Raw genomic sequence first — 55,790 nt, 5'->3', positions numbered from 1 at the left:
AGAAGGTGAAATGACATTTCCAGTGCGTGATTCACTAAAATCAGAAGGTGAAATGGCATTTTGAGTAAGTAAAATGGCATTCCCAGTGCGTGATTTACCTAAATGAGAAGGTAGAATGGCATTTCGAGTAAGTGAAATGCCATTTTGAGTAGGTAATCGAGCTTTTTACCTACTCAAAACTAAACTAATATGTTTTTTTGATGTTTTTTTGATGAAGTGATATCTAGTTCGGATAATTAGAATTTGGTAGGGTGTCGTTATGGACAGAACGTCCTAACGCACCGAAAATCACCGAATGGTGCGTATATCGGCGCGACAACACACTCTACAAAACTAGCGCTGGGGAGTGTTACTTGTGGGAGTATGTCAGGCTCGGTAAGCGTGAAGAGACTTGAAACTGTTGCTAATTGCTGAACCCATTACCTTCATAAAACTATTGCGAAGTCCCACAGCTATCGGGTTTTTCAATTCGCCCATCTTGGCGGATTGCAAAGATTGTTCAATTATCGCCTTGGTGCGGGGAAAACGCACAGACTCATACTGTTGAAAAGCAATACTAGGATCTGATTGTGCTTGCAAGCATTGGGCGATAACATAAGCATCCTCCAAAGCTGTACAAGCGCCTTGTCCCATTGTAGGTAACATAGGATGGGCAGCATCACCGAGTAGGGTAATATTGTGGTAACTCCAAGGTTGTTTTGCAGGACGATCATATAAATCTGTGGTCAAAATATTGGCTTCGTCCGTAGCAGCAATTAACTCAGGAATAGCTTGGAACCAATCTTGGTACATCGTCTCTAGTTCTTTTTTACGACCGATCGCAGCATCTGGTTGTGCTTCTGGCGCGCTTGCTGCTGCATACCAATACATTTTTTCCTTGCCCAGCATCATAAAACCAAATCCCTTACCGCATCCTAAAAATTCTTGAATGTAACCAGGACGGTATGCACTGGGAATATAATCGGTCAAACCACGCCAAGTTTTAAAATTCCGATAAATGGGAGGTTCGTCACCTAAGATAGCGGTTCTGACTTGCGATCGCAACCCATCTGCACCAATTAACGCATCCCCTGCAACCCTCAAACCTGAAGCAAAATAAGCTTGAACCTGATTATCCTGGCGCTCAAATCGCTCAAAATTTTCTCCCAAAATGAATTTCTCACCCGCTACATTCCGCCACAATAGCTGATGCAATTCGGCACGATGAATTCCGATCACGGGTAATTCAAAGCGATCAACAGGCACATTTACTAATTCCTTACCCCGTTGCGAATTAAATTGGTAATTCGTCGTTAGACAACCAACTTGGATCGCATCTTCGAGTAAATCTAATTGCTTCAAGATATGGGTGGCGTTTGCCCAAAGTGCAATTCCAGCCCCAACTTCTCGTAACTGTTTGGTTCGCTCATAAACGACAGGCTCTAGACCAGCACGACTTAGGGCGATCGCAGTTGCAGCACCGCCAATTCCGCCACCAATGATGATTATTTTGTTCATTACTGCAACTGAATAACGGAGAGAGTGGGATTCGAACCCACGTTGAAGTTGCCCCCAAACAGCATTTCCAGTGCTGCGCCTTCAACCACTCGGCCATCTCTCCAGAGGTCACGATTTGCAATTGTACAATATACTTCTAGAAAGTGCAATCAAATTGCTCAAAAATCTTAAATTCAAAACCAACATGTCCCGGACATATAAAATCACAGTTCACGATCGCGCCAAAAACATAAAACATACTTTAGAAGTACCTGATGACCGCTACATCCTGCATAGTTGTGAAAAACAAGGGAAAGAACTACCTTTTTCTTGCCGCAATGGCGCTTGTACCACATGCGCTGTCAGGGTGTTAAAGGGAGAAATTTACCAACCGGAAGCAGTGGGACTATCTCTAGAGTTACGTCAGCAAGGCTATGCGCTATTGTGTGTCAGTTACGCCCGTTCTGACTTAGAAGTAGAGACACAAGACGAAGATGAAGTTTATGAACTCCAGTTTGGGCGATATTTTGCTAAGGGGAGAGTGCGCGCAGGTTTACCGTTAGACGAGGAGTAGTTCAGTTATCAGTTATCAGTTATCAAATTTTATGACTAACTGTTAACTGTTGACTGTTAAGTGTTCACTGATTTTTAACCCCCAACCTCGTTAATCGGACAAATGAAAAAACTTGTAATTTTATCTTGCTTGTTACTCTTAGTTGTTGGTTGTCAACCTCGAAACAAATCTCTAGAGAATACACAGGTACAAGTCAAACTTGCACAGGTAGTGAGTGGACAAACTTTGGAAGTGCTGGGGATGGGTGATCAACCCAATTTAATTTCCCAAGTACGCTTGCTGGGTATTGATGCACCGGATTTACAACAACGTCCTTGGGGAGATACAGCAAAAGAACGTTTGCAAGCACTAATTAAGGGAGAGTCTGTAACGCTGGAGTTTGATGTGGAAGGACAAGATAAATTTGGGCGGATTCTGGCTTATGTGTGGCAAGATCAAGTTTTGTTGAATGAAGAGTTAGTCAAACAAGGTCAGGCGTTGTTTGTGGGGCGATCGCCTAACCACAAATATGACCAACGCTTAGAACGCGCCCAACAATGGGCTAGAATCATGGGATTAGGGATTTGGAACCCAGAAAAACCCATGCGTTCTACCCCTGCTGAATTTCGTCGTCTCAATCGATAAATGGGAGTTGAGCAACTATCAAGCACTAACACCGCCAATTGATAATCGCAAAATTGACAACCCTAAAATGATCAAAAACAGTACCAGCCCAATCGTACAAGCATAGCTAATTTCTAAATTATTAAATGCTTGTTCATAGAGATAATAGACTATTGTTTTTGAACTATTCCTGGGTCCGCCCTGCGTCATTATATATACTTCTTCAAAGACTTTAGTTGCGGAAATTGCTGAGATAACACCAACTAAAGCCAGATAGGGTTTCATCAAAGGTACTGTAATATCCCAGTGTTTGCTAATGCCATCAGAACCATCTATCGCTGCGGCTTCGTAGACATCATTCGGTATTGATTGCAACCCAGCTAGATAAATTACCATGTAGTAGCCTAATCCTTTCCAGACAGTCACAGCCATGACACTAAAAAGCGCGAAGCGGGGACTAGTTAACCAAGGAATTCCCTCTGGTAAAATGCCTTTGAGTAACTGGTTAAGCAAACCGTTTTCCGCATACAACCATCGCCAAGCAATTCCCGCCACCACCATTGAAATTACCACAGGCGTATAATAAGCAGCACGAAACCAATGCATTCCTTGCAATTTTTGATTCACTAAAATTGCCAGTGCTAAGGGGGCGATTACTAAAATCGGCACCACAACCACAAGATAGAGTAGGGTATTCACCAAAGTTTGCCAAAAAACAGGATCAACCCATAAGCGGCGGAAATTAGCAAAACCAATCCATGCAGGTGTTTGAGTTAAATCGTATTCGTAACGGGTAAAGCTGAGGTAAAAAGCTTGTAGCGCCGGCCAAAAGACAGTTAATACCAGAATTACTAAAGCGGGTAGCAAAAATAAATAAGGTGTCAGTCGCTGATTGATAAAAATCCAATTTTTCAATGTCAATTTATCCATAGTGGCACTTGATCTTCGTGCTGTTGACAGATGAGCGAACAGTCTTTGCTCACCCAAGATAGGGAAGCAAACTCATATTACACGAAGGATCAAGGTTAGATTCATGATTGTGAATCAACACCAAAAGGGTTGGGAAGTTATTTATCATCGCGCTCATGCTTTGCTGGCGGCTGAAATTGCGGGACATTGGAATGTAAAAGAACGTCCCATACGTTGGTTAGAGACAATTGCAGCAATTTCCCATCACGATGATTTGGAAAAAGAATGGGAAGGAAAACATACTACAGATGCTGGCGCGCCCCTAGATTTTACTTTGATGAAAGATACTAAAGCCAGTGGTGTGGCAAGTATGCGGGAATTAACAAACAATGCTCGCTATCGAGGACGATGGGTAGCAATGCTGATTTCTATGCACATGAGTTTTTTAAATGAAGGTAATCGCGGTAAATTACCCGAATTGGATGAGTTTCTAGATGAACAGTTAAAGAATCAAGAACAATGGCGTAAAGAGTTAAAAATAACAAAAGATGATGCTGTGAAAACTTATGATTTTTTTCAGTGGTGCGATCGCCTTTCACTCATTCTCTGTAACCGAATGATACCTGTAGATGAGCGTGCTTTAGAAATTGCAACTTTATCAGATGTTAAGCGTTATGATGTGATGCAGCGCAGCGACGGTAATTTAACTGTTACTCCTTGGCCTTTTCAGGAAAAAGAATTTACCGTGAATGTAGAAGCTTGCTATGTGGAACAGTTGCAATTTGCCAGTAGTGCTGAACTTTCTCAAGCCCTGCAAACAGCACCAATCAAGACTTTAGAGTGGACTTTTGTGAAGTAGTACTTGAAACTAAGCACATATCCCGTCAGAGAATAAATTCTCAGGCTAACAGCACAAGTCCGTTAAAACGCAATACGGTTCAGATAAGATAATTTACTACCGATAACCTTTGTAGAGACGTTGCAGTGCAACGTCTCTACACATCGGAAAACCTACCAATAACCTTAACTGAATCGTATTGCGTTTTAACGGACTCAAACACTTGCCTAGTCAAATTTATCTGACTTTAGCTATTAGCAAAAAAATTTATTTCTCGGCAGGATATGAGATCAGGGCGAACGCATCTAAAGTACTCTCAATGAGAAACAAGATTAAGAACCAACGAAAAAATCAATAGGTTTGTCATTTGTCATTCGTTCTTCATCAACGACAAAGAACAAATGACAAATGACAAATGACAATTAATTAAAGCACACAATTCAATTCGCCAGCTTTTTGAGTAAAGCGAATATTTTCTCGATAGTCTACAGGACAATCGATCACTGCTGGTACATCTTGAGCTAGAGCTTCTTTAAGGATGGGAACTAAATCGGTAGCAGCTTCTACTCGATAACCTTTTAATCCCATACTTTCTGCTAATTTGACAAAATCAGGATTGCCAAAATGTACAAAAGATGATCTACCTTTACCAAAGTGATTTTCTTGTTTCCACTCAATTAAGCCGTAACCACCATCATTAAAAATCAAAGTCACAAACGCTGTACCAACTCGCAAAGCAGTTTCTAATTCTTGACAATTCATCATAAAGCCGCCATCGCCTGTTGCGGCTACAACTTTACGATTGGGATGAACAAGTTTAGCTGCGACTGCACCAGGAATGGCAATTCCCATAGCTGCAAATCCATTGGAAATTAAGCAAGTATTCGGACTATGACAATGATAATGGCGGGCAATCCACATTTTGTGTGCGCCGACATCAGAAATCACAATATCTTCTGGCCCCATTACCTGACGCAAGTCATAAATGATTTTTTGAGGCTTAATTGGAAATCCGTCGTCGTTGGCATATTGTTCGTAATCAGAACGAATGTTTGATCTTAAACTGATAGCGTAGGGATTGGATTTAGTTTGGCGATCTGCTACTTTTAAAATCTCATCAAGAGAATCAGAAATATCGCCTACAACTTCCACACTTGGAATGTAACTACTATCTATTTCTGCTGGAGTAGCAGCTATATGAACAATAGGAATTTTGCTATCGGGATTCCATTTTTTGGGTGAAAATTCAATCAGATCATAGCCAACAGCAATCACTAAATCTGTGTTATCAAAACCACAGTTGATAAAATCTCGCTGTTGTAATCCCACTGACCATAATGCTAGAGGATGAGTATAAGGAATAACTCCTTTACCCATGAATGTGTTAGCAGCAGGAATATTTAATTGAGTAGCAAATTGAGTCACAGCGTCGCTGGCTTGGGCGCGAATTGCACCGTTACCAACTAAAATTATGGGATTATTTGCCTGAGAGATTAAGGCTGAAGCTGACCGAATACTAGCAAAAGAAGCAAATGTTTTTTCAATATTTTGCTTATATAATGGTTTACCTTCTACTGGCATGGCAGCAATATTTTCTGGTAAGTCAATATGAACTGCTCCTGGTTTTTCACTTTGTGCCAGTTTAAATGCTTTGCGTAGTAATTCTGGTGTAATACTAGGTCGAACAATTTGTTTATTCCATTTTGTTACCGGAGCAAACATTGCCACCAAATCTAAATATTGATGAGATTCGATGTGCATTCTATCTGTTCCGACTTGCCCGGTAATTGCCACTAGTGGCGCACCATCGAGGTTTGCATCAGCAACCCCTGTCATTAAATTTGTAGCCCCTGGTCCTAAAGTTGAAAGACACACTCCTGCTTTTCCTGTCAGACGTCCGTAAACATCTGCCATGAATGCTGCACCTTGTTCATGACGAGTAGTAATAAATTGAATCGAGGAGTGTTTTAGCGCTTCCAAAACGTGCAAATTTTCTTCGCCAGGGAGTCCAAAAACATATTGCACCCCTTCATTTTCTAAGCACCTTACTAATAACTCTGCCGTATTCATTGAACTTCCTCACTAGCGAAAAATATTTTAGTCATTAGTCATTTGTCATTGGTCATTAGATTTGTACAAATGACTAATGACTAAGGACAAATGATTAAATCATTTAACCCACACTGTTTTAATGTTGACGAATTCATGTATTCCTTGGATACCCAATTCTCTGCCATATCCAGATCGTTTAATTCCACCAAAAGGTAGGCGAGGATCGGACTTAACCATGCCATTAATAAATACTGCACCTGCTTCAATTTCATCGATGAAACGGTGTTGTTCTTGGGAGTTTGTTGTCCAAGCACTTGCACCTAAACCGAAGGGTGTTGCATTTGCTAATTTAATGGCTTCGTCAATATTGGGTACGCGGAATACTAAAGCTATTGGGCCAAAAAATTCTTCTTTGGCGATCGCAGTATCTGGAGACAGTTCTGTAATTATTGTTGGTGGAAAGAAGTTACCAGGACGATCAGCCAAAGACTGTCCGCCAATCAGAACTTTTGCTCCTGCTTTGACACAAGTTTGTACTTGTTGATCTAATTCTTGGAGAATATCAGGAGTTGCCAGTGGTCCGACATCAGTATCTGATTGCATGGGATCGCCTACTTTGAGCGCTTGGAATTTTTCTAGCAGTAGCTTTTCAAATTTGTCTGCGATCGCTTCTTGAACAATAAAGCGTTTCGCAGCAATACAAGATTGCCCGTTATTGAGCATTCTTGCTGTAGTTGCAACTGCAACTGCTGCTTCCAAGTCAGCACTTTCTAACACAATAAATGGATCGCTGCCACCCAATTCTAGAACGGTTTTTTTAATTTGTTTACCAGATGCAACAGCTAGTGATATACCTGCTGGTTCGCTACCTGTTAAGGTAGCAGCTTTTATGCGCTCATCACTCATCAAGTCGCCAATCTTAGCACCAGGTATGAACAAATTTTGAAATACACCTGCGGGGAAACCAGCTTTGTTGATAATTTCCTCAATTGCTAAAGCACACTGCGGTACATTGGAAGCATGTTTGAGTAAACCAACATTACCTGCCATCAATGCGGGTGCTGCAAAACGAAATACTTGCCAAAAGGGAAAATTCCACGGCATCACTGCGAGAACTATACCTAATGGTTGGTATTTAACAAAACTTTTACTAGCATCGGTTTCTACGTAGTTTTCAGCGAGAAACTGGGCAGCGTTTTCAGCGTAGTAACGACAAACCAAAGCACATTTTTCGACTTCAGCGATCGCACTTTTGTAAGTTTTGCCCATTTCTAGGGTCATCACCTTGGCAAAGTCTGCTTTTTCTTGTTCAAGAATAGAAGCAGCTTTTTCCAGCCAGTGCGATCGCTCAGAAAAACTCGTCTGACGGTAATCCTCAAAAGCTCGTTGTGCCAAATCTAGTTTGGCAGCAATTTCAGCATCACTATGCGCTTCAAAGTTTTTGAGTAATTCCTTTGTCGCAGGATTAATTGTGGCGATAGGCATAGCCAACCTCCCATAGAAAATAATTTCAGTAAGCATTCGACTTCTTGCAGAAGCAGGGTATTACGCTGTTCCTTTGCCTATATCAAAATGCAAAAGTCCTGTTTTACAAGTTGTCTATTTTAAATGCTTACCCGTGTCCATACTCTCAGCCACCATAAAAATTTTAGACTTTTCAACAAGACTTGATTGGTAAATTTTAATCTTTCGCAATCTAAGCGCAATAAAATATACAATTACGTAAGTGATTATATCTATTGGATAATATAGTAATCTAATTTTATTTGTGAATTTGAACGACAAGCCCCCCGACTTCTTTAAGAAGTCGGGGAGCTAAACTTTACAGTTTATTTATATTTTTTTACACAATATTTTAATTATCTAAACTCGGATTGTGATATTAAAAACAATTAAAAATACATATGTTAAGATTGGTAAACCACTAAAATTTTCGTGAGAATTTTGCGTAACTATTACGTAATTCAATGAAAGTAAAAGGAATATATATTTAGCTAGATAAAATCAGTAAATTGTATAAGTAGAATCGGCGACTATGAATAAACGTCAAATAATTCGTAACGCTAATTTAGTCGAATTAACTAAAAATTACGCATTTGTCGCAATGAGTATATTAGTGGTACTGTTAGCGACACTTTATCCTTTTAGTTTTTTCTTCCCAAATGATTTTTCTTGGCAACAACTGATTGCGACTTTTAGTAATGAAACCTCTTTCCAAGATCAAGTCAACAATATTTTATTGTTTATACCTTTAGGATTCTTTGCTAGCAGTGTTTTACAAAGAAAAAGGGTGAACTTAGCACTGGAAATTTTAATAGTTATATTAATCAGTACGGGTTTATCAACGATAGTTGAACTTTTGCAAGTTTTTCTGCCTGGTAGAACACCCACTTTCGTCGATATTATTAATAATAGTATCGGTGGTTTTGTGGGTTGGCTTTGCTTTAATTGGTTTTCTTCTCAAAGTTTTGCTTACACATTAGCGAGGATAGAGAACAACACAAGTAGGCAGATTAATCAAAGAATAGCTGTGTTTTGTTTGGGATACATATTATTATCATCTCTAAATTTAGTATTTTGGCAAAGTACAACCTATTTAAGTAATTGGAACTTAAATTATCCGCTAACAATTGGTAATGAAGTCACAGGAGATAGACCTTGGCAAGGATACGTTTCTGAAGTAAATATGACTGATAGAGCTATGTCAGCCATTGAAGTTGCACAGACATTTGCAGATGAAAATTATTTTGATAAATTTGGAAGTTCTCTGTTAGCTGCTTATAAATTAGACACAAACGGCAAATCTTACTATCAGGATAAAAGTGGTAATTTACCTAAATTGTTGTGGCGTATTCAGCCTTCAGAGATTCAAGAAAAAAAAGGCGCTTTATTGAGTTCCAGTAATTGGCTAGAAACTGCTGGCTCTGTGACAAAATTGAATCAAAGAATATCTCATACCTCTGAATTTACAATCAGCACAACTGTAGCTACTAGCGACATAAATCAAACCGGCCCTGCTCGAATTGTGTCAATTTCTATGGATCAGTTGCGTCGCAATTTTACTTTAGGACAGCAGGGAACTGCTTTAAACTTGCGATTGAGAACACCAATTACTGGAGAAAATGCTAGCGAGATACAACTGAATATTCCAAATGTTTTTACAGATAAGCAATTACATCATATTATCATTAGTTATTTTCGTTCAAGTATTCAAGTATACGTAGATAACTTACAAAATTCTTATTCACTAAATTTGCTAGATTTAATTCCCATAGAAAATAAAATATTTTACTATGCCTTGAATTTTGTGCCTTTAGGAATTTACTTGGCACTACTTTCTATTTTGGCTAAACATCAGCAAATAATTCATAGGTTATTACTGATTGCGGGTATAGTTTTACCTTCTTTGATGCTAGAAGTGTTTTTGGTAAGCGCGAACGGAAAAGAAATTAGTTGGAGAAATATATTAATTGGTATATTTTTTACAGCAATCACAGCTTCAGTATTGAGAATTAGGGCTGCGATATTAGTAAAAAAAGTAGCTTGAGAGAGCGATCGCATTCCCGAATTGAGCAAAAAAATGTTTTAAAAGGGAACAGGCAACCGGATATTATCCATTCATGAATAATGATGCTTTACCTAATCCCCGTTCTCCGTTCCCTCCCCGAAGAGCTTGATCAAAAAGTTACACTTCATTAACTGATCCAACTTTATGCTTGACAAAACTGCCCTCAAACCCCAAAACTCATAACTCAAATCTGATTTTTCAGACGCGTCATGGTGCGTCTTTTCCAAACCTATGACTGTTGTAAAAACTCAACTGCCAAGATTTTTAAATTTTGCTAAAAGTCCTAATCTTTCACAAAAACTAATGATTGTGGGCTTAGTGATTAGCAGCATATTCATATCTCTAGCATTATTTGCTCCTGTATTTCAGGCTTGGGGATGGTTACAAGATCCCACAGATTTCTTGAGTAACCCCATTCATAGTCCACCTTCAGCCAAGCATTGGTTTGGTACTAGTCGTCTTGGTTATGATGTCTTCTCACGCACAATATTTGGTATCCAAGCAGCATTGCAAGTAGTTTTGCTCGCAACAGCATTAAGTATGGTTGTGGGTGTACCTTTGGGGATGGTAAGTGGCTATGTTGGCGGTAGATTGGATAAAACTTTGCTATTCCTAATGGATAGCATCTATACGCTACCGGGGTTATTGCTTTCGGTAACACTAGCGTTTGTGGTGGGACGGGGAATATTAAATGCTGCGATCGCCATTAGTATTGCTTATATTCCCCAATATTACCGCGTTGTTCGTAATCATACGGTAAGCGTCAAAACAGAAGTATATATAGAAGCAGCCCAAGCGATCGGTGCTAATACTTGGCAAGTACTTTCTCGCTATCTCTTTTTTAATGTTATTCAAAGCGTACCCGTACTCTTCACTCTCAACGCCGCCGATGCAATTTTAGTTTTGGGTGGTTTGGGCTTTTTAGGTTTAGGATTACCCGAAGAAGTCCCAGAATGGGGACGTGACTTAAAACAAGCTTTGGAAGCACTACCCACAGGTATTTGGTGGACTACCCTCTTCCCCGGCTTAGGTTTAACATTCATGGTTGTAGGGTTATCACTACTAGGTGAGGGGTTAAACGAATTTGTCAATCCTCGTTTGAGGAAAGAAAATGGAATCCGGAAATAGTTAAGGGATCGGGAATTGGGGATCACGGATCAGGGACAAGGGAAAATAAGCAAATCCCCAATCCCTTTTCCCCAATCCCCATTACCCCTTATCTCCGATCCCTAGTACAGGTCGGCGGAAATAAAGCTACCATTAAAAATGGCTGAAAAGCCTATAAAATAAGCTTTCTTTCTTTTGCCTTTTTACTTTTTACTTTTGCCTTGTTGTACTAGTCCTTTTATATTTAATGAGAAATTTGTATGAACGATAAACTTTCTTTAGTTGCTGCTACTGCTGGCGGTTTTATGCTTTCCGTTGCTTTGGCTGGTATTTTACGAGGTGCGCCAGTTACATCTTGGCAGGTACAAGCAAATTTGGGTTCAACTCCAGTGATGTATGTAACTCGATCTACACCATACGCGAGTGAAATTATTCAGAAAAATAGTAATTATAGATAGTTACTTGTTGTTTGGACAATTAACTACTAACAATAACTTATGAGATAAATGTGGTGGGAGCAGAAGTAATTGGTATTGACTTGGGGGGAACAGCAATTAAACTGGGACGATTTACGGTTGATGGTACTTGCCTAAAATCCTTGACTGTAGCGACTCCCCAACCAGCAACTCCAGAAGCGGTGATAGTAACAATGGTGGATGCGATCGCCCAATTAGATCCACTCAACCAAGCTATTGCTATTGGTGTTGGTACTCCCGGTCCTGCGGATGCAACTAGGCGCATTGCCAAATTAGCTATTAACTTGCCAGGATGGGTTGATGTTCCTTTGGCAGAGGCTTTAGAAGCGAAAATAGGCAAACCAACTATTCTTGATAATGACGCCAATTGTGCAGGTTTGGGAGAAGCTTGGTTAGGAAGTGGTCGCCACTTTCAAAATTTCATTTTGTTGACTTTGGGGACTGGTGTTGGTGGGGCAATTTTTATTGATGGTAAATTATTTGTTGGTCATTATGGTGCTGCTGGGGAATTGGGTTTAATCACATTTAATCCAGATGGACACCTATGTAAGAGTGGTAACAAAGGTTCGTTAGAACAGCATGTTTCAATTACAGCAATTCGTCGCTGCACGGGAAAAGAACCTTCAGAATTAAGCGTTTTGGCAAAAGCTGGAGACAAGGACGCCTTAATTTTTTGGCAAGAATACGGTAGATATTTAGGTATTGGTTTAACAAGTTTGATTTACGTACTGACACCACAAGCGATCGTCATTGGTGGTGGTGTTAGTGCTAGCGCTAACTTTTTTCTACCAGCAGCCAAAGCGGAAATAGAGAAACGAGTTTTACCTACATCTCGCCTAGATTTACAAATCTTACCAGCCGAATTAGGTAATGCTGCGGGAATGCTTGGTGCAGCGAAGTTGGCGTGGCAGATGGTGGAGAGGGAAGTTGGGAAAGGAGGGGACATGGGAAACAAGGCAGACAAAGACAAGGGGGAGAACTAACCACTAACCAACTTTAACCAACAAGAAAATTATTCAATTTTTTTCAAATCTTGGAGGACTTCAGTTGCAGAGTGATAGCGATCGCTAAAGTGATAGCGTACCATTTTATCCAAAATTTCTGCTAATTTATCGCTAACTTTTACACCATGTCGCCATTCCACAGTACCAGTTTCAGGGTGAGGATGCAGTTGGTGTGGTGGTATTCCGGTAATTGATTGAATAGCAATCATCCCCAAAGCATAAATATCACTGGATAATCGAGGATGACCAGCAAATTGTTCTGGTGGTGCATAACCCCTTGTACCAATGGCTACTGTAGCTAATTCGGTTTGTTCACTAGATTTTGGCTGCATCATTTTCACTGCGCCAAAATCAATTAGCACTAAGCGATTATCTGTATCAGATCTAATAATATTACTCGGTTTGATATCCCGATGAATCACACGATGTTCGTGAACAAATACCAAAACTTCTAATACTCCTTTCAACATCTCGATGAGATCAGATTCAGTTTTGATGTTTTGATGAGGTGGTAATTCATCACTTAGGGCATGTCCTGAAATATATTCTTGTACTAAATAAAATTCGTTATTCTCTTCAAAATATGCCAACAATTCTGGAATTTGATGATGTTTACCTAAAACTTCTAAAATATCTGCTTCTGCGTCAAATAATCTTCTTGCAACTTGCAGAAATCTGGTATCTCGTCGGGCTGGCATTAGTTGTTTGACAACACAAATTGGATTACCTGGACGCTGGGTATCTTTTGCTAAATAAGTACAACCAAATCCACCCGAACCAAGTACTTTATGAATCTGATAACGTCCACCTAAAAGAAAATCACCAGTGACTTTTTCTGTGTTATCACCTGTGGTGTCAGAATGAACATGTTTGTCATAAATGTGTGTTGTTTCTTTTAAAAGTGTATTTAATTGTTCTATTGCTTCTTTTTGTTTTTCAACTTGTAAAATAATTACTTTAGTATGTTGTTGAGTTTGGTATGTACTGTAAGCCATCACACTCACACCACTCAACACCAAAGCCACAGCAGGCGGTATAACTGGCAACCATGCCCCTTGTAAAAATAGCAAATAGCAAACACCCACTAAACTACCCAAAGATACACTACCAGCCAAACCCAGACGCATAGGATATCTTAGCTGCCATGCTAAAACACCACCCACTATCGACCATCCCCACACCCAAACAGCTTCAGCCCAGTTTGGTAAATACCAAATTAGGTGGCGATCGCTCAATACTGTACTGATAATCTGACTTGCTACCTGTGCATGAATAAATACAGGTGCTATCCTCGACGGATACTTAGCTGAACCACTGTAGGGTGTATAAAAGCCTGGATGAACACTACGAGCAGTAGTACCAATAATGACGAGATGATCTTTGATCCAATTGGGATCTACCTGGTTCTCTAAAACTTGTGTGAGAGTGACTTGTTTGGCAAATTGAGACGGGTCACGGTAATTTAGTAGAATTTGATAACCTGCCGCGTCTATGTTTTCATAGCCACCCGCATCTTCTGATAAACGTGGAAACAGAGTTTTACCTAAATAAAAATGGTCTCGATCAGGGAAACGAGATTTAATACCTTGTCTTTCTAGGTAATTAATCGCTAATAGAGCAGCAAAAGAAAATCGTGTTTGACATTTTTTGTCATTGGAACCAGCAAATAACAAACTACGACGCACAATCACATCTTCATCGTCAGAAATCACATCACTAAAGCCGACTTGATCTTTGGGGAAATTTGGTGGTGGTGGAATTTCTGGACTGCCCATACTGCTGAATGTGCAGTAAGTGATAACATTATCTAGATTGGAAAGACCAGCCCCTAAGTTTTTCTGTTTGGAACGATCAATACTTAATCCAATGACACGCGGTTGATAAGACTGAATTTTAACTAATAGCCGATTAATAATGTTATCTGGTAGGGAAAAATCTTGTGATCCCAAATCCTCTTCAGTGACACTAACTATTAACAGATGAGGATCTGGTTTTTCAGTAGGGCGTAGCCGTATCATTTGGTCATAAGCACTCAATTCCCAAGTTTGCAACCATTTCAGATGGCGAACTCCTAGTACTAAAACACTAACTCCGACACTGGTAATAAAAATAGTTTGCAGCCAATTTCTAGTAGTGGTGTCCTGAGAACCCCTATCTTTGGTTGCTAAAGTAGTGCGGAGTTTTCTGAATAGTGTAATCACGGTTTGGTGGCTATAGCCAGAATTTGGTAGATGGTGCAAACAGGGAATAAGAGATTATCCCAAATATCTATCAATGTAGCAATTTGTTGCTATTTGGCGCGACAATTAAGTCATCATAACCCTTGTACTCCATCCCTAGCGAGGTGATAATTAACGCTGTTGGTTTTGGCACACAAGGAGAAGAAATTTATGGAGTATGAATTGCAAGCCTTAGCAGAACTTTACAAAAACACACTTTTTAACAATGTACTTCCTTTTTGGGAAAAACATTCCTTGGATTCGGAGTACGGCGGCTATTTTACCTGCCTGGATCGCGAGGGTAAAATTTACGATACAGACAAATTCATTTGGTTGCAAAATCGCCAAGTGTGGACTTTTTCGATGCTTTGCAATCAGCTAGAAAAACGCGAAAATTGGTTAAATATTGCTCGCAATGGTGCTAATTTTCTCGCCCAACATGGTAGAGATGTTGATGGTAACTGGTACTTTGCCCTAACTCGTACAGGTGAGCCACTCATACAACCCTACAATATTTTTTCTGATTGTTTTGCGGCCATGGCATTTAGCCAATATGCTCTTGCTGCTGGTGAAGATTGGGCAAAAGATGTGGCAATGCAAGCTTACAATAACGTTTTGCGGCGTAAAGATCACCCCAAGGGGAAATATACTAAAACCTATCCCGGCACACGCCCGATGAAATCTTTAGCTGTGCCAATGATTTTAGCTAACTTAACTTTAGAAATGGAATGGTTGCTATCTAGTGAAATCCTGGAAAATGTTCTAGCTCAAACCGTTCAAGAAGTGATGACTGATTTTTTAGATCAAGAAAAGGGGTTAATGTACGAAAGTGTTGCTCCCGATGGCTCTCATATTGATTGTTTTGAGGGACGATTAATTAACCCTGGTCATGGTATTGAGGCGATGTGGTTTATTATGGACATTGCCCGTCGTAAAAATGATACTAAAACTATTAATCAAGCTGTTGATGTGGTGTTAAATATTCTCAATTTTGCTTGGGATAATGAATATGACGGCTTGTATTATTTTATGGATGCAGACGGTCATCCACCGCAGCAATTGGAATGGGATCAAAAGCTGTGGTGGGTGCATTTAGAATCGTTAGTTGCCTTAGCGATGGGTTATCGTTTGACAGGGCGGGAAGTATGTTGGCAATGGTATCAAAAAATGCATGATTACGCTTGGTCACACTTTGCCGATTCAGAAGACGGTGAGTGGTTTGGTTATCTCAATCGCCGTGGGGAAGTGCTTTTGCATCTCAAAGGCGGGAAATGGAAAGGCTGTTTTCATGTACCGCGTGCGATGTATCTTTGTTGGCAACAATTTGAGCTGCTGTTGAAAAGCTAGAGTAAAAACAGATTTATCTGATGGGTGTCCTATGAATGTTGTTACACCGAAGCGATTCACAATTGACGAATATCATTGGTTGATTGAACTAGGCTTTTTAAAGGAGGGCGATCGCATTGAGTTAATTCGTGGAGAATTGATCCAAATGACCGCAAAGGGAAGACCACACACAGTTTGTAATTCTATTTTGTGCCGTCAACTAGATCGAATTTTAGGCGATCGCGCTGTCATTCGTGGGCAAGATCCGATTACACTACCAAATCAAAGTGAGCCAGAGCCAGATGTTGTCATTGCAAGCGGAAGAGATGAGGATTATCTGGCTCATCATCCTTACCCCGAAGATATTTTTTTGGTCATTGAAATTTCAGATTCTACATTGACATACGACCAAACAAAGAAACTAGAACTATACGCAGAAGCCGGAATTTCTAATTATTGGATTATAGATTTAAATACTCGTCAATTAGAGCGTTACAAAGAGCCTTATCAAAATATTCAAGGTAAGTTTAATTATCTTATCAAGCAAATTTCTCTGGCGAATGAGTCAGTAGCGATTCCTGGGTTTGAAGATGCGTTCTTGGATTTGAGTCGGATTTTTCCAATGGGTGATATTGGTGGGTGACTATTTAGACACATTCCTGATTGAGATAATTTTGTATATAAATTTTTACAAACTCAGATTGATCGAAATGGAGTTTTGTGATGAAATTAGACCCAAGAAGCTGCGACTGTATTTGCTGATGCTTTATTGATGCAAATTGCTCAACGCCAGCGCGCTCAAAACTAATAAACTTAGATAATATGGATTCTATTTTGTGCGATCGCTCTAGTTAAAGCTTTAGCTAGTCACTAAATTAATAATCTACATTAGCGATCGCCTGTGCAATATCTTTTGGTGTAGCACCTGTTGCTAACATTGCTTTTACTAATAGTTCAATCGATACAGAAGCATCACCATTTTCAGCTTTGGCAATACGCGGTTGACTAGACTGGAGTTTTGCTGCTAACTCAGCCGGGAGCATCCCAAATGTTCAAAAAACGCCTGCGATTGAAATCGCAGTCTCATAGTTCAAGTCTGCTTCAGCAGACTGTTTGATTTTATGAAGTCGTCTTCAGACGACTTGCGCTATTAGCAAAGGGTTTAAACCCTTTGCTTTACGGTATTTTGAAAAAATTGGGATGCTCCCACTCAGCCTGCGTCATTAATTTTTGCCGACGTTCTTTCAAACTCTGACTCAGTGCCAGTTTTATATCGATTAAGGCAGTTTCTTCTGGAGATAATTCTAAAAATTCTGTAACAGTACTTACTTTCCAACCTTTCGCTTCTAAACGTTCTCTTTTGGCATCATCCATTATGAGTCTCCTATTGGTCATTGTCATATTTGATAAGTCTTCTTTTACAGTTATCAATCACACTATCTGGCGTTGCTCTGCTTGTTTTGTTAAAAACTTCAAGAATTAAAGACTTTATTAGCCATCATTGAACTTGCAACACATTTATATAAACCTGGTGTGAAACTTGCGCTAATATATCCCCTATTGCCTTTGTGCAATTATGTGGGGAGTAGTGCAGGAAGATGACCGATTATCTCAAAACACAGGACATAGACAATCTTATTAATATCGCTAACCAATTCACTCTTCAGGGAAAGGTTAGAACTGTTAAAACATTTGGCAGTGGTAATATAAATGATACTTTTTTGGTTACGCTAGATTCTCCAGATGAAAAATATTTTGTCCTGCAACGCATTAATACACAGGTATTTCGTCAGCCGCAATTGATCATGCAAAATATGTGTACTTTCACTGAGCATGTTCGCAATCGGCTACAACTTCATCCCCTTAATCGTCGTTGGGAAGTGCCGCGTGTATTATTCACAAAGGATAATCAAGATTATTGCAGAGATATTAATGGCTCATTCTGGCGGGCGATTAGCTTTATCGCAGGTTCCCAGTCTTTTGATACGATGCAAAATATTGAACAAGCCAAAGAAATTGGTTACGCTTTGGGGATGTTCCATAATCTGATCAGTGATTTACCGCCACAAAGACTCGCTGACACCCTCGAAGGTTTTCATATTACGCCGCTTTACCTGCAACACTACAACGAAGTTTTAGCAAAAACTAGCCCGTGTCAATCTCCAGAAGTCAATTATTGCTTAAAGTTTGTGAGCGATCGCCAAACTTTTGCCCATGTTCTAGAAAATGCTAAAGCTACAGGTAAATTACCCCTGCGTCTGATGCATGGCGATCCCAAAATTAATAATGTTATGTTTGATACTAGTACTAAACAAGCAGTCAGCGTCATCGACCTCGACACCGTTAAGCCGGGACTGGTTCATTACGACATTGGTGATTGTTTGCGCTCCGGTTGTAATCCTGCTGGAGAAGAAACAGAAGACTGGCAAAAAGTTTATTTTGATACAGAATTGTGTCAGGGAATTCTCCAAGGATATCTCTGTGTCGCTAAAGAATTTCTGACTGAAAATGACTATACCTATATCTACGACGCGATCCGTCTCATCACCTTTGAATTAGGACTGCGGTTTTTTGCTGACTATTTAGCCGGGAATGTGTATTTCAAAGTCAAGCACCCAGAACACAACTTAGCAAGGGCGCTTGTCCAGTTTAAGCTGACCGAAAGCATCGAATCTCAGGAAGCAAACATTCGCAAAATTATTCAAGATATGAAATGAATAACCAAAAATTTTCGCTGCAACCTTTTGTTGATGGCAAGTTGCTGCCTAATTTCAAAATAACAGGTAATATTACTCGACATGCTAATCAGCTAAATCTGTGCTATGTACTTTCCGGCGATTTAGAAAAAGTTGCGATCGCCTCACCATCAAATACGCCAAAACGCAAGCATGAACTTTGGGAAGATACTTGCTTTGAGTTCTTCTTGAGCGTTAAAAACTCAGATAAATACTGGGAATTCAATCTTTCTCCAACTGGAGATTGGAATATTTATCGTTTTGACGGGTATCGTCAAGGAATGCAAGAGGAAACAGCCTTTTCAATTTTACCGTTTAACGTCCAGCATCAATCTGATAGTTTGGTGGTTGTTTTGGAAATGGATTTAAGTAAAATCATCTTATTAGAAGAAATACTTCAAATAGCAATTACTACTGTTATTAAATCTAAAGACGGCGAAGTTAGTTACTGGGCGTTGATTCATCAAGAAAAAGAGGCTGATTTCCATTTGCGAGATAGTTTCATCATTGAATTGTGATATGTGTCGTTAAAGAGATACCCGACTTCGCAACAGTTGTCGGGGATCTTGTTTTTCATAAATTATTTATGACTGCTATATAAATATTTTGTGTATATTTTTGTTGATTTTTTGAATTCTGAAAACCAAATCAAATATACCTATTTCTTTGGATGTAGACGTAATTTATCCCAATGGTATACATACAAATTCATCCAAGGGATTGATGAATAATTGATCACAAATAAAGCTTAATAGAACTAAGTTACATGCCTCGAATTCACTTTTAAAAATAAATAAATTTTTGGTGGTAAGAAATATGGTTGTAGGTATACACAGACGTGCTGTAGGAGTTTTTTCTCATCGTCGTGATGCAGAAGAAGCCCTACATGAATTGAGAGATGCTGGTTTTCCCATGGACAGAGTCTCTGTCGTAGCACGCGATATTGATCGCAATGATCAAATTGCTGGCGCTGAAGTCACAGAGAACGTTGGTAATAAAGCTGATGAAGGAGCAGCAACCGGGGCTGTTTCTGGTGGTGTTTTAGGTGGATTGACTGGTTTATTAGTTGGTCTGGGTACTTTGGCTATTCCGGGAATTGGCCCAATCATGCTGGCTGGTGCAGCTGCAACTACTTTGGCTACAACTATAGCAGGGGCTGGTATTGGTGCAGTAGCTGGTGGTTTGCTTGGTGCTTTGATTGGTTTAGGAATTCCCGAAGAACGTGCCAGAGTATATAATGAACGAGTAGACAGAGGACATTACTTAGTCATTATAGATGGCACAGAAGAGGAAATTGCCAGAGCAGAAGCAATTCTCAGACGCCGAGGAATAGAAGAATTTGAAGTCTATGATATACCTGTTGGTACAGGAAATTACACTGCTACCTCTGGACGAGATTTGGGTGTAAATCACAAACACGCCATTGGTTATTTCTCTCGTCTGGAAGATGCGGAAGCTGCAATTGGCGATTTGCGATCTGTGGGTTTCCCCTTGGGTCAAATTTCCTTGGTTAATAGAAATTGGTCACGACGCGATCGCTTTGCTGGAGTAACTTTACGCGATCGCTTTGATGAGGCGATTCACAACCTGAGATTGAGACTTCCAGATCATCGTAGTCATTTCTATCATGAGCGCATCAATCACGGTGATTATGTAGTTGTTGTTAGCGGTACAGATGCGGAAATCCAGCGTGCTGCTGCAATTCTCAATCGTCATGGAATCCGAGATTGGGAAATTTTTGACCCCACAGTAGATTACACTGCTACCTCTGGACGAAATTTGGGTGTAAATCACAAACACGCCATTGGTTATTTCTCTCGTCTGGAAGATGCGGAAGCTGCAATTGGCGATTTGCGATCTGTGGGTTTCCCCTTGGGTCAAATTTCCTTGGTTAATAGAAATTGGTCACGACGCGATCGCTTTGCTGGAGTAACTTTACGCGATCGCTTTGATGAGGCGATTCACAACCTGAGATTGAGACTTCCAGATCATCGTAGTCATTTCTATCATGAGCGCATCAATCACGGTGATTATGTAGTTGTTGTTAGCGGTACAGATGCGGAAATCCAGCGTGCTGCTGCAATTCTCAATCGTCATGGAATCCGAGATTGGGAAATTTTTGACCCCACAGTAGATTACACTGCTACCCCTGCGCGGAATGCAGTGAATGCACCAGTTTCTGGTTACAGTACAACACCTCTGCACAAAAATAGAAGAGCGATTGGAGCATTTTCCCATCATCGAGATGCAGAAGCAGCGCTCATGGAACTGAGAGACTCTGGATTTCCAATGAACCAAGTATCTCTGATTGCTAAAGATAGTGGCGATCGCCTTCCTAATGTCAACACAGGTGTAGGTGTAAATCAGAATAATGTAGCAGCACAAACCAAGGCCGATGAAGGTGCAAAAGCTGGAGCAGCTACAGGCGGAGTGTTAGGTGGTCTGGGAGGGTTATTAGTTGGTTTAGGAGCCTTAGCTATTCCCGGAGTCGGCCCTGTGATCGCAGGTGGTGCTATAGCAACAGCTTTAGCAACAACAGTTGCAGGGGGTGCGATTGGTGCTGCTGCTGGCGGTTTAACTGGTGGACTAGTTGGGTTGGGAATTCCCGAAAATCGAGCGCGTTTATATAGCGATCGCTTCAACAGAGGTGATTATTTAGTGATCGTAGATGGTACTGATGAGCAAATCCATCGTGCAGAAGCCATTCTCAAGCGCCGAGGAATTACAGACTTTGACATCTTTGATGCTACTGATATAAATCGTACACATCACGCTGCATCAGTTACAGATACCAGTCAAACCAGCTATTCACCAGAATTAGGAGTTGAAGAGCCGAAGGTCGTTATTGTTGACCATCGCGAAATTTAAGCTGAACCTGAATTTGCTACTCTTCTCCTTCGCTTTTAACAAAGGAGAAGAAACCTAAAAATCAAACTTCTAAATCTCTCTCCAAAAGGGAGGGAGGTTTGGAAAGGGAGCAAATCTAATTTTTAGCTCTCAATCACTCAATTTTTCTAATTTCCCTATCTTGTATTAATGTTAAGAGTTAAACAAATGAAAAAGGTAACTTTCTTATTAATTAGTAGTCTTTTAGTATTGAGTGTTGGTTGTGAAAATGTTTCCAAAACAAGTCAGACAGCACCCAATAATCCTAGTCCTTCTCAAGTACAAACACCGAACACTGAAGAAACTCAAGAAGCTAAAGAAGACGCCCAAAGTGAACTCCGCAGAAGACAACTAAATGAAGATATTCGTGCTCGTGAGCAGCGAAATAATATTACTGGTGGTGATACACAAAGAGCAGAAGGCGACCTTGAAAGTGAAGTTCGCTCTAAGTTAGAAGCAAATATCCCCAGAGGTAGTTTAGCAGTTCAAGCTTCTGATGATGGCGTTATTACCGTTTCAGGAACCGTAACCAATCAACAAGAGCTAGCTAAGATTGAACCTTTAGCAAAGGAAATTAAAGGTGTCAAAGCTGTGAATGTTAAAGCCGTAGTTGCTCAACCAAAAAGCTAAAGCAGTTCATAATTACTCTCAAAAATAAACAATCTTTTCGTTTTAGTTAATTGAGTGTTGTTGGTCAAGTGGAAAAAGTATTTTCTACTTGACCGAACAAGGCAAAAGTAAAAAGTTAAAAGGCAAAAGAAAGAACAAGAAAAAATGGTTACAAGCCCCTAAATTTATTTATGGGGATTATCTTTTTACTTTTTACTTTTTACTTTTTATCTGTTAACTGTTCAAACTTTTAGCGGAAGTTCAATTTGAAAAGTTGAACCTTGAGCAATTATACTCTTGACAGATATTTTTCCTTGGTGAGCTTGCACAATTTGTTGAGCGATCGCCAGTCCCAATCCAAAACCACCAGTTTGGCGAGAGCGAACGGTGTCTACGCGATAAAAACGATCAAAAATATAAGGTAAATCGCTAGCGGGAATCCCTATACCATTGTCTTTCAACTGAATCACCGCGCGGTGGGACTGGGTGAAAAGGCACAATTGTACCTCACCTCCTGCTGGAGTGTATTTGAAAGCGTTACTAAGAAGATTGATGATCGCTTGTTTGAGCAAATTAGGATCGGCGTGTGAAATTACAGACTGCTCTGGTAATTGGGTGCTGAAATTTAAATTTTGAGCAGTAGCTTGAGTGGTGAACTCCGTAGCAAGCGATCGCAACAGTTCACTCAAATCAATTGGTTTGAATGTAGTTTCCGCTAATGAGCCGTCATGGCGTGAAAGAAACAGCAGATTATTGATCAGTACACTCATAGACTTGGCTGTTTCTGCAATCTTTTGCAATCGTAGTCGTTGCTCCCAAGGATCTTCAGGTGGTATTAAAGCAACTTGAGCATTACTCAACATTGTTGCTACAGGTGTGCGTAGTTCATGGGAAGCATCCGCCGTAAATCGCTGTAATTGCTGATATGCTTGGCGGGTTGGTCGCATTGCTAATCCTCCTAAAAACCAACCTGTAATCCCAATCACAACAAAAGTAAAGGGAACACCTAAAGCTAAAAACAAGCGAGCTTGATTTAAGCTATTGCGTAGTGAGTCCAAGCGAGCTGCTGCTTGAAAATAACCGATCAACTCCTTATTTTGCACAACTGGAATAGTGACTTGGCGAACCCAAGTAGTTTGAGTGTATTCTGTGTCTCCTGACAGTTGCAAAGTTTGAAATCCCGGTTGTGCGGTTAACTGTTTTATACCCAATGAACCAATAGACTGCACCAGTTGTTTGTCAGCGTTGTACCATCGGGCGTACAGCAATCCACCATTTAATGACACATCTTTCTCTAGAGGAGTGCGATCGCGTTGATTTTGACCAAGCGTGTACTGAGTTTTACTAGCAAAAGTTTTACTTTGGCTAAACAGTTCCTCATCAAAAAATCGCAACTGCTCCTCTACATTCAGACAGTAGCCCACTCCTGCAAACGCAAACAGAATTCCGCCCATCGATAGAGCAAACCAGTGAGCAAGATTACGACGACTACGATCAAACATTTTGCTAGCAAAGTCCACTTTTCTAAATTAATTATTTTAGTTTTTCGTCGCTTGCTTTTCTCTTTGGGTGCAAATTGATTAAATAAAGCGGCTTTTAGTTGTCCGTTCCCTGCTCCCTATTCTCTTTTACCTCACAAACTTCAAACTTTCTATATTCTTGCTAAACAAGTCAGTAAAAATACTAGCAACATTGCGTTTGCGAAGTTTGATATTGGTACTGACTGACATCCCTGATTGGAGATTGACTTGGCGATCGCTAATCATTAAATACTGGTGTTCAAGAACGACTTTGGCAGGAAATCTGTAGAAGGGATAAATATTGTCTGGGGGTAGGGCGTCGGAACCAACCCAAACTAATTTACCTTTGATATCCCCAAATTCACTGTAAGGGAATGAATCAATTCTGACATCAACTTTCATTCCTTCTTTGACAAAACCAATGTCGCGGTTGGTAATGAAGACTTTGGCGACAAGGGATTGATTGGGAACTATTTTGAGAATTGGCGCTGAAGAGTTAGTCACATAACCAGGATTATGAGCTTGTAAATCGAATATAGTACCCGAAATAGGGGCTTTGAGTTCTTGGTAACGTAGGTTTTGCTGAGTTTTGCTAATTTGACTATCGATTTGGGCAATTTGCTGTTCGTTGTCAACAATTGCTTTTGTTAGTTGACTGTCTATTTCTGCAATCCGCTTTTGATTCTCAGCAATTTTAGTTAGAATTTCTGTCTGACTCAGAGCGATCGCATTCTTGACTTTTTCGTCAGCTTGTGTAATTGCATACTGTAGTCTTTTTTGTTCTTCTAAAAGTCGATCCACATCTGCTTGGCGACTGCGGAATTGCTGTTGCTGCTTGTAGTACTGATTTCTAGCAACTCCTCCCTGATTTGCCAACACTGTCAAGTCTGTGAGAATCGTTTTTTCTATAACTAGTAAATCTTTAGCACTAGCGAGTTCGACTTGAGTTTGTTTTAACTGCTTTTGCAACTGATCAACTTCTAACTTAGCAGCACTAACGCGCGATCGCACCTCCGCTTCCGCAGACTGCAATCGTGTCTGTTGTTCTGCACTTAACCCCGCACCAGTCGTAGCACCTTGTAATTGCAGACGATAAAGTTGATTTTCACTAACCAATTCTGCACGGTGTTTTGTTAAAAAAGCCTGTTGAGCAGGTAGGGACGCCAAAAGTTTTGAATTCGCAGGAGTTTTACCAGCCATTTGTATTTGGTAAAACTGATTTTCTGCGATCAAAGCAGCGCGAATTTTTCGCAGTGACGTTTGTTCAGCATTATCAACAGTTGGATCGAGAGTCAGCAATAAATCACCTTGTTTGATTTGTTGCCCATCTTTGACTAAAATTTTTTTCGCGACGCCCGTAATTGGTGCTTGCACTTCCGTGACAGCTCCTTCTGGTTCGAGTTTACCTTGAGCAGGAATCGCCTCTTCAAACTGTGCCACACAAGCCCAGATTACCCCAGCAGTAGTCATAGTTATTAAAGTCCAAGCAACCGCCCTCGGTAAAACCGACGACTGTCGTAACACCACAGGCTGATCAAAGCGTTTGAGTGTTGGCGGTACATCAATCGCAGGAGTCACCAAAGATGTATCGTCCTGAATCGAAACAGCAGTTTTACTGTTGTTTCCATGACCGTTAGAGTAAGGATGAGAACCGTTGGAGTTATTCATAGAAGTTGTAATACCAATTCAAAATTCAAAATTCATATCTTGCATCAACCCCATATCCCGCCAATAAATAAATTTCTTGGCTAATAGCTAATACCATTTCACAAAAAATCTGATATAAATACAGACCCTGTAGAGACGCGATATATCGCGTCTCTACAAAATTTATGTGTATCGTGATTAACGTGAAATGGTATAAAGTCAGATAAATCTGACCAGGAAAATCTTTGAGTCCGTTTTAACGGACTTATGCTATTAGCCTCAGAATTAATTCTGAGGCGGGATATGGGGTTGGTGCAAGATATCAGGTAGGGAGAGATTTCGGGTTTCAAACGAGAACTTTCAGGTTTCAAACGAGAATTTTCAGGTTTCAAACGAGAACTTTCGGGTTTCAAACGAGAACTTTCGGGTTTCAAATGAGAACTTTCAGGTTTTAAACGAGAATTTTCAGGTTTCAAACAAGAACTTTCGGGTTTCAAACAAGAACTTTCAGGTTTCAAATGAGAACTTTCAGGTTTTAAACGAGAACGTTCAGGTTTTAAATGAGAACTTTCGGGTTTCAAACTACACCCCCAAGCCATTTGCTTAACCAACAACTAACCGCTTCTAAAAACTTGGACAAAGTTACCTACAAGTAGACAAAGTTGTACAAGGGGAAGTTAGCGGTTTATCTTCCAAGAAATCATCTTTAACACTTTCGCTTGCTTTGGGTGGATTGCTCCGACCATCGCTTGACCAAAGACTCCCAGTTAGAGATAGCATAGAAGTTGTGACGCTTAATGCTAGATTTCTTTATCAGGTTATTTAGTTGATTCCACAGGCTCCATACGTGCTTTCCATCTTTCACAAATAGATAGGCGGTTATGGAGCCTGGAACATTTTCAGTCAGCCGCATACCACGTCTAGCGATTGCCATAGCCGCAGCTTCATCACTGGCTAAACCGTATTGTCGTGCATATTTCACCAAACCAATGACGCTGGTGTAAGCAGGATTTACCTTCATAAGATAAATCCCTCGGTTACTCAAAATACTTTCTAACAACTCATAAAAACGGCTATATGCCCAACCTGAAAGCATTCGAGCATACTTTCTACCACGTTCCGAAAGTTGTTCTTTCTTGCCTGAAAAATCTAATTCTTCGCAAACAACTGGACAAGAAAAAGTATCTGCTAGTGTGGCTAACTGTAAACAAGCATCAACAATCTGAGCATCCTGTTGACCAGACGGCAGTCCCATCTGTAGAGGAATTTGACCATGAGCCTTGAGGTTGCCATCGCGGTCAACATATGCCCAGCCAATGGAACCTGGATTCATATCAATTCCGATACAACCATAAGCAGAATGTCTGGAAACACGTTTTACTGGCGCTGGAGTGAACTGGACTGCTGCATTGCACTTGCCGTCCTTACGGTAGAAATGCCATGTTTTAGAACCATCAGCAGGCAACCTGTTAATGTTGCGTTCAAAGTTGCCTAGCTTGGTCTGAACGTACTTGCCAAACTTTGATTCCAAACAAGCAGGTACGCGAAATTTGATCATGTCTCCATCCCACTGACAAACTTGATTCCCAAAACTTTCATCTTTAGAACCAACTACAAATGCTTGATTTTTTGGAATAGCTGTTTGGATTGGTGTGATTTTTAAATGCTCTATTTGTTTAGTGAATTGGTATGCTCTACGTTTTTTATTGTGGATTTGAAAACGTAAATTTCTCCAGTTGGTGTCACGAAATTGAAGCGAACAAGACAATGGAAACCTGCATCCAGTCTTGGAATTCTGCCAGTTCTTTTTCGCATAAAACTTAACAGAATCAGCCAGTTTCTTTTCTAACTTGCTAATCCAAGAATTGATGGACTTCAGCTTTCCTTCTAGTGTCTTAATGTGACGTTTACGATGTTCTTTAGATGCATCAACAGCACCTTGAGCATGACTTATCACGCCATTGGCATGACGTTTTGAAATGCCGTAAGTCGTTTGTAGATAAGTATTCCAGCTAGATTTATTAAATGACTGTCCAGACAAAAGATAATTGGCTGTCTCACACGCTGCTTTGTGGAATATCGGACTGTAAGCAGCCAAGAACATCTCAAATTCTGTGAGTCCTAAACTATTTAATTCTTCTGCGGTCGTCGGTAATCCTTTAACATATGTGAGCGTAGCCATTTTGTTTCACCTCAAAGCCATCTATGATTGCTGTAAAAATGAACTCCACCGTGATAGCTATCAACAGCCTTAATAGCTTGAAACTCTACTGAAACAATATCTCCCATCGTTTCTCCAGTAGCACAACAAAAAGGTTCGAGAGATGTCCAATTGCAATCAAATAAAGGCTCGAACACTTCTTGATACATTGGTTCTCCCATTTTTCGCCATCGGTCATAAGCATCAAATTGATAGTCGCACTCAGGAATACCATCTGGTGACGTTGTTGATACTTCCATCCAGTAAGTCAAATCAAACAATATTTTTCCGTCTTTTTCATCAGTTTCATCGAAAGAAACAAAATCAGCTTCAAAACTAGAAACCTCAAAAACTAAATCTGGATGAATAAGCAAACAGTCTTTTTCTACTGGTTCTAAAACAATTAAAACTTTATCCCATAAGCTTTTTAGTTTGGGTAGTCCTGCTTGTTTTGCCTCTTCTTCATCATTTGCAAATAATCTAAATCCAATCGTTATTGTTGTCATGTCTATTATTTAACCTCATTTACAACGGCTGTCATGCCATCAATTAATTTCTTGTTCTTCTTGCTTCTAGAACCATACAAACGTGCTGAGAAAATCGTAATGAGTTCAATCATGTCTTGCACCAACTCTTGCTCAAAGGTCACTTCTTCGTTGGTTTTGTTGATGATTACCACTTCCGTTTCAAATTCTTCGCACATGGCAAATACAAGCTCTGCGCCGAATCTAAGTAATCGGTCTTTATGAGTTAATACCAGTCTGGCAACATCGCCTTGCATTATACGTTTGAGCAGTTTTTGAAGTCCTTTCTTTTGATAATTCAAGCCACTTCCTAAATCTTGAATGGTTTCAAATTGCCATCCGTTAGCCGCGCTAAAAGCTTCTAAAACCTGCACTTGGCGCACTAAATCTCCTTTTTGGTCATGACTTGAAACTCTGGCGTAATTAATAGTTACGCGGTCATCTAACTGTTTCAAGTCTCGCGGTGTTATGCGTTTGATATCTGCTAGAAAAAATCTTCTTTGTCCTGAAGGTGAACGCTCAAAACGTATTTTTCCTGAGTCCGTCCACCTCCTTAATGTTTTGGTTGAGATACCAAGCTCTTTAGCAGCATCTCCTATTGAGATAGTCACTTCTGATGTATCCATATCGTTGTTAATATAGACTACATCGCTATAGTTACCCATTCCGGGAAAAATATCAATGTCTGTCTAACAATTTAGTTACAGTTCCCAGCCCATCCTGCTGCTGATACAGATGATAGTAGCGACCGCGTTGATGCATGAGTTGGTTGTGAGTACCACGTTCAGCGACTTTACCTTGGTGCATAAGTACAATTTCATCAGCTTGTTGAATTGTGCTGAGGCGATGGGTGATGATGAACATTGTTCGCCCTCGGAAAGCTTGAATTAAATTAGTACATACTTGGCGTTCAGTATCGTAGTCGAGGGCGCTGGTTGCTTCGTCCAAAATTAGCAACTGGGGATTTTGTAAAATTGTGCGAGCGATCGCAATCCGTTGTCTTTGTCCTCCCGATAGTGCAGAACCACGTTCACCGACTCTGGTGTTGTAGCCGTTGGGCAAGTTCATGATAAAGTCGTGGGCAACGGCAATTTTGGCAGCAGTGATCACTTCTTCGCTACTAGCTTCAGGATTTGTCAAGGCTATATTTTCGATAACAGTGCCGTCAAATAACAAAGTATCTTGGGGAATAATGCCAATTTGCGATCGCAGTGAATACAATTCAACTTTACTAATGTCGTAACCATCGATGAGAATCCGACCAGCGTTGAGTTCATATAAACGTGGTAGCAATTTCATCAACGTACTTTTACCAGAACCACTCATCCCGACAACTCCTACCACCCTTTGAGCCGGAAACGCTAAATTGATATTGTCTAATTGCAGTGAACCGCTAGCAGCAAACCGGAAAGAAACGTTTTCGTAAGTAACAGCACCCTGAATCACAGGCATGGGAATATTATCTTGGTCAATTTGTGTGACTTCCTGCGGCGTATCAACAATATCACTCAGACGTTCTAGGGACAGGGCTGTTTGTTGGAAGTTCTGCCATAGTTGCAATAATCGTAACAATGGACTAGTAACATACCCCGCAATAATCCGGAAAGCAATCAACTGACCTAAAGAAAGTTCGCCTTTAAGTACTAAATACGCCCCTACCCACAACACCAGTAACCCTGAAAGTTGATTGAGAAAATTACTCGCTGAACTGGCAGCAGTAGAAGTTACTATGGTTTTAAACCCAGATGAAACATAACGGGCGTAGTGTTCTTGCCATTGCCAACGGGTACGCAATTCGATATTTTGGGCTTTGACTGTCTGAATCCCAGAAAGCACTTCTACTAAATAAGATTGGGTTTGGGCGTTGCGTTCGGCTTTTTCTCGCAATTGTCGCCTCACTATCGGTGCTGCAACTAAACTGAGGATGGCAAACAAAGGAATCGTTGATAAAGATACCAATGTCAACACCCAGCTATAGATCACCATCACAACGATGTAGATTACCGAAAACACAGAATCTAACACCACAGTCAAAGCTGTACCCGTGAGAAAGGAGCGGATGTTTTCTAATTCATTGACCCTCGTTGCTAATTCTCCCACCGGATGACGATCAAAGTAACGCAGAGGTAAACGCAGCAAGTGATCAATAATTTCTGAACCCAGAGCCAAGTCAATTCTATTAGTCGCTTCTGCAAATAAATAAGTACGTAAAGTACCAAGAACCGCTTCAAAGATCGCTGCCAACAGTAAAAAGACACCCAACACTTGCAAAGTATCAATACTGTTCTGCACCAAAACCTTATCAATGATCACTTGAATCATCAACGGATTGGCAAGTCCAAACAACTGCACAAAAAACGAAGCGATCAGAACTTCCAATAAAACTGTGCGATGACGGTTCAGTGAAGGTAAAAACCAACTCAAGCCGAACTTTTGCTGCGGTGTCGATGAAGTGGTTGTCAGTAGTAAAACTTGAGCTTGTTCACCCCAATTTTTCAGAAACTCAGTCATTTTTTGACGCACAATCCCCCGTTCTGGTACACCCAAAACTATTTGGCGATCACTCGTTTCATAAACCACCGCCATGCTATCTTGCCAATGAATCAACGCAGGTGTCGGTAAACGATTCATTGCACTGGCTGGGACTGTCACCAATTGCGCCTTCAACCCCATAAAATCAGCAATTGCCCCACATAATTGTAGAGAAACTGGTTTTGTTGCATCTTTGTGATTGTTGGCGATCGCTTTACGAATATTTTCCTTGCGAAATGGCATCCCAAAATATTGACTCACCATCTGTAAACAAGCGAGAGTAGCATTGCGCGAAGAGTCGCGTTTGTGGGGATATTTTTTGTTTTGGGAATGGGGATCGGGGATTGGGGATTGGGGATTGGGAATTGGGGATTGGGAATTGGGGAAGGTGGGGCCCCCTCTGGGGATAAGGGGTAATGGGGATCGGGGATTGGGGATTGGGGAATTTATTGACTCTTGTACAGATGCGTAGACGCTCGTAAGAGCGGCTTCTCGTATAGAGTATGACCGCGTTTCTACTGCAAACCAAGCTTTTAAGATTGGTTCTTCTTCTAACAGAGTCAAGAACTCCTCGCTTGCAAGCACAAGACAGAGGGTTTCTTCTTCACAAGCCATGACTTTTTCACAAGGTATACCCTGTAACAAGCTTTTCCACCCGATAATTTCTCCCGGTTTTAATTTGTACAAGGTTACAGGTATATCACTGTGGGAGTTATTACCAATTAACCGCGCCTTTCCAGTATAAATAATTGCTATATAGGGCGGTGATTCTTGCAGTGGTAGAATAGCTTGTCCCATCCCGTAACGCCGCACTTGCAATTTGTTGGATAATTGCTGCAATTGGGCAGGAGATAATTGTTTAAAGGGTGGGATACCTGATAAAAAAGTTTGGATTGTGTCAGAAGTTTGAGTCATCCGATTTTGGATTTTGGATTTTGGATTTTAGAAAACGGAATTAATTCCCAGGACTTATCCGCTTTGTTGTACCCTGCTCGGAATTATCGGTTATGAGACAATTACATTGGGAATAAATTTGTATCCTCTTGAACGTGATTCATCGGGTTCAATTCTGCAACTTGTTGTCCCAACCATTTGAGAAATAACTCATGGCGTAATTGCCAACGGGTAAGGTCATTTAACTCAACAGGAAGTATCTTTTCTAACCTGAGAATCACAAACCAATTATCTATAGGTGTGGGCGGTATAAGTTGTCCTGGCTGAATGACGGTTAATAATTTAGCCAGGGTGGGGTGGAGTTTACCTAGTTCTACTGGGCCAACGATACCCTTAGTGCGGGCTTCTGGTCCCATTGAATATTTAGGGGCTAGTTCGGCAAAAGACTGTTCCTCTGCTTGCAAACGGAAGTATATTTCTTGAGCAATACCACTATCTTTGGTACGAATCACCGAATAAATTACCCGATCAAGTTGGGGTTTACGCATCGCAAAGTAAGCATCTAGTTCGTTCCAAGTGGCTTGTTTAAACTTTTCCACTCGTAACGCCCGTATAACTAACTTGCGGACTTGTTCTGGAGTCATGTTGCGATCGCGTAACCAAGCTTGACGTTCAGCTTCTGTTTTTAAACGTTGCTGTAAGTAAAAACCCTGGTAAGCTTTTTCTTCTTCTTCTGGTGTGCAATCAAATGGTGCGATCGCCTGATCTATGATCATTTCTCGCAACAGTTGTGGCAATAACTGGTAATCTGCCAGCAAAGGAATAATTTCTTCTGCTGTTACTTTTTGTTCACGAACTTGTAGAATTACGCTCATAATCAGGGGATCGGGGATTGGGGATTCTCCAGAGGAGACGCTACGCGTAGACGCGCAAGCGGCTTCTCACAGAGTACGGGAATCGGGGATTAATCAGTTATCAGTTATCAAATTAAACTGTTAACTGTTAACAGTTAACAGTTTAATTTGATATGTTCCCCCTTTCCCTCTTGTTAAGCAAAAGCAAAGTTTGCTTGAGTCAGACTAGTAGCTTGAATTCCGAGTAACACAGCTACATCTTGTCCATAGACACCGATGATGGTGTTATCACCTTCTTGGCGGGTTGTCCAATCGCTACCAAGAGACTCATAGGTAAAACTGACGTTAGCAAAGCCAATCACATCTTTTTCTGTACTGTTGAAGTCAGTGATTGTATTAGGCTTTGCTGGTAAGTGTGTCTCATCGGTAACAATCCAAAACTCATCAGATCCTTCACCGCCAGTAACAATGTTTTGACCTCCGCCAACACCAAGATATAACTCGTCGTTACCTGAACCAGTGTTTATGATATTTTTTGTACCAGCCAATACGATGTCATCATCATTACCAGTGTCAATTTGGTTGTTGCTACCAAATATACTGACATCAACGATGTCATTACCATCTCCGGTAAAGAGTTTTTGATTATCTCCAATGAAGAAATCTGGATAGAGAGCAGCATTATCGGAATTTGGATCGTAGAGATAATCATCAAAATAATCATCTCCTGGTGTACCGTAGATGGTTGATTTGGGTGTTCCTAAACGCGGATCAAGATCAAGTGGGGTAGATAATTTGAGTACGATGAATTCGTCGTTGTCTGGTTGGGATGGATTGCGGGTAGCGTTAAATGGATAGTTGTTGTCGTTAGCCAGCAGGATGGTATTTTTGTCCAAAACCAAAATATCTTCAATGGTTTGGAAGGGGAAAGTAAAGACATTGCTACCATCACCATTGAGATCATTAGGATCAGCAATGTTCAGTAAATCAACTATTTCTTCTTTGTAGAGATAACCTTGGGCGTTGGTTTGAGAAATATCGACTTTGAAGACTTTCTTAAACTTCGCATCGTCTCCCGATAAATTATCTCGTTCAATGATCAGAAATTCGTGGTCGTTGATGGGGGTTGCATCGCCGATCGCATGGCTAGGATCGCTTAATTGATAGTAACCAACCAAATCATTGCTAAAGGATTTAGTCGCAACATCAAACTCATAAACACGTAGAGCGTCTGTGGGATCGCCTGCGACGTATCCTTCTAGAATTGGGTAGAGTGTCTTGTGATCAGGGCTGTAACTCATGGCTTCAAAGCCACGTGAACCTGATAAATTGGCGATCGCTTCGTTGTTTTCTACTCCTGGATTCTGCGGAGAAGCAACATAATCGGCGATAATTTTGTCTCTTGCAACCACTCCATCATTGGCAAAATCACTGAAGTAGCCATCTACCCCTAACCGGATAAACTGCTCATATTCTAGTTGTGGATTGCCTTTGTAGTCTGGTGACAGAAAATATGCATCACTGCGGAAGGTATAGGGATGTACTAACAATCCTGCTTGGTGAGCATCGTAAACTAGGGTGGTCGGTTCTCCTAAATATCTATCGGCGTCACTAATTTGTCCATCGCCGTTAATATCGTCTGGTTGACCATCACCATTTTTATCAACGGTCTTAGCTGGTACAATCAGTCGCTTGCTGGGGCCGATGCCTTCAGCATAGGTAGCAATTTCTGTCAAGCCATCGGGAGTAATTAGATCGGCATAGGTTTGATCAATTCCCTGATATATATAGTCGTAGGGAGAACCACTACCATCTATTAACTGTACCAAGGGAATATCAACCCCAGCGTAGGGCATAATCTCGTTTTCTAGGTCAACGAGATTAGAGACTTCAAAGGACTGAATAAAAATCCGATCAGGATCGATGAAATTGTTGGCAACTAGGGTATCAATTAAAATTTGTGAGGTATTGTAATTGATGGGAGTACCATCTAAAAACTTGCCTTCCTCAGCAAAGTAGGTGGGGTGTTTGGTTTCGGGATAGATACCCAGTTTGATCCCGGTTTCGGCTTCGTAGTCTTTGATGAAGTTGATGTACTCTTCCAGTGTGGGGATTTGGAAGTAGCCATCATACTTAGCACTTTCGGGACGGATGTTAGGAATACGTTCAACTGCTCGCAGTTCTTTAATTTCAGCCAGTGTGAAGTCTTCTGCAAACCAGCCTGTGATGCTTTGTCCATCTAAAACTTTGGTCGTCAGGCGATCGCTAAATTTTTCAAAATTAGCAACGTTGGTTGTGGCTTCGAGGATAACAGGCTTGCCGTTATCATCGTAAACAATTTTGCCATTTGTATCCGTCTTCACACTTGCCAACACTGGTTCGTGACGGACGATCAAAACTCCATCTTTGGTGACGACCAAATCTGGTTCGAGAAAATCAGCCCCAAATTCCGCGCCTAAATTATTAGAAGCAACTAAATTTCCGCCTAAATCGCCAATAGTATGTTCTGGACGAATTCCCGGCGCACCACCCCGATGACCAATGACAATTGGATCTTGTCCATTGAGAGTATTAATTGGGTAAATATTGGGGGTAGAAACAGGCGCATCAATCAACACGCCATTACTATCAAAATGCAACAGATAGGGACCGAATTCTTCACCAATCCAAATTGTGCCATCTTCAGCTAGAACAATAGATTCAGGATCGAAGTCAGCCCCTGTCAAGAAGCGATCTGCTGAATTTTCGTTGACAATTTGCCAAGAAATTAGGTTATTAGGATCGGATAATTGGATATAGTCAGTCCACTGTGCATTCCCACTGCCATTGTCTACTGTTTTGAAATCTGGATCGATCTTGTAGATCCGCAGTAAATAATCAGCACTATTAGTCTGACCACCAAAACCGTTATCTGATAAAAACCAGTAATTATCAGAGTCAGCAAACTGCACTCCACTAAAACCTTGTACAGGTTGTCCAGGAAATGGCCCAGTACGCCCGTTACTGGAAATGAGTTTGCCATTACCATCATTTTGACCCGATGGTGGGCCTTCAGCATAGGTATCAGCAGGTAGTGAAGAATATTTGACTAAAGAAGCATTCGTCATAGTTAAATCCGCCCATACTAAACTGTGGTCTGAGGAAGAAAAGGAGTAGTATTAGCATTTTGGCGATCGCCCACTAGCCGATAGAGTGGATCGCTAGTGGTAGGCCAGAATAAATACTGATGTGTGGTTGGAGCAAGAGTAATTTTTATAAAAAAGTGCAATGTATGCTTTATATAAAAATAATAAGTAGAATATTTGTTAGGCAGACCGACAACATGAAATCGAATATCTAACAGTAAGTTGACTTAAAAGATTCAGCATATTTTTCTCTGAAGTTACTTAAGAATAAATAAAAAAATATCAAAGTTTCTTGGAATAATATTTTTTTAAACAGCGTAAACTTTAGAAAAACAGAGAAATAATTATTAATCTCTTATTTAATCACATCTAACTGTTTATTTCAGTTTAAAATCGCTAACTTAAAGGATAAGATAGTTGTGGGTTAAGTGTCAGGAAATGTTTAATTAACTTTTGATTAATATGTGCTATTAGCTAAGGGTTTAAACCCAAGCGCGGTATATTGAAAAAATACTAAACTGTGCTAACTTCTCCAAACTCCGTCAAGAACCTAAACGCCTTCACCACATAACTAGCGCACTCTTTGGGAGAAGTATTGTAAAATGAGCGCCACGCACTACCTTTGTCTTCATCATAGCGATCGCCTCTTTCTGGATGTCCATCCAACCACGCTAGTCTCACAGCATGACCGATTAACACATCTAAAACTATATATTCTTCGATTTGCAAATCAGGGTTATTGAATGCGATCGCAGCTAATTCCATTAATGTTTCGATATTGACTTGACGATATTCGGGAGCCTCTATTTTATTTAACAAATGTTCTACTTGCAGGGCAAAGTTCTTTTCCCCGGCTGTCATTTCAGAAATCATCTCTTCACTTTCTAAGCGGTTGCGGCGTTCTAATTTATCGCCAATCACCAAACCCTTACAATGATGCATTAACAGCCAAACTTGTTTATAAAAGTCTTTAGGTGTGCGTCCAGTTGCGCCTTCAGCTTGACGGAACCGTCGCCAACCGCCTGGTTGGACTTCGATGTCCTCAAAAATAAGTGGTTGTACCACCCACTCAATATCGCTTTCTTTTTGTTTGACGTGCAAAGACTCTTGCTGACGTAATAACTTACTCATGTCTGAGTACTCGCCTAATACCTGGCTTAACCGGGTTTTGACTTCAAATGGTGAAAGTTGCATCAAGGTTTCGTAGGCTTCATCTTGAGTAACTTTCAACTCTTGCGCCAATTCACTGGTAATTAACAAAATCAAATAACCAACTCTCAGGGTGAGTAGTCCTTTAAATAACTCTGGTTCTGATTTAATTAAAGTACTCAAATAAATAAGGATTTCTTGAGTTAATACGCGATCGCGTATATCTTCGCGGCAAAAATGATTGATTTTCTCGACAATTTCGTTATGGGACAGAGGTACAGTCATCAATGAAGCTTCGCTGTAAGCTTTACCAACTGCAATATCTTTCTACTTTATGCGCCTGTCGCATCATCGCAAACAACAAACCCCGCATTAATTTGACGACGCTGTGTTCTAATTCATAGGTACGTCCTTTGTCTTCATCAACTTTGCGGTATGCTAGCGCTAACCCCCAAACTGCCAAAATACTGTAAACATTATCACGTACCCAAGCATCAGTGTAATCACCATGAGCAGTGATTGCTGTACTTGCAGGTAATAGACCAGTAATTGGATTTTGCCGTACTAAGATTATTGTCTTGATTTGCTGATAATAATACTCTAGACGTTCTGGTAATTGGGAAGCTTTTTTCATATTGAATTAGACTGTAGATTCTGGAAAATAACCCTGTAACTTTGTATTTAATTATGTCAGCTAACCCCAAAATTTTCTGTGATTTAAGAATAATATTATATAGCAACAATAAATAATTTGTATTTTTTATTCTCTCCTTATTTGTGATTTGTTCCTCAGAAACATTTCTTATAAGTCATACAGAGTTGCTATATTTTGAATCAAATTGTTAACTCATTAACTATTTGTTATGGCTGATTTAACAGAATTATAATTTTTTAAAAATTTTTATTATACAGCCGTTCTATGGCTATGAACCAGAAAATTTTGAACAAACCCATCAAGGACACAAAGTATACATATAATTTAAATAAAAGATAATAAATGACGTTATTCACAAACAATTTGGGTTTGCTGTAAATAAAATCATTATGGATATGTTATTATATTTAAAATTCCTGAATATTGACTATCCTGCAACACTAAAGTTAAATGCTATCTGCTAATTAATTATTGAGCAGAATCATCAAAAATACTGTTTGGTAGTTGTATCTGAAACTTGCTCAAGGGAATAAATACGAGTTTTATAACTTCGTTGATTGCCAACTTTCCGGCTGATAACAGTAGCAATTGCTCTCAGGCAAACTATTAGTGTGAGCTAAGTTTGCCGAATTTCTGCCTATGAATGCCTTAAAAGTACCTTGAAATAATCGCTAATTCTAAAGTAGTAATTATTTTAACTTCGTAAAGTTGAAAAATTAATCCTGAGATAAGCTTGACACATTTGCTAACAGTAGTAGAATCTACTCAAAGTAATTAAAAAATCAGGGTAGCTAAGTGGGTTGCTTGTGTGTAGCATCACAGAATATCCACTTTGACGCTTTAGCGTTTACCGGATGGTTAATAACTCCGGGTTAGTATTAAACTGAGCGATGCCTTGATTGGTCATCGATGTTGAGTTCCAGAGATTTTATGGACCAAAGTCCACAAGACGGTAGTACTATCCTCCTCTAAGCTGGCGAGTTTGTCTCCCAGCGCGGGGGAGGCAATTGGGAGGTTAGAAATAAATGCTTGTACAGGACGTTCGCAATTCTGTTATTGACGTTGCTGACTTGAACCAGCTCAAATGGGATTTAAACCGTTTACAACCGGTTGATGTGGGAGAGTACATTACCCAATTACCCAGAAAACAAAGGGCGATCGCATTTCGTTTACTTAACAAACATCAAGCCACAGACGTTTTTGAATATCTGCCTCCAGAGGTGCAAGAAGAATTAATCAATTCTCTGCATGATGTGCAGGTTGTACAAATTGTCGAAAATATGAGTCCCGATGATCGGGTAGAATTATTTGATGAGTTACCCGCAAAGGTTGTTAAACGCTTATTGCAGGAACTTAGTCCCCAACAAAGACAAATAACAGCAACAATTCTCGGTTATCCTGAAGGCACTGCTGGCAGGGTAATGACTACAGAGTATGTACGCTTGCGAGAAGGATTGACTGTAGGCGAAGCTTTGAGCAAAATTCGTCGCCAAGACGAAGACAAAGAAACAATTTACTACGCCTACGTTACAGACGACAACCGCAAGTTAGTGAGTGTTGTCTCTCTGCGACAATTGTTGTTTACTTTTCCTGATGTTTTGATTGGGAGTATCGCTAGCGATCGCGTTGTCAAAGTCAAAACAGAAACGCCCCAAGAAGAAGTCGCCCGCATCATGCAGCGTTACGACTTGATCGCTTTACCCGTGGTTGACCGGGAAGAGCGATTAGTTGGTATCATCACCATTGATGACGTGATTGACATTCTTGAAGAAGAAGCCACAGAGGATATTCAAAAATTAGCTGGGGTGAGTGGTGGTGACGAAGCCACTTTGTCTTCTCCATTGATCACGCTCAAAAAACGTTTACCGTGGCTATTTGGAGTGATGCTGTTGTATATCGGAGCATCCAGTGCGATCGCGCCATTTCAGTCTACTATTTCGATGGTGCCAGTATTGGCTGTAATTATGCCCTTATTTTCTAATACTGGTGGTACTGTTGGCATTCAAGCTTTAACAGTGACAATTCGTGGACTTGGCGTGGGAGAAGTCACACCCAAGGATACTGTAAAACTTCTGCGTAAAGAACTTACAGCAGGTTTAGGTACAGCCATCGCTTTGGGTTTGACAATGGTCTGTCTTTCTTTGATTTGGGCGCCTCCTCAAGAACGTTGGGTATCATTGATTGCTGGAACGGTAATGGCCATAAATACCCTTGTCGCCGTCACTTTAGGAACTTTGTTACCAATGGTTTTAAAACGCCTCAAACTCGATCCAGCATTAGTTAGTGGACCATTAGTAACAACTATGCTGGATGCGATCGGGTTTGTCATTTTCTTAACTCTAATTTCAAGTGCTTTGCATATATTCCACTTAAAACCCTAATTTCTCCTATTTTTTAGTTATTTTGGTCAGAATCCCCCGATGTAATGGGGGATTCTTTTTGTTAACTTTTATTAACGATATATCGTGATGTATCTATAATCGAAATAGAAGTATGCAAGAGAAAAATTATGTTTTTAGGTCTTCCTAGACATCCTCATTTTATGGGTAGGTTTTTGAGTGTTCCTATGCATCCTGATTTTTTTGAATCAGGATGTGACGATAGACCCCGCAAAGGTAGACATAGACATCACCGATCCTCAAAGTGGGATTGGAAAGATGAGCAACGCACACCTCGCGGTGATATAAAATACATTCTTCTATCCCTGCTAGCAGAACAACCACGACATGGATATGACTTGATCAAAGAATTAGAAGCACGTTATGGTGGTTTTTGGAAACCTAGCCCAGGTTCCGTTTATCCCACACTCCAGCTACTTGAAGAAGGAGGCTATCTCATTTCTGAGCAAGTAGAAGGTAAGAAAGTATACACAATTACAGAAACTGGTAGACAATTATTAGCCGAACGGGGTGATCCTCAAGACTGGATGACTAGAAAAAACAAACCCCAGCAGTGGATGGAATTGGGAAATGCGATCGCTGATTTAGGTGGATTAGTAATGCAAGTTGCTCGCAGTGGCAATGCAGATCATATAAATAGAGTACGTGAAATACTCAGTCGAGCCAAACGCGAAATCTACACCATCTTGGCACAAGAAGAGTAGAGTAATATATTTTGGGGATTAGGGATTGGGGATTGGGGATCGAGAGAAATTTCTCCCTTGTCCCCCTTGTTCCTTCAATCTAGGCTGTTTACACCCTACCCCCAATCCCCAATCCCAATCCTCCTACAACGCTTCTGGTGGTGAAATATCTGGTCCAACAGTCACACCAGCATCGCTAGACTTGATTCCCGGTATAATCTTAGACTCATTATGCTTGAATGAGCCTGAAACGGAAGAAGAGTTAGGAGCAGGAGTAACTGCATTTTGATTCACAAATCTGCTAGTTTCTCCTTGTTGTGAAATATACGATAATCCGCTTACAGCACCAGCGACAAGAGCAGTGTAGCCTAAATATAAATGCATGGGGCGAATTTCCAAGCCTAGTGGTTTAGAAGTTTTTTTAGACTCACCCCAAGAGGGTAAAACGGATTTTGTTGTTTCTGGTGCTGGTAAGGAAGTGATTAAAGTTGTCCCATTGAGTCCTAAAACATTTGCCATTGTACGGATAAAACCACGTACAAACACATCTTCTGGTAATAACTCCCAGTTCCCATTTTCTATAGCTTCCATTTGATGAGGTGAGATGTAAGTATAAACGCAGAGTTGTTCAAGAGACAGACCTTTGGACTCACGAGCTTGGCGCAGTTGTTCCCCTATTTGACGCAGACTTTCTGTACGTTGTTGTTCTGTGGTTTGTGTTGTGACTTCTGTTTGGGAGACTGTTTTGTTTTTGAGTGACTCTAAAGATGGTTTGACTGCCGTAATATTTTCGTTGTTGGCTATATTTGCTACTAATTGCTGCGGAGATGGTAAATTTCCTAATTGAGTATTTTCTTTGATTTCAATAGTATGAAATTTTACGTTTGTCAAACACTCTGATAAGTTATTGTAATTATCGTGTTGGGTTTTTTGTGTGAAATCAATACTCTCTGCTTGTGGTTGATTATTTGTTGACTTTTCTAGAGATTTTTCAACTCGTTGATACTTTTGAACTAATTGTTGAAATGCTAAATCAATCGCTTCTCTAGCCACAGCTTTGATCAATATTTTGCCTTCGTCAGCAGAGTCACCAAGTAGTTTTTGTATAGTAGCTAAAGCACGACGGTAAACTAGAGAATTATGCAGTTCTGCTTCTATTTCTCCTAACAGCGATCGCAATTCATCTTGAGAAATTTCAATAGTGGGATTCTCTAATATTTGTGAAAAGTACACAGGTGTAGTAACCATTACTATAAGTCTCTTTATTAATCAAAGCAAAAAAGTTATACCTGTGTCATTTCTTCTAAAATTATGTTCACATATCCGGATTGTTAAGTATAAATTTATTACTAAAGTTAAAATTAATCACAAGTAAATTCCTTAGTATTTACAACAGCATATATTTAATTTTTTATACATAAGTATTTGTTTAACTTCTTATTAAAAAGAATACTTTTAATTAAAAACGTTATTTAATTTTTATTTGTTTGCTCGTCTCCTTGATAAAGCTGGTTGCATAACTGAAGCACTGCTTGCAAATACTCAGCAGGAGCTACTTCTGCTACGTTATTATGTCCAGCACCAGAAACCAGAAACAATCTTTTCGGTTCAGGAGCAGCAGCATATAATTTTTCACTCATGAAAGCAGGGATAGTGATATCACTGATACCATGAATGAATAAAATAGGCATTTTTAACCGAGGTACTTTTTGAATTGATTCAAATCGCTGTGTCAATATCAAATTGACAGGAAACATCCGAAAAATGTTCCGGTAAGTAACTACTTGGCGAATTGAGGTAAAAGAGCTTTCTACAATCAATCCACCTGCATCTGGCTGTTTAATAGCTAAATCAATAGCGATGTCTGACGACAAGCCTCACGGCTACGCGCCTCCCAAAGAATGACCATAGATAAAAATTTGACTGGGTGTAATCCTGCGCTGATGTACTAAATAATTCCAAGCGATCGCTGCATCTTCATACACTCGCTTTTCATTGGGAAAACGACCTCGACTGTTACCATATCCTCGATAGTCAATTAATAATACCGAAAACCCTAGTTGATAAAATCTACTAGCATTGGTAATATTTGCGCCAATATTTATACCATTACCATGTAGATAGAGTAGAACTTTCCCATTCGATTGATTTGCTCTCAACCACCAACCATGAATATATTCCAACTGATGCAATTGAATTTGTATAGGTAGCCAAATTTCTTCGTAAGGTAAATTTAAAAACCTTGGCGTTGTTTCAATGGTAGAAGACGGAAAAAAGATAAACCGTGTTTGTCGCAAAAAAAGAAGTATACATACAGCACAGTAGGTGAGTACTGTAAGGATTCCAAGCCAAAATAAGATATTGGTGAACAATTGTATTTTATGTTGCAGCTTAATCTGTTAAATGCCAGTATTTATGTATACAATATAATCGCAAAAGCTTGTAAATTTAGTATTTGCCAATTAACATTGTTTATCAAAAAATTATGATTTAAAAGTTTAATAAATAAAGAATAGTAGATTATTCAGTAGATTTTGGGAGATGACAGTGACGTCCTTTAATGAGGCTCAACAAGAGCAACTCAAGGAAATTGGAGCATATTTACGACAGATACGCCAAGAGAAATCCGTGCGTATAGAACAAATAACTGCTCAAACCCTGATCAGACAAGCGTTTCTAGAAGCATTGGAAGAAGGTCGATATGAAGACTTACCAGAGCCAATTTTTGTACAAGGGTTTATCCGACGCTACGGTGACGCATTAGGACTTGATGGTGTAGCATTAGCCAAAAACTTTGCAATTAACTTTTTTCTTCTCGATGCTGGTAATGATGATAAGAAAGCGCAGAAAAGCCCAAGTATACATATCCCTCTTGCTGTTCCTTATGTAGTATTATTAACAGTTGCTTCTTTTATATTGTTTTTTCGTCTTAATCCCAAAGCTCCAGCCGATTCTGTTGCTCAGGATCAAAAATCCAAAGCTTCCCCACAAACAACATTATCTACAACTGTAGCTGCCTCACCAACATTATCTCCATTTACTACCCCAGCAGCTACAACTCAATCACCAGAAGCATCCCTAGCTGCGTCACCAACATTATCCCCATTTACCACACCAACAACAACTACAACTCCCTTATCAGAAACATCTCCTTCCACCCTAGCAGCATCTCCAGTTGAAGTGACACTGGAATTGCAAGGGGAATCATGGGTACGAGTCAAAGCAGATGGTAAAACTATGTTTGTGGGGACTTTAAAGAAGGGAGAGCGAAAAACTTGGACAGCAAACAAGCAATTGACTGTACGCTCTGGAAATGCAGGTGCTGTATTGGTTTCTGCTAATAAAAGTGAACAAAAACCCCTTGGAGATATAGGAAAGATCAAGACAGTAACTTTTACTCCTGAAACTGTCAATAGTCAATAGTCCAGATTCATTCGATTTTGGATTTTGGAATTGACTTCAGTTATAAAATTTGGGGACTTATAGCATCAAATAAATATCGGTCAACAGTTTTTGACTATTGACCATTGACAAATAACTATACTTGTGGCATACGCAAATGCCACTGAGTAGATTGTTCATAAGCGTAAGCTACTTGAAACAGTTGGTCTTCTCGTAAAGGCTTACCAATTAACTGTAAACCAATCGGTAGTCCACTGTCATCAAAACCACAAGGTACACTTATACCTGGTAGACCTGCTAAATTTACGGGAATAGTCATCAAATCAACTAAGTACATACTTAGAGGATCAGCAGTTTTTTCTCCTGCTTTGAATGCTGTGCTAGGAGCTGTAGGACAAGCTAAAACGTCAACTTGTTCAAAAGCTCTTTCAAAGTCTTCCTTAATTAGGGTGCGTACCTTTTGTGCTTTCAAATAATAGGCATCATAGTATCCTGCTGAAAGAGCGTAGGTTCCCAACATAATCCGGCGTTTGACTTCTGTACCGAAACCACTTGCACGAGTACGAGTGTACATATCGATCAAGTTTTCCGCTTCATCAGCACGGAAACCGTACTTGACGCCATCGTAACGAGCCAAATTCGCTGAAGCTTCGGAAGGAGCAATAATGTAGTAGCTAGGTAAACCATAACGGAAGCGAGGACAGGAAACAATATGAATTTCTGCACCCAGATTTTGCAGTTGAGCAAGTGCTATGGTGATAGCCTCTTCAACTTGTGAATCTAGACCTTGACCAAAGGTTTCTTTGATCACGCCAATTCTGAGTTGTCCTCTCGGTTTAAGGTCTGGCTTTAAACTTGCGCTGTAGTCGGGAATAGGAACTTTTAAGCTAGTAGAATCTTTTGGATCGTAACCTGCGATCGCTTGTAACAATGTTGCTGCATCTTCCACAGAACGACCAAAAGGACCAATTTGATCCAAAGATGAAGCAAACGCGACTAAACCATAACGTGAAACTAGTCCATAAGTCGGTTTGATCCCCACCACACCACAGAAAGAAGCAGGTTGACGAATCGAACCTCCAGTATCAGAACCCAGAGAAACAGTACATTCTCCTGCTGCTACTGCCGCCGCCGAACCACCAGATGAACCACCCGGAACTCTCGATAAATCCCAAGGATTAGCAGTCAAACCATAGGCTGAAGTTTCTGTGGAACCACCCATAGCAAACTCATCCAAATTGGTTTTACCCACCATTACAGCACCAGTTGCTGCCAACTTTTGTGTTACCGTTGCCTCATAGGGCGGCACAAAGTTTTCTAAAATCCGGGAAGCACAAGTAGTGGTAATTCCCTTTGTACATATGTTGTCTTTAATGCCGATGGGAACACCTGCCAATAACCCAATTTCTTCGCCTGCGGCGATTTTAGCATCCACCGCCCGCGCTTGTTCCAAGGCCCGTTCGACAGTTATACACAAAAAACTGTGTAATTTTGGCTCTAGTGTTTGAATGCGGTCTAAAGCTTCTTGAGTAATTTCTACGGCAGAACGTTCTTTTTTAACTAGCTGTTTGTGCAACTCGCGGATGGATGCCATGATTGCTTCCTTAGTGACTCAAGTCATTGATTTTAGTACAGTTTGACAATTTCTGATCAAGGGATCGGGGATTCTCCAGAGGAGACGCTACGCGTAGACGCGTAAGCGGCTTCTCATAGAGTACGGGGATTGGGGAGCAGGGAGCAGGGAGCAGGGAACGGGGAACGGGGTTCGCTATGGCCTTATATTCTTAAATTAGATTAATATGTATTTCACACTAAGTAAGTCGGCGGGAATAAACATAAAGGGAATTACGAAAAGTAAACATACACCAAACCCTTAACCAAGGACGTAGACGCGCCTTCTTCGGCTTCTCGTAGAGTAGAGTATGACAAATAACAAATGACAAATTACGACTTAAATCTATTAAAGAGCAATGGTTAAAATTGTAACACGTAAATTTTTAGGTATACAAAACGTATATGACATTGGAGTAGAGCAAAACCATAATTTTGTGATTAAAAATGGTTTGGTGGCTTCCAATTGTTTCAATAAATCCCACTCTACAGCTTACGGATATGTAACTTATCAAACTGCGTATTTAAAGGCGAATTATCCTTTAGAGTATATGGCAGCACTGTTAACAGCTAACAGTGACGATACAGATAAGGTGCAGAAATATATTGCTACCTGCACAAATATGGGTATTCAGATTGATCCACCCGATATTAATCGTTCTGGGATCGATTTTACCCCTTTGGACGGGAAAGTTTTGTTTGGATTGTCGGCAGTGCGAAATGTTGGACAAAATGCGATCGCTGCTATTTTGGAAGCGAGAGAATCCAAAGATGAGTTTAAGTCTTTATCTGATTTTTGCGATCGCGTTGATTTGGGTACTGTGAACCGTCGCACTTTAGAATCACTAATTTATTGTGGAGCTTTTGACAAAATTGACTCCAATCGTAATCAATTACTTCATGATTTGCCTTTAGTTTACGACTGGGCCCAATCCCGCGCCAAAGATAGAGCCACAGGTCAAGGTAATCTATTCGATTTTTTAGGCGGTGGATTTGCTAGCAATACTAATAAAAATAATATCCAAAATAGTTTTGATAGCGCTCCCAAAGCTAAACCTGTTCCTGATTTACCTCCTCAAGAAAAGTTACGCAAAGAAAAAGAATTATTAGGCTTTTACGTATCAGATCATCCACTTAAATCCGTACGCAGTTCAGCGCGAGTCCTCGCACCAATTAATCTTTCGGGGTTAGGTGAACAAAAAGAAGAATCAATTTTATGTGCAGTAGTAATGCTCAATAACGTCAAAAAAGTCATCACAAAAAAAGGTGATCCAATGGCAATATTGCAAATAGAAGATTTAACTTCTCAATCAGAAGCAATAGCATTTCCTAAAACCTATGAACGCATTAATTCACTTCTGCAAATTGATTCCAGATTAATAATCTGGGGTAAAGTAGACCGACGAGATGACCAAACTCAATTTATTGTTGAAGATGCAGAAGCAGTAGAAACAGTACAAATGGTCATGGTAGAATTAAATATCCAACAAGCAGCTACCATTGAAGAACAACATCGTTTACGAACAATTCTGCAAGAACAGTCTGGGGATAAAGAAAAAGCCAAAGTACCAGTGATTGGAATTGTTCAAGCTGAAAATTCCCGCCATCTCGTCCGTTTCGGACGTCAATTTTGGGTACAGGATTCTCGAAGTGCTGTTTTGGCTTTACAAAATGCTCGATTCTCTGCTCGCGCACAATTACTTACTAATACATAGATTTTTTGGTCAAAATAATACATCTATGTTTTTCAAATAACACTATTTTCTGTTAACACATTTTTGTATGTAAAGAATTGAAAACTATATACTCATTTAACTTATTAAGTATAAAACCGTAGATATTAGGGATAAATTATGTTTTTTTAGTTGCTTCTGCGGATGATGCTTTCCTGGAAAAAATGGTATCTTTTGATGCCATGAGAATAAATGCAGCAACCAGGGTAAGGAGCAAATACTTGGTAACGGCAAATGCGATAGATTATTTTGTTGGATATTGCAAAAAAATTCAACCCCAATCTCAAGAAGAAATTAAAAAATTTTTTGAGGGAGTTGTTGGATTTCCTTATGATAAGGAACTCTTATTGCAAGCATATTTATTTTTAAATATCAACGAATTATTTCCGATCTGCGCTGAATTGCTGTTATTTGAAAAGTCTCCAATTGCCGACCATACAGATTTAGGAAAGTGTGATTTTGTCTACCTTACTTATGAAAATAAATTGTTTTTAATTGAGACAAAATTTATTGATACGGAAGCAACAGGAGCAACCGAAAGAAAAAGAAGAAATAAACATAGAAACAAAGTATTTGAACAGGTTATTACTTTGAAAAATAGATTCAGTGAGTACTGGAATATAAAATTGAAAGAATTAGATTGTGGTGTTTTTACAACAGATCTAGAAATTGATTGGAGAGGAAATGACGTGAATGTCATAACGAAATCAGTGTCGATTGATAAACTAAAACACTGGCGAAAACACTACAATGTAGATGATAAAATGACAAATGGCAAAGGGGAAGGGAATGGGAAAAAATAAAATTAAAACTTGCTACAGTAGCTTAATTATAAGTATCAATTAGTATAAAATGTTTGAAAATAATCACCAAAATTGACGATCAAAATTTCTATGTCTGCGGTCAGCTTGAGACGATAATGATTCAATATACCGCGCTTGGGTTAAAACCCTTAATTTTCCATTAGTCCGCGCAGGCAGACTTCCTTTCAGGAAGCCGCTACGCGTCGTGCTTGTGTAGTAGCGAACTATATTCGCCCAATACTTTTCAAACATCCTCTAAGCGTAGAAAAAACAGATAGGCTTCTGTTGAAATATCTCTAAGTCCCACAGATCAATCAATTGGTTCAACGCGGTACCTGTTTTTTTGGGGACAATGCTATGAGACTGCGATTGAAATCGCGGGCGAGTTTGAACTACCTACGAATATGTAACACTAGAGAAGAAAAGCGCACACAAGAGGTGTAAAAAAGGTGTTTAGAATACTTTTGGTGATTGCCATTGGTTTCTTACCATCGCTACTTTCCCTGTGGTTAATGCGTAAAACCCAGGCGAGGATGCGATCGCACCTTAGACGCGCGGCGAGAAATTTTCCCAGAGAACCAATATCAATAGACATTAGACCAGATGTAAGCGATCGCTACTACCTAGAAGGAGTAGGTTATCTTATTGGTGACGTCAGCTGTCGGTATAATGCTCGTTCTGGCTATTTACGCTGTGCCGTAAATCCTAGTGGACCGTGTGAAGGATGTCGTTACTATGAAGCCAAAGAATTCACTAACTAGGTCAGGTTAGCACAATTCAAGTTAACTAGCCAGAGTCATCATTTGTAATTAGTTATTGGTCATTGGTAAATCTTACCAATGACCACGCCTCTGCGCTGTCCAGTGGCGATCGCTTGATTGATAAACCTCCACTGCTTGCAAACCCACCTCAGAAAGTAAATCTTTCACTTCCTCTATAGTTAAAGCAGCGTGCAGAGAATCACGAAATAATTTTTTTTGATGTTCATTGTATTCAGCACCAATACTGCCAACTAAAGCATCTGTTGTTACTTCATCATACGGTCGAAATAAATCACGAATAAAAATGCCACCGTTGGGTTTTAATACACGCTTGAGTTCTCGGAACAAAGATAAAGGATCGGGTAAATGGTGAACAAGACTATTTGATACAACTATATCAAACTGTTCATCTTTGTAAGGCATACGTTTAACATCTACCAATTCCAAACGAATTTGGTCTTGCAAACCAGCTTCGTGAACATGAGAAGAAGCAATTTGTAGCATAGTTGCAGCTAAGTCAATGGCAACAACTTGCCAATTAGGTCGCATTTGACAGATTAAAATCGGAATTCGAGCCGTACCAGTACCAGCATCCAAAACCACAGCTTGTTCTGATGATCCCAAAGCGATCGCTTCTTGAGCAAAAGCACCATTTACCTCAGTAAAGTCCATTGCATCATACTCAATAGCTTCTTCGACGCTATCCATAACTTCTGGTTCTAATATTCTTTTCATATTTAATTGATTGTTTCTCCCTTGTCTCCCTTCTTTTTCCCCATTTTCCAGATAGAGTACCCGCACGATTGTCAATAAAAGATATATTTAGCGTCAAGATAAGTAGAGTGTTCGTCTAATTTTGGAACCAAATAGTTAACTTCTATGACCCCTCAAAAAAGTAATACACAAGACGCTTCTACGTCGTCAGGAGTATGGCGCAGTGTGCGGGAAAATTTGGGTTTGATTGCTATAGCCTTAGTTTTGGCATTTTTGATCAGGACTTTTATTGCTGAACCTCGCTACATTCCCTCAGATTCAATGGTGCCTACTCTACATACAGGCGATCGCTTAGTGGTAGAAAAAATTTCTTACTCTTTTCACCCTCCACACTTGGGCGACATTATTGTTTTTCAGCCTCCCGAAAAACTACAACAAAGAGGATACCCAAAAGACCAAGCTTTCATTAAGCGTGTAATCGGTGAACCAGGTCAAACAGTGGCAGTTACTGGTGGCAAGGTTTACATTAATGGAAAACCCCTACAAGAAGATTATATTGCCGAACCACCAATCCAGCCATTTACACAAGTGCGAGTCCCAGAGAATGAATTTTTTGTCATGGGAGATAATCGTAATGATAGTAATGACTCCCGTTACTGGGGCTTTTTGCCCAGACAAAATATTATTGGTCGGGCAGTTTTTCGTTTTTGGCCCTTTGATCGCATTGGATTAGTTTAAGGGGATTAGGGATCGAGGAGCAGTACCGCCTCGGAATTTATTCCGAGTCTCGTAGCGCAAGTCCTCTGAAGAGGACTCAAAAAAAAGTTTGTTCCAGTCCACTTGAGTGGACTTTCGCTATGAGCCTGGAACTTTAGTTCTAGGCGGGATACAGTTTCAACATGAAAAATTTTGACTTGTGTGTACACCGTAGCCTTGTAAAGGGGAGGGTTAAGGTGGGGTAAAAAATATTTGATACATCAATCATGACTTTTCAAACATCCTCTAACAGTGATCAGTTTAATTTGATAACTGACACTGATAACTGATTAGTTGTCCCCCTTTTCCTCCTGATCCCCGCTCCCGGCTCCCTGATGGCTCGTCCTGATCTAGAACCTGAGATAATACATCAGCTGGGCAAGGATATCACCGGAGAGATTCAAGCGTCGTTGGAAATCTACCAAGTCACGATAAGGCCCAGCTGATTGGCGATTTTCAATCACTGCTTGAGCGATGGATAGTTCTATAAATGGTATTTTTACTAAACTCTCAACTGTTGCTGTATTAGGATTAATTTTATAAGTAATATTGTTTACAGAGTCGTCATCATAATAACTAAAATCTAAAATTATCTCTAAAGACTTGAGTCGCTGTAACGATATACTCAAAGCAGCCGCTATATCTTCAATACAGTAAAATTTGACACCACTATCGGATAGTTCTACAAGCGATCGCGCCTGATGAATAGATAAACCAGGTAAGCGCAACCAATCATCCACAGTTGCTTGATTGGCGTCTATGCGTATACCTAAAGATACAGCGATCGCGATTTCTTCTGTTGATTGTAATCGGTAGTAAGGGTCATTTAGTAATTTTGAACGCAGTTTTTGCAATCTAGGGTTGAGTGGAAATGGCAGCCTATTTGAGTTCATCTCACTTTTTAAGTTAGTGGTTAATGCTAACAACCAACAACAAACAACCATCAAGCAACAAATCAAGAAATTTGATCAAGCAAATGACGGCGTTTTTGTTCAAATTCATATTCAGAAATCAATCCATCTTGACGCAAAGCATCTAAATCACGCAAAGCATCTGCGATCGCTCCGACTTGATTGGCTTGTGAGCGTACAGAACGAACTACTGACTTACCTTCATTAAAATTCTGATCAAAAGCTTCTTCGTCTTGAGCTAAATACCATACTCCTTCAATCGCACTTGCTACCTTGGGAATTGGCGTCCACGACAGCAGCACATACAATAGACCCCACAACGGCTGTCCTAAATAAAATTTATGTAAACCAGAAATTGTTAATGTGCCAGCAAACGCTAAAATAGCAGCAACACTCCGGCTTTTTCGCTTAGTCAACATCTTTGGTTCTCCTCATCCAACTAACCACCACCATATTTTTTATTGTATTGAAGCTAAAGGATAGGGGATCAAAGACAAGGAGAACACGGAAGGGAAAGACGGGGAGGTGGAGAAAAATTTTGATTTATTCACCGTGTCTCCCGCTCTGGGCGTCACCCCGTCTTTTCCCAATGCTCAATGACAAATGACAAATGACAAATGACCAACCACTAACTAAATCGTCAAGTGTTGATATTTCGGTAAATACTGTTATTTAACCGAAGTTTATTTTCTAGCTTAGTTTCTTAGACTAAAGACTAAAATAAACCTAGAGGCAAAATTTTAAGACAAAGTGAGGTACTGATCATCAGTACTTATTAAGATATAGAAGCAACATGGGATTCTTTGACTCTGAGATAGTTCAGCAAGAAGCAAAGCAGCTGTTTGAAGATTATCAAGCGCTAATCAAACTTGGCAACAATTACGGCAAGTTTGACCGCGAGGGTAAAAAGCTGTTTATTGAGCAAATGGAAGCGATGATGGAGCGTTATCGCGTCTTTATGAAGCGATTTGAGTTGTCAGAAGATTTTATGGCGCAAATGACTATTCAGCAGCTGAAAACTCAGCTCAGTCAGTTTGGCGTCACACCACAACAAATGTTCGATCAGATGAACATTACCCTAGAAAGAATGAAAGCGGAACTAGAAAAACAGAAATAGAGAATAGGGGCTACAGGTTAGAAAATTCAAAACAAAAATTTTAATTTCTAAATTTTTAATAAATTTATCCCTAATCTCCAGTTCCTAACTCCTAACTCCTAACTCCTAACTCCTAACTCCTTACTTTTTGGGACGAGGGAACTTAGAAGGTGGCTTAAAGTACTCTACAGGTGTGTCCTTAAGTGCCTTAAGCATGAAATCACGCCAGACAGGAGCTACCATAGAGCCTCCTGTAGCACCAGTAGCCAATTGTCTATTATCGTCTCTACCCACCCAGACAGCAGTTGTCAATTGGGGTACAGTTCCGACAAACCAAATATCTTTTTCGGAAGAAGTAGTTCCCGTCTTACCAGCCGCAGGGCGGCCAATAGCTGCATTTTTTCCAGTACCATCAGTAATTACTGATTGCATCACATTGACTACTGCTGCTGCGGCCCAGGGTTCTAGAACTAGCTGAGGCTTAGGAGTGTTATCTAACAACACATTACCGCTACTATCGGTCACACGGACAATCACTGTTGTTGGTGATTGCCAGCCATAATTGGCAAAAGTAGCATAAGCACCTGCCATTTCCATCGGTGTCACCCCAATCGCACCAAGTGGTAAAGAAGTCACTGGTTCCATGGGACTCATAATTCCTAAGGTACGGCATGTCTCAACAACTTTGTTCATGCCTATAGCTTTGCCAACTTTGATAACTGGGACGTTACGAGACAGCTTCAAAGCAGTACGAATAGACATTGCCCCACTATAACCGCCATCGTAGTTGCGTGGACTATACCAACCACTACCATCCCTATAACTCACAGGAGTATCATAAACAACCGTATCAGGCGTAAATTTTCCAGTAGCAAAAGCGGCATAGTAAACGAAAGGTTTAAAAGCAGATCCTGGTTGCCTATAAGCTTGGATTGCACGGTTAAATTCACTAGTTTTGGAGTCTACACCACCCACTAATGCTTTCACGTAATGGGTGCGGGGATCGATAGCCACCAAAGCCATTTGATTTTTATTTAACCCTTGACTGCTTAGTCTTTTATGCCATTTACTGACAGTTTCTTCTGCCATTTCTTGAAATTTGGCATCTACTGTGGTTTGTACGCGCATTCCACCTTTTAACAAGGCTTCACGACCAAATTTCCTTGCCAGTTCTTGAGATACAGCGTTGGTAACATAAGGTAAGGCGCTACCTTGAAATGACCTAATTTTGCCTAGTTTAATTTTTTCTTTTAAAGCGTCATCGTATTCTTTTTGGTTAATCCAGCCCAAAGTCAGCATTCGTCCTAAAACTTCCTTCTGCTGATATTTAGCTTTTTGCATACTGACAAACGGGCTATATTCCTCTGGTGCTTGGATCAAACCCGCCATCATTGCCGACTCACCTAAGGTTAAATACTCCGCCGACTTATTAAAATAGCTACGTGCTGCTGTTTGTACACCGTAGTTATTGTGACCCCAATATACTTGATTGAGGTACATTTCCAAAACTTGATCTTTTGTAAGTATTTGTTCGAGACGAATCGCTAATACTGCCTCGGCTATTTTACGGGTAAATTGACGTTTCTGGGACAAAAACAGATTTTTCACCAACTGCATGGTAATGGTAGAACCACCTTCACGCACTCCACCAGCTACCCAGTTGGTTACTACAGCACGTCCCACACCTTTAGGGTTAATGCCGTGGTGAGAGTTAAAATCAGCGTCCTCGCTTGCTAGTACTGCACGTTTTAGGTGTGGTGAAATTTTATCTAGCGGTACAACTTCTCGGTTGGCTTCACCGTGGATACTTGTTAATAACTTACCCTTGATGTCATAAATATAGGTAGTTTCTGAAGGGAAAAAATTACGTAGCTGTCTTACATCAGGCAAGTTGCGGAAACTAATGGCTAAACCTACTAATCCTCCCGCGACAATGGAACTCGCTAGCATGGTAATTGATAGTAGAGTACCGCCAGCTACCTGACCTACTCCTTTCAAAAACTCAACGCCAGATGAAGGGCTACCTTGGGATTGCTTATCTTCAAAAGTCCTAGACGACACGGCGTTCTCACTTCCTCACTTGTAAATATAACTATAATTTCTTTGGCGCAGCAAGACGGTTAATTTTTTGCAATTATATTAGTTTGGCAGATATAAACAACGGAAGCATTGCTAGTGACTATAACCTACCTAACTTCCATATTGCAAAGTATAGAGAACAGTCAAGATCCTAATAGTATGGTGCAGAACTTTTCTTGGTTACGTCGTGGCATTGTCGAAATTTTCCCCCAACCAGCCGATTCGGATACTGAATCTGAAAGTTTAGAAAAACGCTTGACCACAACCGACCGACCCTTGCGGATAAAGTTGGGTATTGACCCGACAGGCGCTGATATTCATCTTGGTCATAGCATACCAGTAAGGAAACTGCGAGCTTTTCAAGATGCTGGTCATACAGCAGTGTTGATCATTGGTGATTTTACGGCACGGATTGGCGATCCTACGGGGAAATCAGATGTACGTCGCCAACTTACACAACAAGAGGTCGAGGCAAACGCTCAGACCTATCTTGAACAAGTACGACCCATACTAGATTTTGACACACCTGGAAGATTAGAGGTGCGATATAACTCGCAATGGCTTTCCAAGCTGGATTTAGGAAAAATTTTAGAGTTACTCTCAACCATGACTGTGGGACAAATGCTAGCAAAAGAAGGATTTGCTGAACGTTATAAGAAAGAGAATCCGATTTTTCTACATGAGTTCCTTTATCCGTTGATGCAGGGTTTTGATTCTGTGGCTATCGAGGCTGATGTGGAGTTGGGTGGTACTGACCAGAAATTTAACATAGCAGTTGGAAGAGATTTACAACGTCATTTTGGACAAAAACCCCAATTTGGTTTGCTACTCCCGCTTTTAATTGGCACAGATGGCGAGCAAAAAATGTCTAAGTCTTTGGGAAATTACGTAGGTTTACGAGAACATCCGAGCCAAAAGTATCAAAAATTACAGGGTGTTCCAGACCACCTGCTAGAAGATTATTTTGAATTGTTGACGGATTTACCTCTAGATACACTACCAGAAAACCCACGCGATCGCCAAAAACTCCTCGCGCAAGAAATAGTCCGGCAGTATCACGGACAAGACACCGTCAATAACATTGAAGCAGGAGATCTACCCGAATTTTCTCTATCCAAAGTAGAATTTCCGGCAAAATTATCGCTAATTCTCAATGTTACTGGCTTATGCAAAAGCGGTGGAGAAGGAAAACGGAAAATTCAAGAAGGTGGCGTGAGACTAGATGGCGATCGCATTACCGATGTGGACACTACTTTTGAAGCCGCAAGTCAATTGTACGGACGAGTTTTACAACTAGGAAAAAATAAGTTTGTTCGACTTGTAGAGTGATAGGGAATAGGGATCGGGCATGAATCAGTTA

At 40.2% G+C, this 55,790-nt stretch carries 46 protein-coding genes, 1 tRNA gene and 2 pseudogenes; 22 read left to right on the top strand and 27 right to left on the bottom strand.

What is annotated here, in order from left to right:
- Positions 1–366: 366 nt before the first annotated feature.
- Together AC5JMK_RS09325 and AC5JMK_RS09320 are read right to left on the bottom strand one after the other, a co-directional pair.
- Entirely contained in the window at positions 367–1,497 is a 1,131-nt protein-coding gene (locus AC5JMK_RS09325) for an FAD-dependent monooxygenase (protein ID WP_495909942.1), read from the bottom strand.
- 16 nt (positions 1,498–1,513) lie between these two features.
- A tRNA-Ser gene (locus tag AC5JMK_RS09320) sits at positions 1,514–1,600 on the bottom strand.
- Positions 1,601–1,681: 81 nt separating this feature from the next.
- Between AC5JMK_RS09320 and AC5JMK_RS09315 the strand changes: the two genes are divergently transcribed.
- Positions 1,682–2,050 (top strand): 2Fe-2S iron-sulfur cluster-binding protein, encoded by a 369-nt coding sequence (locus AC5JMK_RS09315; protein WP_096678768.1) that lies wholly within the window; start codon positions 1,682–1,684, stop codon positions 2,048–2,050.
- Between the two features lie 102 nt (positions 2,051–2,152).
- Positions 2,153–2,674 carry a thermonuclease family protein gene (locus AC5JMK_RS09310; RefSeq protein ID WP_096674612.1) on the top strand — a complete coding sequence of 174 codons (522 nt, stop codon included), beginning with the start codon at positions 2,153–2,155 and terminating at the stop codon, positions 2,672–2,674.
- Between the two features lie 18 nt (positions 2,675–2,692).
- On the opposite strand, the gene AC5JMK_RS09305 is transcribed toward AC5JMK_RS09310, so the two are convergent.
- Positions 2,693–3,583 (bottom strand): carbohydrate ABC transporter permease, encoded by an 891-nt coding sequence (locus tag AC5JMK_RS09305; protein ID WP_096674614.1) that lies wholly within the window; start codon positions 3,581–3,583, stop codon positions 2,693–2,695.
- Positions 3,584–3,686: 103 nt separating this feature from the next.
- Here AC5JMK_RS09305 and AC5JMK_RS09300 point away from each other — a divergent pair, with 103 nt between their 5' ends.
- On the top strand, positions 3,687–4,421 hold the full coding sequence (locus AC5JMK_RS09300; RefSeq protein ID WP_096674616.1) for a DUF3891 family protein: 735 nt from the start codon (positions 3,687–3,689) through the stop codon (positions 4,419–4,421).
- 405 nt (positions 4,422–4,826) lie between these two features.
- On the opposite strand, the gene AC5JMK_RS09295 is transcribed toward AC5JMK_RS09300, so the two are convergent.
- On the bottom strand, positions 4,827–6,470 hold the full coding sequence (locus AC5JMK_RS09295; protein WP_096674618.1) for an acetolactate synthase large subunit: 1,644 nt from the start codon (positions 6,468–6,470) through the stop codon (positions 4,827–4,829).
- 99 nt (positions 6,471–6,569) lie between these two features.
- Positions 6,570–7,937 (bottom strand): NAD-dependent succinate-semialdehyde dehydrogenase, encoded by a 1,368-nt coding sequence (locus AC5JMK_RS09290; RefSeq protein WP_096674620.1) that lies wholly within the window; start codon positions 7,935–7,937, stop codon positions 6,570–6,572.
- A gap of 550 nt (positions 7,938–8,487) precedes the next feature.
- On the opposite strand from AC5JMK_RS09290, the gene AC5JMK_RS09285 reads away from it, so the two are divergent.
- From AC5JMK_RS09285 to AC5JMK_RS09270, 4 genes are all read left to right on the top strand, one after another.
- Entirely contained in the window at positions 8,488–9,999 is a 1,512-nt protein-coding gene (locus AC5JMK_RS09285; RefSeq protein ID WP_495909941.1) for a VanZ family protein, read from the top strand.
- A 252-nt stretch (positions 10,000–10,251) separates the two neighbouring features.
- Positions 10,252–11,148, top strand: a complete 897-nt coding sequence (locus AC5JMK_RS09280; RefSeq protein WP_495909940.1) for an ABC transporter permease — start codon at positions 10,252–10,254, stop codon at positions 11,146–11,148.
- 239 nt (positions 11,149–11,387) lie between these two features.
- A complete protein-coding gene (locus AC5JMK_RS09275) occupies positions 11,388–11,585 on the top strand; it encodes a hypothetical protein (protein WP_096674626.1) in 198 nt (65 codons plus the stop codon).
- A gap of 53 nt (positions 11,586–11,638) precedes the next feature.
- Positions 11,639–12,586, top strand: a complete 948-nt coding sequence (locus tag AC5JMK_RS09270) for an ROK family protein (RefSeq protein WP_495909939.1) — start codon at positions 11,639–11,641, stop codon at positions 12,584–12,586.
- A gap of 29 nt (positions 12,587–12,615) precedes the next feature.
- Here the strand turns inward: AC5JMK_RS09270 and AC5JMK_RS09265 are convergent, their stop codons facing one another.
- Positions 12,616–14,808 carry a CHASE2 domain-containing serine/threonine-protein kinase gene (locus AC5JMK_RS09265; protein ID WP_096674631.1) on the bottom strand — a complete coding sequence of 731 codons (2,193 nt, stop codon included), beginning with the start codon at positions 14,806–14,808 and terminating at the stop codon, positions 12,616–12,618.
- Positions 14,809–14,997: 189 nt separating this feature from the next.
- Between AC5JMK_RS09265 and AC5JMK_RS09260 the strand changes: the two genes are divergently transcribed.
- Both AC5JMK_RS09260 and AC5JMK_RS09255 read left to right on the top strand, forming a co-directional pair.
- Positions 14,998–16,173, top strand: a complete 1,176-nt coding sequence (locus AC5JMK_RS09260) for a n-acyl-d-glucosamine 2-epimerase (RefSeq protein WP_096674633.1) — start codon at positions 14,998–15,000, stop codon at positions 16,171–16,173.
- A 31-nt stretch (positions 16,174–16,204) separates the two neighbouring features.
- Entirely contained in the window at positions 16,205–16,795 is a 591-nt protein-coding gene (locus AC5JMK_RS09255; RefSeq protein WP_096674635.1) for a Uma2 family endonuclease, read from the top strand.
- A 232-nt stretch (positions 16,796–17,027) separates the two neighbouring features.
- On the opposite strand, the gene AC5JMK_RS09250 is transcribed toward AC5JMK_RS09255, so the two are convergent.
- Positions 17,028–17,195 carry a helix-turn-helix domain-containing protein gene (locus AC5JMK_RS09250; protein ID WP_495909938.1) on the bottom strand — a complete coding sequence of 56 codons (168 nt, stop codon included), beginning with the start codon at positions 17,193–17,195 and terminating at the stop codon, positions 17,028–17,030.
- Between the two features lie 133 nt (positions 17,196–17,328).
- Positions 17,329–17,526, bottom strand: a complete 198-nt coding sequence (locus tag AC5JMK_RS09245; RefSeq protein ID WP_495909937.1) for a hypothetical protein — start codon at positions 17,524–17,526, stop codon at positions 17,329–17,331.
- Positions 17,527–17,750: 224 nt separating this feature from the next.
- Here AC5JMK_RS09245 and AC5JMK_RS09240 point away from each other — a divergent pair, with 224 nt between their 5' ends.
- The 4 genes from AC5JMK_RS09240 to AC5JMK_RS09225 all read left to right on the top strand — a co-directional run bounded on the left by AC5JMK_RS09240 (position 17,751) and on the right by AC5JMK_RS09225 (position 22,403).
- Positions 17,751–18,869 carry a phosphotransferase enzyme family protein gene (locus tag AC5JMK_RS09240; RefSeq protein WP_096674641.1) on the top strand — a complete coding sequence of 373 codons (1,119 nt, stop codon included), beginning with the start codon at positions 17,751–17,753 and terminating at the stop codon, positions 18,867–18,869.
- Entirely contained in the window at positions 18,866–19,405 is a 540-nt protein-coding gene (locus tag AC5JMK_RS09235; RefSeq protein WP_096674643.1) for a DOMON-like domain-containing protein, read from the top strand. The genes AC5JMK_RS09240 and AC5JMK_RS09235 overlap by 4 nt, the downstream gene beginning before the upstream one ends.
- Positions 19,406–19,703: 298 nt before the next feature.
- The gene (locus tag AC5JMK_RS09230; protein WP_495909936.1) at positions 19,704–21,755 is read left to right on the top strand and encodes a general stress protein; all 2,052 of its coding nucleotides are present in this window, start codon (positions 19,704–19,706) and stop codon (positions 21,753–21,755) included.
- A gap of 186 nt (positions 21,756–21,941) precedes the next feature.
- Complete coding sequence (locus tag AC5JMK_RS09225) at positions 21,942–22,403, top strand: BON domain-containing protein (protein ID WP_495909935.1); 462 nt, start codon at positions 21,942–21,944, stop codon at positions 22,401–22,403.
- A 221-nt stretch (positions 22,404–22,624) separates the two neighbouring features.
- Here the strand turns inward: AC5JMK_RS09225 and AC5JMK_RS09220 are convergent, their stop codons facing one another.
- The 11 genes and pseudogenes from AC5JMK_RS09220 to AC5JMK_RS09170 form a co-directional block, all read right to left on the bottom strand.
- The gene (locus AC5JMK_RS09220; protein WP_096674661.1) at positions 22,625–23,884 is read right to left on the bottom strand and encodes a sensor histidine kinase; all 1,260 of its coding nucleotides are present in this window, start codon (positions 23,882–23,884) and stop codon (positions 22,625–22,627) included.
- 126 nt (positions 23,885–24,010) lie between these two features.
- A complete protein-coding gene (locus tag AC5JMK_RS09215; RefSeq protein WP_495909934.1) occupies positions 24,011–25,570 on the bottom strand; it encodes a beta-barrel domain-containing protein in 1,560 nt (519 codons plus the stop codon).
- A gap of 98 nt (positions 25,571–25,668) precedes the next feature.
- Positions 25,669–26,148 (bottom strand): hypothetical protein, encoded by a 480-nt coding sequence (locus AC5JMK_RS09210; protein ID WP_495909933.1) that lies wholly within the window; start codon positions 26,146–26,148, stop codon positions 25,669–25,671.
- Positions 26,149–26,255: 107 nt separating this feature from the next.
- On the bottom strand, positions 26,256–27,731 hold the full coding sequence (locus AC5JMK_RS09205) for a hypothetical protein (RefSeq protein ID WP_495909932.1): 1,476 nt from the start codon (positions 27,729–27,731) through the stop codon (positions 26,256–26,258).
- An 11-nt stretch (positions 27,732–27,742) separates the two neighbouring features.
- On the bottom strand, positions 27,743–28,255 hold the full coding sequence (locus tag AC5JMK_RS09200) for a hypothetical protein (RefSeq protein ID WP_495909931.1): 513 nt from the start codon (positions 28,253–28,255) through the stop codon (positions 27,743–27,745).
- Between the two features lie 5 nt (positions 28,256–28,260).
- Positions 28,261–28,899 carry an IS607 family transposase gene (locus tag AC5JMK_RS09195; protein ID WP_495909930.1) on the bottom strand — a complete coding sequence of 213 codons (639 nt, stop codon included), beginning with the start codon at positions 28,897–28,899 and terminating at the stop codon, positions 28,261–28,263.
- A gap of 52 nt (positions 28,900–28,951) precedes the next feature.
- Positions 28,952–31,720, bottom strand: a complete 2,769-nt coding sequence (locus AC5JMK_RS09190) for a peptidase domain-containing ABC transporter (RefSeq protein ID WP_495909929.1) — start codon at positions 31,718–31,720, stop codon at positions 28,952–28,954.
- 101 nt (positions 31,721–31,821) lie between these two features.
- Entirely contained in the window at positions 31,822–32,574 is a 753-nt protein-coding gene (locus AC5JMK_RS09185) for a peptidylprolyl isomerase (protein ID WP_495909928.1), read from the bottom strand.
- Between the two features lie 173 nt (positions 32,575–32,747).
- Positions 32,748–35,773, bottom strand: a pseudogene (locus tag AC5JMK_RS09180) (esterase-like activity of phytase family protein); the annotation flags it as partial.
- A 418-nt stretch (positions 35,774–36,191) separates the two neighbouring features.
- Positions 36,192–37,154 (bottom strand): annotated as a pseudogene (locus tag AC5JMK_RS09175) (glycoside hydrolase family 15 protein); the annotation flags it as partial.
- Entirely contained in the window at positions 37,135–37,461 is a 327-nt protein-coding gene (locus AC5JMK_RS09170; protein WP_495909927.1) for a glycoside hydrolase family 15 protein, read from the bottom strand. The gene AC5JMK_RS09170 and the pseudogene AC5JMK_RS09175, both read right to left, overlap by 20 nt.
- 1,046 nt (positions 37,462–38,507) lie before the next feature.
- Between AC5JMK_RS09170 and mgtE the strand changes: the two genes are divergently transcribed.
- Both mgtE and AC5JMK_RS09160 read left to right on the top strand, forming a co-directional pair.
- Positions 38,508–39,863: a magnesium transporter gene (gene mgtE / locus AC5JMK_RS09165; protein WP_096674676.1), complete on the top strand. Its 1,356-nt coding sequence runs from the start codon at positions 38,508–38,510 to the stop codon at positions 39,861–39,863.
- 128 nt (positions 39,864–39,991) lie between these two features.
- Positions 39,992–40,585: a PadR family transcriptional regulator gene (locus tag AC5JMK_RS09160; protein ID WP_096674679.1), complete on the top strand. Its 594-nt coding sequence runs from the start codon at positions 39,992–39,994 to the stop codon at positions 40,583–40,585.
- 123 nt (positions 40,586–40,708) lie between these two features.
- On the opposite strand, the gene AC5JMK_RS09155 is transcribed toward AC5JMK_RS09160, so the two are convergent.
- The 3 genes from AC5JMK_RS09155 to AC5JMK_RS09145 all read right to left on the bottom strand — a co-directional run bounded on the left by AC5JMK_RS09155 (position 40,709) and on the right by AC5JMK_RS09145 (position 42,861).
- Positions 40,709–41,812, bottom strand: a complete 1,104-nt coding sequence (locus tag AC5JMK_RS09155) for a helix-turn-helix domain-containing protein (protein WP_096674681.1) — start codon at positions 41,810–41,812, stop codon at positions 40,709–40,711.
- A 224-nt stretch (positions 41,813–42,036) separates the two neighbouring features.
- Positions 42,037–42,438, bottom strand: coding sequence for an alpha/beta hydrolase (locus AC5JMK_RS09150; RefSeq protein WP_495909926.1), 402 nt, complete (start codon positions 42,436–42,438; stop codon positions 42,037–42,039).
- A 9-nt stretch (positions 42,439–42,447) separates the two neighbouring features.
- Entirely contained in the window at positions 42,448–42,861 is a 414-nt protein-coding gene (locus AC5JMK_RS09145) for an alpha/beta hydrolase (RefSeq protein ID WP_495909925.1), read from the bottom strand.
- 244 nt (positions 42,862–43,105) lie between these two features.
- Between AC5JMK_RS09145 and AC5JMK_RS09140 the strand changes: the two genes are divergently transcribed.
- Positions 43,106–43,987: a helix-turn-helix domain-containing protein gene (locus AC5JMK_RS09140; RefSeq protein ID WP_495909924.1), complete on the top strand. Its 882-nt coding sequence runs from the start codon at positions 43,106–43,108 to the stop codon at positions 43,985–43,987.
- Positions 43,988–44,102: 115 nt separating this feature from the next.
- Here the strand turns inward: AC5JMK_RS09140 and gatA are convergent, their stop codons facing one another.
- Complete coding sequence (gene gatA / locus AC5JMK_RS09135) at positions 44,103–45,560, bottom strand: Asp-tRNA(Asn)/Glu-tRNA(Gln) amidotransferase subunit GatA (protein WP_096674685.1); 1,458 nt, start codon at positions 45,558–45,560, stop codon at positions 44,103–44,105.
- Between the two features lie 376 nt (positions 45,561–45,936).
- Between gatA and AC5JMK_RS09130 the strand changes: the two genes are divergently transcribed.
- The 3 genes from AC5JMK_RS09130 (at position 45,937) to AC5JMK_RS09120 (ending at position 48,874) form a co-directional block, all read left to right on the top strand.
- Positions 45,937–47,292, top strand: a complete 1,356-nt coding sequence (locus AC5JMK_RS09130) for a helix-hairpin-helix domain-containing protein (protein ID WP_096674687.1) — start codon at positions 45,937–45,939, stop codon at positions 47,290–47,292.
- 182 nt (positions 47,293–47,474) lie between these two features.
- Complete coding sequence (locus AC5JMK_RS09125; protein ID WP_495909923.1) at positions 47,475–48,113, top strand: hypothetical protein; 639 nt, start codon at positions 47,475–47,477, stop codon at positions 48,111–48,113.
- Positions 48,114–48,562: 449 nt separating this feature from the next.
- A complete protein-coding gene (locus tag AC5JMK_RS09120) occupies positions 48,563–48,874 on the top strand; it encodes a DUF6464 family protein (RefSeq protein ID WP_096674689.1) in 312 nt (103 codons plus the stop codon).
- A gap of 72 nt (positions 48,875–48,946) precedes the next feature.
- Here AC5JMK_RS09120 and AC5JMK_RS09115 read toward each other — a convergent pair whose 3' ends face one another.
- Positions 48,947–49,609 carry a class I SAM-dependent methyltransferase gene (locus tag AC5JMK_RS09115; protein WP_495909922.1) on the bottom strand — a complete coding sequence of 221 codons (663 nt, stop codon included), beginning with the start codon at positions 49,607–49,609 and terminating at the stop codon, positions 48,947–48,949.
- A gap of 144 nt (positions 49,610–49,753) precedes the next feature.
- Between AC5JMK_RS09115 and lepB the strand changes: the two genes are divergently transcribed.
- A complete protein-coding gene (gene lepB, locus AC5JMK_RS09110; protein ID WP_096674691.1) occupies positions 49,754–50,326 on the top strand; it encodes a signal peptidase I in 573 nt (190 codons plus the stop codon).
- Between the two features lie 368 nt (positions 50,327–50,694).
- Here the strand turns inward: lepB and AC5JMK_RS09105 are convergent, their stop codons facing one another.
- Together AC5JMK_RS09105 and AC5JMK_RS09100 are read right to left on the bottom strand one after the other, a co-directional pair.
- Positions 50,695–51,237 carry a ComEA family DNA-binding protein gene (locus AC5JMK_RS09105; protein WP_096678774.1) on the bottom strand — a complete coding sequence of 181 codons (543 nt, stop codon included), beginning with the start codon at positions 51,235–51,237 and terminating at the stop codon, positions 50,695–50,697.
- 62 nt (positions 51,238–51,299) lie between these two features.
- A complete protein-coding gene (locus AC5JMK_RS09100) occupies positions 51,300–51,674 on the bottom strand; it encodes an NINE protein (RefSeq protein ID WP_096674694.1) in 375 nt (124 codons plus the stop codon).
- 374 nt (positions 51,675–52,048) lie between these two features.
- On the opposite strand from AC5JMK_RS09100, the gene AC5JMK_RS09095 reads away from it, so the two are divergent.
- Positions 52,049–52,372, top strand: a complete 324-nt coding sequence (locus AC5JMK_RS09095; protein ID WP_017311427.1) for a DUF1825 family protein — start codon at positions 52,049–52,051, stop codon at positions 52,370–52,372.
- A gap of 120 nt (positions 52,373–52,492) precedes the next feature.
- On the opposite strand, the gene AC5JMK_RS09090 is transcribed toward AC5JMK_RS09095, so the two are convergent.
- Entirely contained in the window at positions 52,493–54,412 is a 1,920-nt protein-coding gene (locus AC5JMK_RS09090) for a transglycosylase domain-containing protein (protein ID WP_096674696.1), read from the bottom strand.
- A gap of 177 nt (positions 54,413–54,589) precedes the next feature.
- Between AC5JMK_RS09090 and tyrS the strand changes: the two genes are divergently transcribed.
- Entirely contained in the window at positions 54,590–55,759 is a 1,170-nt protein-coding gene (tyrS, locus tag AC5JMK_RS09085; protein WP_096674698.1) for a tyrosine--tRNA ligase, read from the top strand.
- The last annotated feature ends 31 nt before the right edge of the window (positions 55,760–55,790 follow it).

Source organism: Pelatocladus sp. (assembly GCF_059505505.1).
This window is presented reverse-complemented; position numbering and strand designations above follow the sequence as displayed.

Coding starts and splice junctions, on each gene's coding strand:
- AC5JMK_RS09325 (WP_495909942.1), bottom strand. CDS start 1,497: ATGAACAAAATAATCATCATTGGTGGCGGAATTGGCGGTGCTGCAACT.
- AC5JMK_RS09315 (WP_096678768.1), top strand. CDS start 1,682: ATGTCCCGGACATATAAAATCACAGTTCACGATCGCGCCAAAAACATA.
- AC5JMK_RS09310 (WP_096674612.1), top strand. CDS start 2,153: ATGAAAAAACTTGTAATTTTATCTTGCTTGTTACTCTTAGTTGTTGGT.
- AC5JMK_RS09305 (WP_096674614.1), bottom strand. CDS start 3,583: ATGGATAAATTGACATTGAAAAATTGGATTTTTATCAATCAGCGACTG.
- AC5JMK_RS09300 (WP_096674616.1), top strand. CDS start 3,687: ATGATTGTGAATCAACACCAAAAGGGTTGGGAAGTTATTTATCATCGC.
- AC5JMK_RS09295 (WP_096674618.1), bottom strand. CDS start 6,470: ATGAATACGGCAGAGTTATTAGTAAGGTGCTTAGAAAATGAAGGGGTG.
- AC5JMK_RS09290 (WP_096674620.1), bottom strand. CDS start 7,937: ATGCCTATCGCCACAATTAATCCTGCGACAAAGGAATTACTCAAAAAC.
- AC5JMK_RS09285 (WP_495909941.1), top strand. CDS start 8,488: ATGAATAAACGTCAAATAATTCGTAACGCTAATTTAGTCGAATTAACT.
- AC5JMK_RS09280 (WP_495909940.1), top strand. CDS start 10,252: ATGACTGTTGTAAAAACTCAACTGCCAAGATTTTTAAATTTTGCTAAA.
- AC5JMK_RS09275 (WP_096674626.1), top strand. CDS start 11,388: ATGAACGATAAACTTTCTTTAGTTGCTGCTACTGCTGGCGGTTTTATG.
- AC5JMK_RS09260 (WP_096674633.1), top strand. CDS start 14,998: ATGGAGTATGAATTGCAAGCCTTAGCAGAACTTTACAAAAACACACTT.
- AC5JMK_RS09255 (WP_096674635.1), top strand. CDS start 16,205: ATGAATGTTGTTACACCGAAGCGATTCACAATTGACGAATATCATTGG.
- AC5JMK_RS09250 (WP_495909938.1), bottom strand. CDS start 17,195: ATGCTCCCGGCTGAGTTAGCAGCAAAACTCCAGTCTAGTCAACCGCGT.
- AC5JMK_RS09245 (WP_495909937.1), bottom strand. CDS start 17,526: ATGGATGATGCCAAAAGAGAACGTTTAGAAGCGAAAGGTTGGAAAGTA.
- AC5JMK_RS09240 (WP_096674641.1), top strand. CDS start 17,751: ATGACCGATTATCTCAAAACACAGGACATAGACAATCTTATTAATATC.
- AC5JMK_RS09235 (WP_096674643.1), top strand. CDS start 18,866: ATGAATAACCAAAAATTTTCGCTGCAACCTTTTGTTGATGGCAAGTTG.
- AC5JMK_RS09230 (WP_495909936.1), top strand. CDS start 19,704: ATGGTTGTAGGTATACACAGACGTGCTGTAGGAGTTTTTTCTCATCGT.
- AC5JMK_RS09225 (WP_495909935.1), top strand. CDS start 21,942: ATGAAAAAGGTAACTTTCTTATTAATTAGTAGTCTTTTAGTATTGAGT.
- AC5JMK_RS09220 (WP_096674661.1), bottom strand. CDS start 23,884: ATGTTTGATCGTAGTCGTCGTAATCTTGCTCACTGGTTTGCTCTATCG.
- AC5JMK_RS09215 (WP_495909934.1), bottom strand. CDS start 25,570: ATGAATAACTCCAACGGTTCTCATCCTTACTCTAACGGTCATGGAAAC.
- AC5JMK_RS09210 (WP_495909933.1), bottom strand. CDS start 26,148: ATGGCTTGGGGGTGTAGTTTGAAACCCGAAAGTTCTCATTTAAAACCT.
- AC5JMK_RS09205 (WP_495909932.1), bottom strand. CDS start 27,731: ATGGCTACGCTCACATATGTTAAAGGATTACCGACGACCGCAGAAGAA.
- AC5JMK_RS09200 (WP_495909931.1), bottom strand. CDS start 28,255: ATGACAACAATAACGATTGGATTTAGATTATTTGCAAATGATGAAGAA.
- AC5JMK_RS09195 (WP_495909930.1), bottom strand. CDS start 28,899: ATGGATACATCAGAAGTGACTATCTCAATAGGAGATGCTGCTAAAGAG.
- AC5JMK_RS09190 (WP_495909929.1), bottom strand. CDS start 31,720: ATGACTCAAACTTCTGACACAATCCAAACTTTTTTATCAGGTATCCCA.
- AC5JMK_RS09185 (WP_495909928.1), bottom strand. CDS start 32,574: ATGAGCGTAATTCTACAAGTTCGTGAACAAAAAGTAACAGCAGAAGAA.
- AC5JMK_RS09170 (WP_495909927.1), bottom strand. CDS start 37,461: ATGAAAAAAGCTTCCCAATTACCAGAACGTCTAGAGTATTATTATCAG.
- mgtE (WP_096674676.1), top strand. CDS start 38,508: ATGCTTGTACAGGACGTTCGCAATTCTGTTATTGACGTTGCTGACTTG.
- AC5JMK_RS09160 (WP_096674679.1), top strand. CDS start 39,992: ATGTTTTTAGGTCTTCCTAGACATCCTCATTTTATGGGTAGGTTTTTG.
- AC5JMK_RS09155 (WP_096674681.1), bottom strand. CDS start 41,812: ATGGTTACTACACCTGTGTACTTTTCACAAATATTAGAGAATCCCACT.
- AC5JMK_RS09140 (WP_495909924.1), top strand. CDS start 43,106: ATGACAGTGACGTCCTTTAATGAGGCTCAACAAGAGCAACTCAAGGAA.
- gatA (WP_096674685.1), bottom strand. CDS start 45,560: ATGGCATCCATCCGCGAGTTGCACAAACAGCTAGTTAAAAAAGAACGT.
- AC5JMK_RS09130 (WP_096674687.1), top strand. CDS start 45,937: ATGGTTAAAATTGTAACACGTAAATTTTTAGGTATACAAAACGTATAT.
- AC5JMK_RS09125 (WP_495909923.1), top strand. CDS start 47,475: ATGGTATCTTTTGATGCCATGAGAATAAATGCAGCAACCAGGGTAAGG.
- AC5JMK_RS09115 (WP_495909922.1), bottom strand. CDS start 49,609: ATGAAAAGAATATTAGAACCAGAAGTTATGGATAGCGTCGAAGAAGCT.
- lepB (WP_096674691.1), top strand. CDS start 49,754: ATGACCCCTCAAAAAAGTAATACACAAGACGCTTCTACGTCGTCAGGA.
- AC5JMK_RS09105 (WP_096678774.1), bottom strand. CDS start 51,237: ATGAACTCAAATAGGCTGCCATTTCCACTCAACCCTAGATTGCAAAAA.
- AC5JMK_RS09100 (WP_096674694.1), bottom strand. CDS start 51,674: ATGTTGACTAAGCGAAAAAGCCGGAGTGTTGCTGCTATTTTAGCGTTT.
- AC5JMK_RS09095 (WP_017311427.1), top strand. CDS start 52,049: ATGGGATTCTTTGACTCTGAGATAGTTCAGCAAGAAGCAAAGCAGCTG.
- tyrS (WP_096674698.1), top strand. CDS start 54,590: ATGGTGCAGAACTTTTCTTGGTTACGTCGTGGCATTGTCGAAATTTTC.